The 54,774-nt window shown below is 65.4% G+C and carries 61 protein-coding genes; 36 read left to right on the top strand and 25 right to left on the bottom strand.

Features of this window, described 5'->3' with window-relative positions; translation table 11 throughout:
- Positions 1–332: 332 nt before the first annotated feature.
- Positions 333–1,451, top strand: a complete 1,119-nt coding sequence (gene dnaN, locus GSQ79_RS18180; RefSeq protein ID WP_158810087.1) for a DNA polymerase III subunit beta — start codon at positions 333–335, stop codon at positions 1,449–1,451.
- 75 nt (positions 1,452–1,526) lie between these two features.
- On the opposite strand, the gene GSQ79_RS18185 is transcribed toward dnaN, so the two are convergent.
- The 7 genes from GSQ79_RS18185 to GSQ79_RS18215 form a co-directional block, all read right to left on the bottom strand.
- A complete protein-coding gene (locus GSQ79_RS18185) occupies positions 1,527–2,708 on the bottom strand; it encodes an acyl-CoA dehydrogenase (RefSeq protein WP_246725432.1) in 1,182 nt (393 codons plus the stop codon).
- A gap of 376 nt (positions 2,709–3,084) precedes the next feature.
- Complete coding sequence (locus tag GSQ79_RS18190) at positions 3,085–3,228, bottom strand: hypothetical protein (protein WP_158810089.1); 144 nt, start codon at positions 3,226–3,228, stop codon at positions 3,085–3,087.
- Positions 3,225–3,449 carry a hypothetical protein gene (locus GSQ79_RS18195; RefSeq protein ID WP_158810090.1) on the bottom strand — a complete coding sequence of 75 codons (225 nt, stop codon included), beginning with the start codon at positions 3,447–3,449 and terminating at the stop codon, positions 3,225–3,227. The genes GSQ79_RS18190 and GSQ79_RS18195 overlap by 4 nt, the downstream gene beginning before the upstream one ends.
- Positions 3,450–3,522: 73 nt before the next feature.
- Positions 3,523–4,041, bottom strand: coding sequence for an RNA pyrophosphohydrolase (locus GSQ79_RS18200; RefSeq protein ID WP_158810091.1), 519 nt, complete (start codon positions 4,039–4,041; stop codon positions 3,523–3,525).
- Complete coding sequence (locus GSQ79_RS18205; protein WP_158810092.1) at positions 4,038–5,234, bottom strand: divergent polysaccharide deacetylase family protein; 1,197 nt, start codon at positions 5,232–5,234, stop codon at positions 4,038–4,040. Before GSQ79_RS18205 ends, GSQ79_RS18200 begins: the two co-directional genes overlap by 4 nt.
- A 124-nt stretch (positions 5,235–5,358) precedes the next feature.
- Positions 5,359–6,783 (bottom strand): S41 family peptidase, encoded by a 1,425-nt coding sequence (locus GSQ79_RS18210; RefSeq protein WP_158810093.1) that lies wholly within the window; start codon positions 6,781–6,783, stop codon positions 5,359–5,361.
- Positions 6,783–7,748: a murein hydrolase activator EnvC gene (locus tag GSQ79_RS18215; RefSeq protein WP_246725419.1), complete on the bottom strand. Its 966-nt coding sequence runs from the start codon at positions 7,746–7,748 to the stop codon at positions 6,783–6,785. The genes GSQ79_RS18210 and GSQ79_RS18215 overlap by 1 nt, the downstream gene beginning before the upstream one ends.
- Before the next feature lie 7 nt (positions 7,749–7,755).
- On the opposite strand from GSQ79_RS18215, the gene GSQ79_RS29670 reads away from it, so the two are divergent.
- On the top strand, positions 7,756–7,905 hold the full coding sequence (locus GSQ79_RS29670; protein WP_246725420.1) for a hypothetical protein: 150 nt from the start codon (positions 7,756–7,758) through the stop codon (positions 7,903–7,905).
- A gap of 288 nt (positions 7,906–8,193) precedes the next feature.
- On the opposite strand, the gene rlmH is transcribed toward GSQ79_RS29670, so the two are convergent.
- Entirely contained in the window at positions 8,194–8,673 is a 480-nt protein-coding gene (rlmH, locus tag GSQ79_RS18220; RefSeq protein WP_158810191.1) for a 23S rRNA (pseudouridine(1915)-N(3))-methyltransferase RlmH, read from the bottom strand.
- 18 nt (positions 8,674–8,691) lie between these two features.
- Positions 8,692–9,009, bottom strand: a complete 318-nt coding sequence (rsfS, locus tag GSQ79_RS18225) for a ribosome silencing factor (protein ID WP_158810192.1) — start codon at positions 9,007–9,009, stop codon at positions 8,692–8,694.
- A 442-nt stretch (positions 9,010–9,451) separates the two neighbouring features.
- On the opposite strand from rsfS, the gene GSQ79_RS18230 reads away from it, so the two are divergent.
- Positions 9,452–11,869 (top strand): glycogen/starch/alpha-glucan phosphorylase, encoded by a 2,418-nt coding sequence (locus tag GSQ79_RS18230; protein ID WP_174243244.1) that lies wholly within the window; start codon positions 9,452–9,454, stop codon positions 11,867–11,869.
- A 128-nt stretch (positions 11,870–11,997) separates the two neighbouring features.
- A complete protein-coding gene (locus GSQ79_RS18235; protein WP_256379038.1) occupies positions 11,998–12,171 on the top strand; it encodes a helix-turn-helix domain-containing protein in 174 nt (57 codons plus the stop codon).
- A gap of 24 nt (positions 12,172–12,195) precedes the next feature.
- Here GSQ79_RS18235 and egtD read toward each other — a convergent pair whose 3' ends face one another.
- The 4 genes from egtD to GSQ79_RS18255 form a co-directional block, all read right to left on the bottom strand.
- Entirely contained in the window at positions 12,196–13,161 is a 966-nt protein-coding gene (egtD, locus tag GSQ79_RS18240) for an L-histidine N(alpha)-methyltransferase (protein ID WP_158810097.1), read from the bottom strand.
- Entirely contained in the window at positions 13,158–14,459 is a 1,302-nt protein-coding gene (gene egtB / locus GSQ79_RS18245; protein WP_158810098.1) for an ergothioneine biosynthesis protein EgtB, read from the bottom strand. Before egtB ends, egtD begins: the two co-directional genes overlap by 4 nt.
- Positions 14,460–14,628: 169 nt before the next feature.
- Positions 14,629–14,958, bottom strand: coding sequence for a hypothetical protein (locus GSQ79_RS18250; protein ID WP_158810099.1), 330 nt, complete (start codon positions 14,956–14,958; stop codon positions 14,629–14,631).
- 72 nt (positions 14,959–15,030) lie between these two features.
- The gene (locus GSQ79_RS18255; protein ID WP_246725421.1) at positions 15,031–15,600 is read right to left on the bottom strand and encodes a S24 family peptidase; all 570 of its coding nucleotides are present in this window, start codon (positions 15,598–15,600) and stop codon (positions 15,031–15,033) included.
- A 163-nt stretch (positions 15,601–15,763) separates the two neighbouring features.
- On the opposite strand from GSQ79_RS18255, the gene GSQ79_RS18260 reads away from it, so the two are divergent.
- From GSQ79_RS18260 to GSQ79_RS18415, 32 genes are all read left to right on the top strand, one after another.
- Positions 15,764–16,105 carry a hypothetical protein gene (locus GSQ79_RS18260; protein WP_158810101.1) on the top strand — a complete coding sequence of 114 codons (342 nt, stop codon included), beginning with the start codon at positions 15,764–15,766 and terminating at the stop codon, positions 16,103–16,105.
- Between the two features lies 1 nt (position 16,106).
- Positions 16,107–16,616: a hypothetical protein gene (locus tag GSQ79_RS18265; protein ID WP_158810102.1), complete on the top strand. Its 510-nt coding sequence runs from the start codon at positions 16,107–16,109 to the stop codon at positions 16,614–16,616.
- An 84-nt stretch (positions 16,617–16,700) separates the two neighbouring features.
- On the top strand, positions 16,701–17,045 hold the full coding sequence (locus tag GSQ79_RS18270) for a DUF305 domain-containing protein (protein ID WP_246725422.1): 345 nt from the start codon (positions 16,701–16,703) through the stop codon (positions 17,043–17,045).
- 6 nt (positions 17,046–17,051) lie between these two features.
- Positions 17,052–17,327, top strand: coding sequence for a hypothetical protein (locus GSQ79_RS18275; RefSeq protein WP_158810104.1), 276 nt, complete (start codon positions 17,052–17,054; stop codon positions 17,325–17,327).
- A 558-nt stretch (positions 17,328–17,885) separates the two neighbouring features.
- Positions 17,886–19,184, top strand: coding sequence for a phage terminase large subunit (locus GSQ79_RS18280; protein WP_158810105.1), 1,299 nt, complete (start codon positions 17,886–17,888; stop codon positions 19,182–19,184).
- Positions 19,185–19,218: 34 nt separating this feature from the next.
- Positions 19,219–20,865 carry a phage portal protein gene (locus tag GSQ79_RS18285; RefSeq protein WP_158810106.1) on the top strand — a complete coding sequence of 549 codons (1,647 nt, stop codon included), beginning with the start codon at positions 19,219–19,221 and terminating at the stop codon, positions 20,863–20,865.
- A 10-nt stretch (positions 20,866–20,875) separates the two neighbouring features.
- Entirely contained in the window at positions 20,876–21,175 is a 300-nt protein-coding gene (locus tag GSQ79_RS18290) for a hypothetical protein (protein ID WP_158810107.1), read from the top strand.
- A gap of 45 nt (positions 21,176–21,220) precedes the next feature.
- The gene (locus tag GSQ79_RS18295; RefSeq protein ID WP_158810108.1) at positions 21,221–21,712 is read left to right on the top strand and encodes a hypothetical protein; all 492 of its coding nucleotides are present in this window, start codon (positions 21,221–21,223) and stop codon (positions 21,710–21,712) included.
- Positions 21,713–21,822: 110 nt separating this feature from the next.
- Positions 21,823–22,140, top strand: a complete 318-nt coding sequence (locus tag GSQ79_RS18300; protein ID WP_158810109.1) for a hypothetical protein — start codon at positions 21,823–21,825, stop codon at positions 22,138–22,140.
- A gap of 199 nt (positions 22,141–22,339) precedes the next feature.
- Positions 22,340–23,293: a hypothetical protein gene (locus GSQ79_RS18305; RefSeq protein ID WP_158810110.1), complete on the top strand. Its 954-nt coding sequence runs from the start codon at positions 22,340–22,342 to the stop codon at positions 23,291–23,293.
- 84 nt (positions 23,294–23,377) lie between these two features.
- Positions 23,378–24,895 carry a hypothetical protein gene (locus GSQ79_RS18310; RefSeq protein ID WP_158810111.1) on the top strand — a complete coding sequence of 506 codons (1,518 nt, stop codon included), beginning with the start codon at positions 23,378–23,380 and terminating at the stop codon, positions 24,893–24,895.
- 34 nt (positions 24,896–24,929) lie between these two features.
- Entirely contained in the window at positions 24,930–25,238 is a 309-nt protein-coding gene (locus tag GSQ79_RS18315; protein WP_158810112.1) for a hypothetical protein, read from the top strand.
- Between the two features lie 25 nt (positions 25,239–25,263).
- Positions 25,264–26,085, top strand: coding sequence for a hypothetical protein (locus tag GSQ79_RS18320; RefSeq protein ID WP_158810113.1), 822 nt, complete (start codon positions 25,264–25,266; stop codon positions 26,083–26,085).
- Positions 26,082–26,525 (top strand): hypothetical protein, encoded by a 444-nt coding sequence (locus tag GSQ79_RS18325; RefSeq protein ID WP_158810114.1) that lies wholly within the window; start codon positions 26,082–26,084, stop codon positions 26,523–26,525. Before GSQ79_RS18320 ends, GSQ79_RS18325 begins: the two co-directional genes overlap by 4 nt.
- Before the next feature lie 9 nt (positions 26,526–26,534).
- Positions 26,535–26,975, top strand: a complete 441-nt coding sequence (locus GSQ79_RS18330; RefSeq protein ID WP_158810115.1) for a hypothetical protein — start codon at positions 26,535–26,537, stop codon at positions 26,973–26,975.
- A 14-nt stretch (positions 26,976–26,989) separates the two neighbouring features.
- Entirely contained in the window at positions 26,990–27,178 is a 189-nt protein-coding gene (locus GSQ79_RS18335) for a hypothetical protein (protein ID WP_158810116.1), read from the top strand.
- Between the two features lie 33 nt (positions 27,179–27,211).
- A complete protein-coding gene (locus GSQ79_RS18340) occupies positions 27,212–27,949 on the top strand; it encodes a hypothetical protein (RefSeq protein ID WP_158810117.1) in 738 nt (245 codons plus the stop codon).
- Positions 27,946–28,302, top strand: coding sequence for a hypothetical protein (locus tag GSQ79_RS18345; RefSeq protein ID WP_246725423.1), 357 nt, complete (start codon positions 27,946–27,948; stop codon positions 28,300–28,302). Before GSQ79_RS18340 ends, GSQ79_RS18345 begins: the two co-directional genes overlap by 4 nt.
- Positions 28,302–28,517, top strand: coding sequence for a hypothetical protein (locus tag GSQ79_RS18350; protein ID WP_158810118.1), 216 nt, complete (start codon positions 28,302–28,304; stop codon positions 28,515–28,517). Before GSQ79_RS18345 ends, GSQ79_RS18350 begins: the two co-directional genes overlap by 1 nt.
- Positions 28,518–28,672: 155 nt before the next feature.
- Positions 28,673–29,932 carry a hypothetical protein gene (locus GSQ79_RS18355; protein ID WP_158810119.1) on the top strand — a complete coding sequence of 420 codons (1,260 nt, stop codon included), beginning with the start codon at positions 28,673–28,675 and terminating at the stop codon, positions 29,930–29,932.
- Positions 29,929–32,178, top strand: a complete 2,250-nt coding sequence (locus tag GSQ79_RS18360; RefSeq protein ID WP_158810120.1) for a glycoside hydrolase TIM-barrel-like domain-containing protein — start codon at positions 29,929–29,931, stop codon at positions 32,176–32,178. The genes GSQ79_RS18355 and GSQ79_RS18360 overlap by 4 nt, the downstream gene beginning before the upstream one ends.
- Positions 32,179–32,399: 221 nt before the next feature.
- On the top strand, positions 32,400–33,020 hold the full coding sequence (locus tag GSQ79_RS18365; protein ID WP_246725424.1) for a DUF2460 domain-containing protein: 621 nt from the start codon (positions 32,400–32,402) through the stop codon (positions 33,018–33,020).
- Positions 33,017–33,886 (top strand): DUF2163 domain-containing protein, encoded by an 870-nt coding sequence (locus tag GSQ79_RS18370; protein WP_158810122.1) that lies wholly within the window; start codon positions 33,017–33,019, stop codon positions 33,884–33,886. Before GSQ79_RS18365 ends, GSQ79_RS18370 begins: the two co-directional genes overlap by 4 nt.
- A 9-nt stretch (positions 33,887–33,895) precedes the next feature.
- On the top strand, positions 33,896–34,345 hold the full coding sequence (locus tag GSQ79_RS18375; RefSeq protein ID WP_158810123.1) for a hypothetical protein: 450 nt from the start codon (positions 33,896–33,898) through the stop codon (positions 34,343–34,345).
- Positions 34,342–37,308 carry a phage tail protein gene (locus GSQ79_RS18380; protein ID WP_158810124.1) on the top strand — a complete coding sequence of 989 codons (2,967 nt, stop codon included), beginning with the start codon at positions 34,342–34,344 and terminating at the stop codon, positions 37,306–37,308. Before GSQ79_RS18375 ends, GSQ79_RS18380 begins: the two co-directional genes overlap by 4 nt.
- 9 nt (positions 37,309–37,317) lie before the next feature.
- The gene (locus GSQ79_RS18385) at positions 37,318–38,478 is read left to right on the top strand and encodes a hypothetical protein (protein WP_158810125.1); all 1,161 of its coding nucleotides are present in this window, start codon (positions 37,318–37,320) and stop codon (positions 38,476–38,478) included.
- Between the two features lie 83 nt (positions 38,479–38,561).
- Entirely contained in the window at positions 38,562–39,209 is a 648-nt protein-coding gene (locus GSQ79_RS18390; protein ID WP_158810126.1) for a glycoside hydrolase family 19 protein, read from the top strand.
- Between the two features lie 11 nt (positions 39,210–39,220).
- Positions 39,221–39,679, top strand: coding sequence for a hypothetical protein (locus GSQ79_RS18395; protein ID WP_158810127.1), 459 nt, complete (start codon positions 39,221–39,223; stop codon positions 39,677–39,679).
- Between the two features lie 9 nt (positions 39,680–39,688).
- A complete protein-coding gene (locus GSQ79_RS18400; protein WP_158810128.1) occupies positions 39,689–40,135 on the top strand; it encodes a hypothetical protein in 447 nt (148 codons plus the stop codon).
- A gap of 55 nt (positions 40,136–40,190) precedes the next feature.
- Positions 40,191–40,520 carry a hypothetical protein gene (locus GSQ79_RS18405; protein ID WP_158810129.1) on the top strand — a complete coding sequence of 110 codons (330 nt, stop codon included), beginning with the start codon at positions 40,191–40,193 and terminating at the stop codon, positions 40,518–40,520.
- The gene (locus GSQ79_RS18410) at positions 40,520–40,738 is read left to right on the top strand and encodes a hypothetical protein (protein ID WP_158810130.1); all 219 of its coding nucleotides are present in this window, start codon (positions 40,520–40,522) and stop codon (positions 40,736–40,738) included. The genes GSQ79_RS18405 and GSQ79_RS18410 overlap by 1 nt, the downstream gene beginning before the upstream one ends.
- The gene (locus GSQ79_RS18415; protein ID WP_158810131.1) at positions 40,719–41,237 is read left to right on the top strand and encodes a hypothetical protein; all 519 of its coding nucleotides are present in this window, start codon (positions 40,719–40,721) and stop codon (positions 41,235–41,237) included. The genes GSQ79_RS18410 and GSQ79_RS18415 overlap by 20 nt, the downstream gene beginning before the upstream one ends.
- Before the next feature lie 154 nt (positions 41,238–41,391).
- Here the strand turns inward: GSQ79_RS18415 and GSQ79_RS18420 are convergent, their stop codons facing one another.
- The 12 genes from GSQ79_RS18420 to GSQ79_RS18475 all read right to left on the bottom strand — a co-directional run.
- Positions 41,392–42,696, bottom strand: a complete 1,305-nt coding sequence (locus GSQ79_RS18420) for a nicotinate phosphoribosyltransferase (protein ID WP_158810194.1) — start codon at positions 42,694–42,696, stop codon at positions 41,392–41,394.
- A gap of 13 nt (positions 42,697–42,709) precedes the next feature.
- A complete protein-coding gene (recN, locus tag GSQ79_RS18425; RefSeq protein WP_158810132.1) occupies positions 42,710–44,371 on the bottom strand; it encodes a DNA repair protein RecN in 1,662 nt (553 codons plus the stop codon).
- A 154-nt stretch (positions 44,372–44,525) separates the two neighbouring features.
- Complete coding sequence (locus tag GSQ79_RS18430; protein WP_158810133.1) at positions 44,526–44,873, bottom strand: DUF5615 family PIN-like protein; 348 nt, start codon at positions 44,871–44,873, stop codon at positions 44,526–44,528.
- Positions 44,854–45,075, bottom strand: a complete 222-nt coding sequence (locus GSQ79_RS18435) for a DUF433 domain-containing protein (RefSeq protein WP_158810134.1) — start codon at positions 45,073–45,075, stop codon at positions 44,854–44,856. Before GSQ79_RS18435 ends, GSQ79_RS18430 begins: the two co-directional genes overlap by 20 nt.
- A gap of 67 nt (positions 45,076–45,142) precedes the next feature.
- The gene (locus GSQ79_RS18440) at positions 45,143–46,036 is read right to left on the bottom strand and encodes an outer membrane protein assembly factor BamD (protein ID WP_158810135.1); all 894 of its coding nucleotides are present in this window, start codon (positions 46,034–46,036) and stop codon (positions 45,143–45,145) included.
- A 224-nt stretch (positions 46,037–46,260) separates the two neighbouring features.
- The gene (gene ftsZ / locus GSQ79_RS18445) at positions 46,261–47,976 is read right to left on the bottom strand and encodes a cell division protein FtsZ (protein WP_158810136.1); all 1,716 of its coding nucleotides are present in this window, start codon (positions 47,974–47,976) and stop codon (positions 46,261–46,263) included.
- A gap of 213 nt (positions 47,977–48,189) precedes the next feature.
- Positions 48,190–49,503 (bottom strand): cell division protein FtsA, encoded by a 1,314-nt coding sequence (gene ftsA / locus GSQ79_RS18450; RefSeq protein ID WP_158810137.1) that lies wholly within the window; start codon positions 49,501–49,503, stop codon positions 48,190–48,192.
- Positions 49,500–50,459 carry a cell division protein FtsQ/DivIB gene (locus tag GSQ79_RS18455; protein ID WP_246725425.1) on the bottom strand — a complete coding sequence of 320 codons (960 nt, stop codon included), beginning with the start codon at positions 50,457–50,459 and terminating at the stop codon, positions 49,500–49,502. The genes ftsA and GSQ79_RS18455 overlap by 4 nt, the downstream gene beginning before the upstream one ends.
- Positions 50,456–51,379, bottom strand: a complete 924-nt coding sequence (locus GSQ79_RS18460; protein WP_158810139.1) for a D-alanine--D-alanine ligase — start codon at positions 51,377–51,379, stop codon at positions 50,456–50,458. Before GSQ79_RS18460 ends, GSQ79_RS18455 begins: the two co-directional genes overlap by 4 nt.
- A 154-nt stretch (positions 51,380–51,533) precedes the next feature.
- Positions 51,534–52,445 (bottom strand): UDP-N-acetylmuramate dehydrogenase, encoded by a 912-nt coding sequence (gene murB / locus GSQ79_RS18465; protein ID WP_158810140.1) that lies wholly within the window; start codon positions 52,443–52,445, stop codon positions 51,534–51,536.
- On the bottom strand, positions 52,445–53,854 hold the full coding sequence (gene murC / locus GSQ79_RS18470; protein ID WP_158810141.1) for a UDP-N-acetylmuramate--L-alanine ligase: 1,410 nt from the start codon (positions 53,852–53,854) through the stop codon (positions 52,445–52,447). The genes murB and murC overlap by 1 nt, the downstream gene beginning before the upstream one ends.
- A partial coding sequence (locus GSQ79_RS18475; RefSeq protein WP_158810142.1) for a glycosyltransferase occupies positions 53,851–54,774 on the bottom strand: 924 nt, incomplete at its 5' end. The genes GSQ79_RS18475 and murC, both read right to left, overlap by 4 nt.

Here is a 54,774-nt window from a genome sequence, read left to right on the forward strand (position 1 = left end):
TGTTTGCGCTCGCGCCCCGCGCTCCGCCGCTCGGCGCGCTCTTCCGCGTCATAGTCGCGGCCAAAGGTCGGCTCGCGGCGTTCGGTCGAGGGGCGCTTTGCCATGAGGTGGTGCCGCAGCCTTTCGAAGGTCAACGCAGGATGGCGCCGAACGTTAAGCTTAGAGCAGACGCCTTAAAGGCGCGTAAAACGGCGGTTTCGCGGGACTCTTGTGGCAAGCCATGGCGAGGGTGCAAATTCTCCTCTGCGCCCGCTTGCGATTTGCCTCAGGCCAAGCCACAGTCCCGCCCCCGGATGAGGGAAAAACGGCCACGGCCGATTGGATTTGGCGACATGAAAGTTACCTTGGAACGCGCGGTCTTGTTGAAATCGCTGGGCCACGTGCATCGTGTGGTCGAGCGGCGCAACACGATCCCGATCCTGTCGAACGTGCTTTTGCGTGCCGAAGGCCAGTCGCTGATGCTCAAGGCGACCGACCTCGACCTCGAAGTCACCGAGATCGTCGCCGCCGACGTCGGCCAGGCCGGCGGCACCACGCTGCCCGCCCACATCCTCTACGACATCGTCCGCAAGTTTCCCGACGGCTCGCAGGTCTCGCTGGAGACCACGGGCGAGAGCGGCCAGCTGGTGCTGCGCTCTGGCCGCTCGCGCTTCAACCTGCAATCGCTGCCGGAAACCGACTTTCCCGATCTCGCCGCCGGCGAGATGACGCATAGTTTCGAGGTCGGGGCCGCCGATCTCAAGCGGCTGATCGACAAGACGCAGTTCGCCATCTCCAACGAGGAGACGCGCTACTATCTCAACGGCATCTTCATGCACACGATCGATGCCGAGGGGCACCTGATGCTTCGCGCGGTGGCGACCGACGGGCATCGTCTCGCCCGCGTCGAAGTCGCGGCGCCGGAAGGCTCGGCCGGCATGCCCGGCATCATCGTGCCGCGCAAGACGGTGGCCGAGGTGCAGAAGCTGATCGACGGCGCCTCGGAGACGGTGAAGGTCGAGGTCTCCACGGCGAAGATCCGCTTCACCTTCGGCGACGTCGTGCTGACCTCGAAGCTGATCGACGGCACCTTCCCGGACTACCTTCGCGTCATTCCGAGCGGCAACGACAAGCGCCTGGTTGTCGATCGCGTGCCCTTCGCGGCGGCCGTCGACCGTGTCTCGACGATCTCCTCGGAGCGCGGTCGCGCGGTGAAACTGGCGGTGGCGGATGGCAAGCTGACGCTCTCCGTGACCAATCCGGATTCTGGCTCGGCCGTGGAAGAGCTCGAGGTGGATTACGATTCCGCGCCGATCGATATCGGCTTTAACGCCCGCTACCTGCTCGACATCACCGCGCAGATCGACAGCGACACTGCCCTGTTCAAGCTCGCCGATCCGGGCTCGCCGACTCTGGTGCTCGACCGCGATGGCGCCTCGGCGCTGTACGTTCTAATGCCGATGCGGGTGTAGGCGCCGGCGAACGCCAGATGCGTTCGCCGTGGGAACAGACATCTCCGCCTTATCCCATGTGGCCCGACGGTCGGATCAGATCACCGGGCTTCCTGGCGCCATGCCGAGCGCAACGCGGCCCGGTGCGACGAGCAGCCGGTCGGCGAAATTGATATGCTGCGACACGAGGTGAATGTCGCGGAATTGTGTGGCCAGGAGGCTGTCGTTGGGGGCCGCAGCGATACCGGCCATGCGATACATATCGCCGACCACGCCTCTCGCCACATCCGCAGCGTTCCAGCACGCCTGGCGCAAATCGACTTGCTCGGCGATGCTTGCACCGGTTCCATTGAGCGACGCTGCCCACACGGACGCGACCGCCGCGTGAGCATAGGCTCTGGCCGACGCCAGCTTCGCCTTTGATCGACCGACCGTGAGCTGGACGATTTCTTGCTCCTGCAGCGAGGCCGTTTGCAGAAACGAGACCTTTTTTCGGGCTATGTCGGCGAAGGCATCGATGGCCGCGGCGGCGATGCCGAGCGGAACGCCGATGCACGAGATCGCCGCCGAGCTGACCAGGGGAATGTCGTAAAGAGGACGTCCGGGGCTTCGCGGCAACTGAAACGCGCTGAACCCAGACGTCTGGTCGTCCGGCACCCAGACGTCATGGCATTCGATATCATGGCTGCCGCTTGCCCGCAGACCGGTCGCGTTCCAGTTTCCGACGACCTTGATCCCGTCGCTTCTCGAAACGACAAGACGCGTGACTGGATTTCCGTCGAGGATCTTCGGCGAACCGTCTTCATATTCAATGCAGCCTAAGAGCGAGAGACTGCTGTAGCGGGAGAAGCTGGCGAAGTGCCATTGGCCCTGGACACGCCACCCGTCTCCCTCACGGACGGCCCGTCCGCCTGGAAGCAGAGAACCGCTGCTGCCGAAGGTTTTGTTGCCGGTCACGCGTCTGGAGGCTGCCTCGCTTAAGAGCCCTAAGATCCGGGTTCCGACGGCAGAGATTCCCGTGCACCATCCCAAGGATCCATCGAGCTTCGCAACGGCCTCGACAACACGGAGAAGATCCGGCGCCGGAAGCTCGGCACCGTTCACTTCTGCGGGTGCCCAAAGTTGAGCCAACCCCGCGCGGAGAAACGCCTCGGCTATCGGCCGCGGCAGATCAGGCCCCTCCGGAAACGCCAGGCGATGGGTTTCGACCAGCGGCCTCAGGCTTTCGACCTGAGTCAACAGGCCGCTCAATCGCGCATCTGCGCGGGGGTAGGACATATCGTTCAAGGCTATATGCTCCCTGCAAACAAGGGACCCGCAACGTCCACCGCCGGTGGCATCCGCTGAGCGCGTCCAGAGCGGCCACCATCGGGCGGCTCGTTTACGCGACGGTTTCAGTTCGACCGTATTGGGCTTTCGCTGTAATACGGCTGCCTTAGGGGCGGCCTCGAAGCAAACGCGATGTGATGGGCAGCATCGGCGATTAAGGCGGCGCCTTCCGTCCGAGAGCCTGCTCGATCTTCTCGTGTTTGGCTTGCAAACCTTGGTGCTGGACCACGCCGGAGCGTCCGCGCTTTGCGTGCTGATGCGCGATTCGTCTCTGTTTAGACGGCGACCCATAACAGGCGCCGCGCCCACCTAGCCCAGAAGCAACCTAGGCGCGGTTTGCGCTATGCTCGGCTGGGGATTTCGTGTGGCCAATACGCTCGGGCGGCGCGACGATGAAGGCCACAATCCATCCGCCGACCGCAATGATGACGGGAAGTGCGATAAAGCCAAAGACTTGGAATGCGTTCATCGGAGCCGTCCTAAAATCCGCCTCACCGAGAAATGTAGGGACAACGCGGCGCAAAGCCAAACGAAAGTTCCAAGCATGAATAAGGCGATACCGGTGTCCGGCGGGGCGCCATAGAAGGCAGCGGCGATCGGGGCAACGACGCCGACCGTAAAACATGAAGCCGCGCAGGTGTTTACCAGCGTGGCCAGATACTTGATGCGCTCGTCGTCGCGCTTGCTCAAGATTGCCTCGTTCGCCGTCGTATATCCAATAAATGCTACGGCTCCAGCGACAGGACGCTGGCTAGGCCAACGCCTACACCCCCGCGAACCGCCCGAACGTCCGCACCACGTTCTCATAAACCTGCCGCTTGAACGGGATGATCAGCTCCGCGAGCTTGTCCATCCGCTCCCAGCGCCAGGTCTCGAATTCCGGGCGGAAGCCACCGGTCGGCGCGGTGACGTTGATCTCGCTCTCGTCGCCCTCGAAGCGCAGCGCGAACCATTTTTGGCGCTGGCCCTGGTAACGGCCGCGCCACGCCTTCTTGGTGAGGTCGACGGGCAGGTCGTAGGTGTACCACTCCGGCGCCTCGGCGATCAGCGAGACGGAGGTGATGTTGGTCTCCTCGGCCAGCTCACGGATCGCAGCGTTGTACGGGCTCTCGCCAGGGTCGATGCCGCCCTGCGGCATCTGCCAGAGATGGCCGTTGGGCAGACCGTCGGCGCTGCGCTTCGGCTTGCGTTGACCGATGAAGACGAGGCCGTCCTTGTTGAGCAGCATGATGCCGACGCACGGGCGGTAATTGCCGGTTTCGGGCGCATAAAGCTTGGTCATGGGGTCGCGGCTATGGCTGGAGCGGTGGTGCTGGTCAGTGCGCTCACCGGCACGAGGGCGATCCCCCTGGCCTCGAGCGTCTGCGCGAAGTCCGCGATGGCGGCAATGGTGGCGGGCAGGTCGCTGGCTTCGCCGATCGCCGAGCCCTTGTCGCGGGCGATCGCCTCAAGCTTGACCAGGGCGGTGCGCAGGGCGCTCGCATCCGCCGCGTCGAGAACGACGTCGGCGTGCGCGGTGGGAATGCCAAGGCTCGGAGCCAGCGTCGGGCCGAGGCTTCGCCGGGACGTCCCGTCCTCGACATAAAGCAGGCCGCGGCCGCCGATTTCTTGAAGCATGGTCGTCATCGCCGTTTGATCGGCGGTGAATCGGCCGCCCAGAAAGTTGCTGATGCCGACATAGCCGCTCATCCGGCTCATTAGCCAGTGCAGATCGTCGATCGTCTCGCTTTGCGTGGCGCCGGTGCGCAGCATATGCGGCCCGGGCCGATCGTCGCCGAAGGCTTCCATCGGCAGCTGCAGCAGAACCTCGTGGCCCGCGGCCTTGGCGCGCGCCACCGCGTCGTCGAGTTTTTCGCCGTAGGGGGCGAAGGCCAGCGTCACCGCGGCCGGCATGTGCTCGATGGCGTCGGTTGTCGCGGCAGCGTTGAGGCCGAGCCCGCCGATATAGAGCGCGATGCGCGGCGCTCCGGCATGGATGGTGGCGCCAAACACCGGTGGCCGCGCATAGACCTCGCTCGACCGGGAGCCGTCGGCCGCGATTTTCGGCAACGGCCCGTAGCGGCTTGCCTCGATGAGGCGCTTGTCGGCCGCTGCGACTTCACTCAGGCCGAGGGCCTGCGGCACCTTGATGATGAGAGGCCCAGCGCCTTGGGTCGATGGGTTCGGCGTCTGTTCGCGGTTGGCGCGGAAAACGGTCACGCCGTTTTCCATCGTTGCGCCATTGCCGTCGGCGGCGGGCACCGGAGCCCGGATCGACCCGGTCGGGGCGCGGTCGGCAACCGGGGGAAGCGGCGGGATGGTGGCGACGGCGAAAGGCTCACCGCCGTGGGGGTTGGCGAACACGAGAACGACGGCGATACCGATTCCGGCGGCGGTGGCGAGACAGACCACGGCAATCGTCGCGAACCGGCGACCTGGAGGCTTCGGCGATGGCTTGTCCATCCCGAGCGGTCTGTTCAGATCATCGCTTGCCATCACATTCCTGCAAGCTCAACGCCTCGTCGTTCCGACCACCCTCCGAATCGAAAGCGGCCCGGGCGCTCCACTATAGAGCGCGACGGGCCGCTGCCGAAACAACCGTCTGGGGTAACCCCCAGGCTTAGTTGGGCATTTTAGCCGGCGGGGGAACCACAGGCGTGCCACCCGTCGTCGGCGCGGCCGGAGCCGGTGCACCGGGCTGGACCGTCGTCGCGGGCGGCGCCGCAACCGGCATCGGCGCTGCGGGCGCCGGAGCGGCAGCCGTCTTCTTCACGCCGCGCAGCAGATCTTCTGCCGCAATCAGCTGCTGGTCGTTCTTCGGATCCGGCGGCACGTAGGCGCTGGAGCCGTGCTCTTCCGGACCGTTGGTCAGGTGACCCTTGAGCGACGCTTCGCCCTTGGTGTCGTCCTTGCCCTTCAGGTCGGCCGGCACGTCTTCGAGCACCTGGATGTCCGGCTCGATGCCCTTGGCCTGGATCGAACGACCCGACGGCGTGTAGTAGCGCGCCGTGGTGAGGCGCACCGCGCCGTTGTTCTGGCCGAGCGGGATGATGGTCTGCACCGAGCCCTTGCCGAAGGAACGCGTGCCCATGACGGTGCCGCGCTTGTGGTCCTGCAGGGCGCCGGCGACGATCTCGGAGGCCGAGGCGGAGCCGCCGTTGATCAGGATGACGAGCGGCTTGCCCTTGGAAATGTCGCCGGGGCGGGCGTTGTAGCGCTGGGTCTCGTCGGCGTTGCGGCCGCGGGTCGAGACGATCTCGCCCTTGTCGAGGAAGGCGTTGGACACGGCGATCGACTGGTCGAGGAGTCCGCCCGGATTGTTGCGGAGATCCATGATGTAGCCTTTGAACTTGTCGGCCGGGATGTCCTTGGTGAACTTGTCGATGGCCTCCTTGACCCCGTCGAACGTCTGCTCGTTGAACTGGGTGATGCGGATGTAGCCGATGTCGTCGCCTTCGATCTTGTTGCGGACCGACTTGATGGTGATCACCGCACGCGTCAGCTTGACGTCCAGCGGGTCCTTCTTCTCGCCGCGTAAAATCTTCAGGTTGACCGAGGTGTTCACCGCGCCGCGCATCTTGTCGACGGCCTGGTTCAACGTCAGGCCCGAGACGGCCTCGCCGTCGATCGCGCTGATGATGTCGCCCGACAGGATGCCGGCCTTCGAGGCGGGCGTGTCGTCGATCGGGGTCACGACCTTGATCAGGTCGTTGTCCTGGGTGACTTCGATGCCGAGGCCGCCGAATTCGCCGCGCGTCTGCACCTGCATGTCACGGAAGCTCTTGGCGTCCATGTAGCTGGAATGCGGGTCGAGCGAGGTCAGCATGCCGTTGATCGCGGATTCGACCAGCTTCTGGTCGTCGGGCTTCTCGACGTAGTCGGTGCGGATCTTTTCGAACACGTCACCAAACAGGTTCAGGCTGCGATACGTGTCGGACGCCGCCGCGCTGGCCATGGTGGCCGATAGCAAATGGGTTTGCGTGCCGAGCGCGACGGTCGACGCTCCGAGGACCGCACCCAACAACACAAGCGAGACTTTGCGCATTATCCGCGAACCTTTTGAAGCTCCGGTTTCGCCCACCATGGGCCCGGATCGATAGTCGCCCCGTCTTTTCGAAACTCGACGTACAGAATTGGCTGAGCTGCTCCAAGGGCCATGGCGGCAGCCGTTTTTGTCGAACCGTCGCCCATGACAGCAATCGGTTCGCCAGCCAAAACGAATTGGCCCAAATCTACGTTGATCCGATCCATACCAGCAAGAACTATATAGTAGCCATTCCCGGCGTTGACGATCAACAACTGGCCAAAGCTGCGGTACGGCCCGGCATAGGCAATCCAGCCGTCGCTCGGCGAGGCCACGACCGCGCCCTTGCCGGTCTGAAACGACAGGCCTTTTTCCGTGCCGCCAAAATTGTCCGGCGTGCCATAGCCGCGCAGCACCGATCCGGTAACCGGCAGAGGTAGCATGCCTTTCAGCGATGCGAAGGCGACGGCCGGTGCCAACCGCGCGGGATCCTTGAATGGCGCGACGCCGAGTTTTTGCAGCGTCTCCGGCGCCAGGGCTGCGACGCTTTGATGCTGCTCGTCGGCCTTCTTGGCGGCTGCCGCTGCGTCGGCGGCCGGCTTGCTTTCCGCTTCCATGCGGCCAATCAACTCTTTGAGAGAGGAGACCTGGCCGGCAAGGGTCTGGGCGCGGTCGCGTTCCGCCCCCAGCGCGGTCTCGGCTTTGCCTATGGCGTTTTGCCGGGCCGCAATGAGCCCGGCCAGGCGCTCGCGCTCGGCATTGATGCTCGACAGATCGTCCGCCATCGTCCGGCGCTCGGCATCGATCGAAGCGTGCACGCGGGCGAGATCGGTCAGGTCGGCAACCAGTGCATCGGTCTCGGCCTTCATGCTGGGCAGCACCGATCCGAGCAGCATGGAGGTTCTGATCGCCTTGAGAACGTCTTCGGGATCAACGAGCAGGGCGGGCGGCGGCTTACGGCCCATGCGCTGCAGGGCGGCGAGCACTTCGGCGATGATGACGCGGCGTCCCTCGAGCGAGCGCTTCGTCGCCGCCTCGCTGGTCACGAGCGTATCGAGCCGCGCCTGGGTGTCGGCGATCTTCTGCTCGTCCTCGCCGACGTGGCGGGTCGCCTCGATCAACGCGGCCGTCAGTTTGGCATGATCGTCCTTGATCGCATCGATCTCGGTCTGCATCGTCTGGCGGCGCGCCGCGGAGGCATCGATGGAGTCTTGGACACCGCGAAGCTGTGTCTTGGGGTCGCTGGGAGCGGCTGAGGCCGGTTGCGGCGTTGGTTTTGGATCGTCTGCATAGGCCGGCGACACCGCTGAAATAAGTAGCGAAAGCATCAAAGAGCGCCCGAGCGCGCAGGCAACGCCCTCATCCGACCTCGCTTCGCGAGGCCACCGTCTCCCGCTGGCGCGGCAGACGAAGAAAGGGGAGCGGAAAAAATCAAGCACGATGATACGGATGCCCCGTCAGGATCGTCACGGCGCGGTAGAGTTGCTCGCTTGCCATGATGCGGACGAGCTGATGCGGCCAGGTCATGGCGCCGAAGGCAATGACATGGGTGCTCGCCTTGCGCCATCCGGGATCGAGACCGTCGGGGCCACCGATCACGAGGGCGAAATTCGGTGTTCCTTCGTCGCGCGCGGTGCCGATCATCGCGGCGAAGCGCTCGCTGTCGACAGCCTTGCCGGTTTCGTCGAGCGCTACCACCACGCCGCCGGCCCCGACCTGCTCGGCGATCGCTTTGGCCTCTTCGACCTTGCGGTCTTCAGGCCGCCGCGCGCGGCTTTCGTCGATTTCGCGAAGCTCGAGGCTCAGACCGGCGGCGCGGCCGGCGAGTTTAGCGCGGTCGATGTAGCGCTGCGCCAGGTCGCGCTCCGCGCCCGCCTTTGCGCGGCCGACGCAAACCAGCATCAGCCGCAGCATGGCAGGTCCCGAGGGTTAGACCGCGCGATGCTCGGTCGGGCGATCGGCGCCCCACATCTTTTCGAGATTGTAGAACTGGCGCACTTCCGGACGGAAGACGTGGACGATGACGTCGCCGGCATCGATCAGGACCCAATCGCCGGTCACGAGACCTTCGACGCTCGGCGCGCTGCGGCCCGATTCCTTCAGCGCCTTGACGACGCGGTCGGCGATCGAGGCGACATGGACGCTGGAGCGGCCAGTGGTGATGACCATCGCATCGGCGATGCTGGTCTTCCCGTGGAGATCGATAAGCGTGGCGTCTTCAGCTTTCGCGTCGTCTAGACTCGCCATTACGACCTGCACGAGGGATCCCTCTTCGAACTCATCGGAGCCCGTCAGGGGAGGAAACGACGGTGCGGTCGTTCCGCTTACATTCGTGTTGATCAGCTCAGGTATCCTCGGCCAGCTCCGATCATCGGATCGGTACGGATCCCAGCATGGCCGAAATCGCGTCAGTTTTCAATTGACAATCGTCAGGACGACATGTTGCGGGATTGAATTGTGTCGCGCCGCCGCACGAGCCCCGCAAAAGCATCACCTTGTCCTGCCATCAGGCGAGGATGCCCTTGGCAATAAGAAGGGCTTCGAAATCCCGCGCCAATGGTTAAGCTCCCGCGCGGCGCGGTCTTGGCGCGAAAAATGATTCCCTTGAGGGCACAAGCCCAGGAATGGATGCGCGATCATGCTGAAAACCGAATTCGACGTCGCGAACAAGGCCGTGCCGCCCGCGCCGATGGATAGCGAGGAACTGCGCGAGGCGATCCTGGCCAAGCTGATCTACGCGGTCGGCAAGGACACCAAGACCGCGAGCCCGCACGACTGGTTCGTCGCTCTGGCGCTGGCCGTGCGCGACCGCATCGTCGATCGTTGGATGAGCGCCCGCCGACGCACCCATCAGGCCAACGGCAAGACCGTCTATTATCTCTCCGTTGAATTTTTGATCGGCCGCCTGCTGTTCGACGGGTTGACCAACCTCGGCCTGACCGAGACGGCGCGCGATGCGCTGTCGGCGCTTGGCGTCGATCTTGACGCGATCCGCCAGGAAGAACCCGACGCCGCGCTCGGCAACGGCGGTCTCGGCCGCCTCGCCGCGTGCTTCATGGAAAGCATGGCGAGCGTCGGGCTGCCGGCCTACGGCTACGGCATTCGCTACGATCTCGGCCTGTTCCGTCAGATTATTTCGGACGGCTGGCAGCACGAGGTGCCGGAGGATTGGCTGGCTCACGGCAACCCTTGGGAATTCGAGCGCACCGAACTCGTCTATCCCATCCGCTTCGGCGGCTATGTCGAGCAGGTGACGGGCGACGACGATGCGCCGCGCGGCATCTGGCACCCGAGCGAGACGGTGCTGGCCGCCGCCTACGACACGCCGATCATCGGCTGGCAAGGCAAACACGCCAATTCACTGCGGTTGTGGTCGGCGCGCTCGACCGACCCGATCGAACTCACCGCCTTCAACCGCGGCGATCACGTCGGCTCCTTCGCGGCCCGTGCGCACGCCGAGTCGATCTCGCGCGTGCTCTACCCCAGCGACGAGACGCCGTCCGGCCAGGCGCTGCGGCTACGCCAGGAATATTTCTTCACCTCGGCCTCGCTGCAGGATCTGATGCGACGTCACCTGTCGCTGCATAAGACGCTGGCGACGCTGCCCGACCACGCCGCGATCCACATGAACGACACGCATCCGGCGATCGCCGTCGCCGAACTGATGCGGCTGCTGTTCGACGAGGAGGGGTTCTCTTGGGCGGAATCCTGGCGGATCACTTCCAACACGCTGAATTATACCAACCACACGCTGCTGCCCGAGGCGCTCGAAGCCTGGCCGGTCGGCCTGATGAACGATCTGCTGCCACGCCACATGCAGATCATCTTCCAGATCAACCACATGCATATGGCCAACGTGCCGGCGACGATGCAGGACGAGCATACGTTGAAGTCGGTGTCGCTGATCGAGGAGGGCGAGGGCAAGCGCGTGCGCATGGGCCATCTCGCCTTCATCGGCTCGCGCCGCATCAACGGCGTGTCGGCGCTGCACACCGACCTGATGAAGCAGACGATTTTTCGCGATCTCGCAGCGATCTATCCCGGCCGTATCGTCAACAAGACCAACGGCATCACCTTTCGCCGCTGGCTCTACGAGGCCAATCCGGAGCTGACGGCGCTACTGGCCGAGACGCTGACGCCGCGCGTGCTCGATCAACCCGAGCTGTTGCGCGGGCTCGAGGCGTTCACCGACGACGCGTCGGTGCAGGACCGCATCGTCAAGCTGCGCCGCCGCAACAAGCAGGCCTTGGCGCGGGTGATCGAGGATCGCCTCGGCGTCATCGTCAGCCCTGACGCGCTGTTCGACGTTCAGATCAAGCGCATCCACGAGTATAAGCGCCAGCTGCTGAACATCATTTCGACCGCGGCGCTGTATCGCGACATGAAGGCCAATCCGAACGGGGCCTACACGCCGCGGGTCAAGATTTTTGCCGGCAAGGCCGCGGCGAGCTACGCGCGGGCAAAACTGATCATCAAGCTGGCCAACGACGTGGCGCAGGTGGTGAACAACGATCCCGCCATCGGCGACCGGCTGAAAGTGGCGTTCCTGCCGAACTACAACGTCAGTCTGGCGGAAACCATCATCCCGGCGGCCGATCTCTCCGAGCAGATCTCCACCGCCGGGATGGAGGCTTCGGGCACCGGCAACATGAAGATGGCGTTGAACGGCGCGCTCACCATCGGTACGCTCGACGGGGCGAACATCGAGATCAGCGAAGCGGTCGGTCTGGACAACATCTTCATCTTCGGCCTGACGACGGCGGAGGTTGCGGTCAAGCGCACCGACGGCTTCCGCGGTCGCGATGCTGCTGGCCTATCACCGCGCCTGAGGGACGTGCTCGACGCGATCTACGACGGCATGTTCTCGCCCGATGACCGCGATCGCTACAAGTCGCTAATCGATGCCGTGCTCGGCTACGACACGTTCATGGTGGCTGCCGACTTCGACGCCTATTGGGACGCCCAGCAAAAGGTCGACGCGCTGTGGGAGCAGCCCAAGGAATGGGCGAAGGTGCGTACCAAGAACATCGCCAACATGGGCTGGTTCTCGTCGGACCGCACGATCCGTGATTACGCCGAGGAGATCTGGCGGGCGCCGACGCTATAGCGTTGCAGGGTGTCATCCGGGCCCAGCCAAGAGGGCTCGGGGTGGCAGGGTTTGCCTTGTTCGCATGCCGAATATGATCGAATAGACGCTCTCACCGTGGCGCAGTTTTGTAATACGCCATCACCGACATGGGCCGGTCCCAAAAGGAGCTGGCCGAGTTGCTTGGCTCCCACTCGCAGGCCTCCGACCTGTTGAGCGGTCGCCGTAAAGTGTCGCTCGAAATGGCGCAGAAGACCAGCGCCGCCTCGCGCATTCCGATCCAGCTTCTCGTCGCGCCCTACGACACGAGCAGCGCGGCCTAATCGCCGCGACTGCAGCGCGGACGCTTAACCCGCGACCACCAGCTCATGCACGCTGAACAGTGACTGTGCATCCGTCCAGACGCGGCGCGGCGTCCAGCCTGCGCTGCGCGCGAGATCGCCGAAATCCGACACCGAATACTTGTGCGAATTTTCAGTATGGATCGACTCGCCTGGCCGGAAATCGAAATGGCGGCCGAGGAGCGAGACCGTCTGTTTCCGCGTGCTGATGAGATGCATCTCGATGCGGCTCTTCTCGGCGTTGAAGATCGCCTCGTGCTCAAAGCCGGCGAGGTCGAAATCGGCGCCAAGTTCGCGGTTGGCGCGGACCAGAAGATTGAGGTTGAACGCGGCGGTGACGCCGGCGGCATCATTGTAGGCCGGCAGCAGGCGGGCGCGATCCTTGCGCAGGTCGACGCCGATGATCAGGCGGCCGCCGAGCGCCAGGCTTGCCGCCATGCTGCGCAGCAGATCGGCGGCTTCGCGCGGGGCGAAATTGCCGATCGTCGAACCGGGGAAGAACCCGAGGCGGGGCCGTGACGCCAGATCGTCCGGCAGTACGAGCGCGGCGCGAAAATCGCCGACGATCGGATGCACGATGAGGTTAGGGAAGCGCGTCGACAGGCGTTCGCGCGCCTCGTCCAAGGCGCTGCCCGACACGTCGATCGGCACATAGGCCTTCAGGGCATCAAGCGCGGTCAACAAAATCTCGGTCTTGCGGCTGGAGCCGGAGCCGAATTCGACAAGCACCGAGCCGGTCGGCGTTTCCGCCGCGATCTCGCCGGCGCACGCGCTGAGGATGGAAGCTTCCGTGCGCGTCGGATAATATTCCGGCACGTCGGTGATCAGCTCAAAAAGCTCGCTACCGCGAGCATCGTAGAAGAACTGGCACGGCAATGTCTTCGGCGAGCCGGCGAGACCTGCCAGCGCGGCACTCGCGAAGGAACTGTCCTCGTCGCTCGGCGCGTCGAAATCGTGATGATCGTGGGTCATAGGTCGCTCGCGAGGCGGAGGCCGGTGAATTGCCAGCGTTGATGGGGATAGAAAAAGTTGCGATAGGTCGCGCGGGCGTGTCCGGCGGGCGTCGCGCAGGACGAACCGCGTAGCACCTGCTGACTCACCATGAACTTGCCGTTGTACTCGCCGATCGCACCGGGCGCCGCGCGGTAGCCGGGGTAGGGCAGGTAGGCGCTCTGCGTCCACTGCCAAACCTCGCCGAAAAACTGCTTGCTGGCCGCGTCGGGCTGCGGCCGCAAATACTGCGATTGGGCGACCGCCGGCTGCTCGTCGCTGGCGAGCGCCGCGAACTCCCATTCGAATTCCGTCGGCAGGCGTTTTTCCGCCCAGCGCGCGTAGGCGTCGGCCTCGTAAAAGCTGATGTGCGAGACGGGTGCGGCAAGGTCGAGCTCGACGAGGCCGCCGAGCGTCATCCGCATCCAGCGGCCGGCCCGCTGCTCCCAGTAGAGCGGCGCCCTCCAGCGCTCGGTCTTCACCGTGATCCAGCCGTCCATCAGCCAGAGGTTCGCGGTGCCGTAGCCATCGGCCTCGATGAACTGCAGCCACTCGGCGTTGGTCACCAGACGATCGGCCAGAGCGAAAGGCTGGAGAAGCGCTTTGTGGCGCGGCGATTCATTGTCGAAGCTGAAGCCGATCCCGTCGTGACCGACGTCGTGGATGCCGCCGTCAAAAGCCTTGAACGTCATCTCGGGTACCGCGGCAGCGGGTTTCGCCGGCAGATCGTCGCGGTAGGCCGGCCGCAGCGGGCTCGCCGCAAACAGGCTCAAAACGTCGGTCAGCAACAGCTCCTGATGCTGCTGTTCGTGATTGATGCCGACTTCGATCAGCGCACGCACGTCCGGCGCGTTCGCGGCCTCGCTTGCCAGCAGCGCGGCAAGGCCGGCGTCGATATGGGCGCGATAAGCCAAAACCTCGTCGCGGGTCGGCCGCGTCAGCAGTCCACGGCTGCCGCGCGGCTGACGCTCGCCCTCGGCCTCGTAATAGGAGTTGAAACAGAAAGGAAACCGCTCGTCGAAGAGGGTGTAGCCCGGCAGGTAGGGCTTGAGCAGGAACGTCTCGAAAAACCAGGTAACGTGGGCGAGGTGCCACTTCGTCGGGCTGGCGTCGTCGCTTGGCTGCACCACCTGATCTTCCGGCGACAAGGGCGCCGCGAGATCAAGCGAATGCCGGCGTGTGGCAAAAAGGCGTCTGGCTAGGCTCGACAGCGATTCCGAGGTTTGGTCGGCGGCGAGAAGGCGGCCGGGGGCATCCCGCAACGCAAGTCCTGAACTCATCACGCCTCCAGCGCGTCAGCGCTCTCGTTTGGACGGCAGAACAAAAGCGCTCTCGCTTTGGTTCCCGGCAGTACTTTTGTCGGCCCGCCTCCGGAAAGGCAGCGGAAAATTCTATGTTTGTCCTGACCCTCCGAAAAACAATGGGTGTATGCCAGATCGGCCGCGCCTTTTAGCCGCGACTGCCGAACCGTCTGTTTGCCCGTCCAAGCAGTAGAGCGGCCTTTGCGTTGACCAAACTGACCTCGCCGCCGAAGCCGAACCAGCGCCGCGGCGAACGGCTTTCGCGCTCGACGAGATGCGAAGCGACCGCGACCAACGTGGCGCCTGAGGCGCAGGCGAGGCCGGGGTAAAGAGGCTCCAGCGCCATCGGTCGCTTGGCGTAGAGCCGCGCCCGCGTCTTGATGCGGTGCACCACCGCGCAGCGGGCAGCCCGCTGCATATCGTCATCGGAGGGATCGTCGCGGCGAGGTGGCGTGGACTCGTGTTTGGCGCGGATCATGATAAGGGCTCCAGAACGGCCTGGAGCATATACGGTAAAAATACCTAGATAAAGGTATCCAGCGTGTCGCGCTTAGCGGGCGGTCAGACTTTGCCGCCACTGGCTACGGGGAAGGATCATCAAAATCCGCGCGGCCCATTCGAGGCCGACGCCGCGGATCGGTGGGGCGTTGTGGCTCTCGAGGTCGAAGAGGCCGGCCGAGGGCCCACGCCGAATCGTCTTCAGGTAGCGCTTGCCGTCGGAGGTTCGCACGGCGGCCTCCAGACCAATGACGGCATGAGCGTCGCTCTCCGCCTTGCCGCAGATGACGACATCGCCGGAATCGTAGCGGGGCCACATGCTGTCGCCTTCAACCGCGAAGGCCACGGTTTCGGGCGGAAGAGGAAACGACAGCTCGATCTCGAACAGGCCCTCCGGTGGGATCTGCTCGAACTCCGGCAGAATTTCCGCACCGGCCCCGATGCGCCCAACCACGCGGATCGCGGTGCTCGACCCGCCGTCGCCGACGCCTTCGAGCAGCCACGCCGCCGTGGTCTTCAACACGGGCGCCAAGGCCGCCAGGGTTTCCGTGGTGACCCCGCGGCGCTCGCCGTTCAAAACCGCGCGCTTGAGGTTGCGGATCGCATCCGGCTTCTTCGCCATGTCCGAGGCGCGGTTCGCCGAAAGCCCCAAAGCCTCAAGCCGGCTTTCAACACGCGATAAGACATCTTGCAGTTCCATTTCGGTAGAATAACCGAAAATTGTACCAATGCAATCCGGTAGAATGACCGTTGACGAAATAGGTAGATCTACCGATTATGGATGCATGACAACGCATCCTTCTTCCCCTCCCAAGACGCGCTGGACCCATGAGCGTGTCGCCCGCCTCGGCTTTCTCGTCGGCCAGGGGTGGGACGCCAAACGCGTCGCGCGCGATCCGATGATCGCCTCGACCACCACAAACGTGCATCGCCAGGCCCACCGCTTCGGTCTTGCGTTTCGCGACACGCCCCACGGTCTATTCCGGCTGTCCGGCGGTGCCGGCGCCCTCTACGACGAGGCGGCGGCCAAGCGCGGCCTGACCCGCGAAGGCTTGATCCAAGTCCTCCTCGTCACCGCGGCGTCGGACGCCGGCCTCATCGACAACATCCTCGATGACGGGGTGTGAGATGGAGCACCTTGCGAACCTCACCGATGACGACGGTTTCATCGGTGATGCGGCTCTGCCCGAACATTGGACGTCGGACCACGTCGCCCGGCGCCTCGTGGACGCCTTTAAAACGCTCGACCGGATGCCGCGCGTCCGCGGTCCCAGGCAGCCTGGCGATCACTGGCCACGACACCGCGTGGAGTGGGCCGACCAGCTGGCGCAGGCCGAGCTGCCGGAGAGCGAAAAACGCGAGCGCGCGGCGTGGCGCAATCACGCGGGCCTAAAGCCATCGTCTGTCGAGATCACAGCCATGGACACGAGCCTGGAATGGCTGCGCGAACTCCGCAGCGTCGATACCGGGATGGCGCTGGTCACCAGCTTTTGGGCCCTGCGTGCGGCCCGCCGCCGCTCGGTGCGCGCGCTGTGCCGCGAGAAGGGCTGGGCGCCGCATACGTTCTATCGCCTGCGCGCCAAGGCGCTGGAGCATCTGGCCAACGATCTCAACGCGCGTCACATCGCAGTGTTTTAGCGCGCGCCTTTCTTTCGACCAGGATCGCCTCATGCTATGGCTCGCCGTCGGTTCCCCTCGGCGAGCCATAGCAGGAGTCGCGCCTTGACGTTTTTCCGTTTCGCTTTGCCCTTCGCCGCGGCCCTGGTTTTCGCCGCGCCGGCCTTCGCCGCGCCGATGGACCCGATGGACAACCCCGCCGACACGGCCTTCCTCAATGCCATGAAGGGCATGATGATGGGCATGCACCAGAACATGCCGACCGGCGACACCGACCAGGACTTCGTTCGCATGATGCTGCCGCACCATCAGGCCGCCGTCGACATGGCGAAAGCCGAGCTGCAGTACGGCCAGGATCCCGAGCTGAAAACCCTCGCCACCGACATCGTCGCCGCTCAGGACAAGGAAATCGCGATGATGAAGGCGTGGCTCGCGAAGCACGCGAAGTAGCCCGCGATGAAACGCCTCGCTCCCCTTATCGCGCTGCTGCTTGCCGGATGCGGCGCGCAGGACTGTGCGCTCGACCTCGCCCACGGCAGCTGCCCCGGCGTCGGGCCGGTGGCCGTCAGCCAGTTCCCACGGGACGATGCGAGCTGCCGCTCCTACGGCCTGCGCCCCGGCACGCGCGCCTACGCCAAATGCCGCGAGCAGAAGCGCCACGTCCAACGCCTGACCAAAGACGAAACCGACTACGGCTTCTTGCGCAATCCGCTGCTGCCCGACGTGCATTGACCGCGGGAGACTGCGACTAACCCCGCCTCATCGTTGTCATCGCGGGGCCCGCCGCAGGCAGGAACCCGGGATCCATGAAAACGCGATGAGTCCAGTGGATCGCCGCGCGGCACCCTACGAGGCTAAATCCGCCAGACCGTTTGCATGGATCCCGTGTTCGCGCTTCGCGCGCCCCAGGATGACGGTGGGGCGATGGCGGCACTCGACGTGAATTGGATCGTTTGCCGACGAACGGATGTAAGATCGCTGAAACAAGCCTCGTCCCACCCCGTTGACGAACGACAGTTTGTGACGGCCTAATGCGCGCATGCCGAGCCCGACCTGCGTCGCCGCTGCGGCCTTTGAAATCTAACCATCACTGTCATCCCGGGGCTCGCCGCAGGCGAGAGCCCGGGACCCATGAAAACGCGGTTGGTCCAGCGGATCGCCGCGATGGCCGCGGCGCTACTATAACGCCCATGTAGCAACGCGGTGTCCATGGATCTCGGGTTCGCGCCGCGCGCGCCGGGATGACACCGCCGTCGAGATCGTCACCACCCAAACCAAAAGGACACCCGCATGGTCTCGTTCAGCGCGGGGCAGGAGGCCGCGCGCGCGCTTCTCGAAGGGTCGCAGCGCTACACCTGCCTGGCCGGCGGAACGCGGTCGGGAAAAACGTTTCTCATCGTGCGCTCCATCGTCGAGCGCGCGATATTGGCTCCAGGGTCGCATCATGTCATCCTGCGCTTCCATGCCAACGCCGCGCACGCCTCGATCGCGCTGGATACGCTGCCCACCGTGACGACGCTGTGCTTTCCTGGCGTGACGCTGAAGGAGTCGCGGCAGGATGGATTCTTCAAGCTGACCAATGGCTCGCGCATCGCGGTAGGCGGCCTCGACGACAAGGATCGCGTCGAAAAGATTCTCGGGCTCGAATACGTCACCGTGTTTCTCAACGAAGCCTCGCAGATCCCCTACACGTCCGCGCTCGTCGCCTTCACGCGGCTGGCGCAGGTGGTGGGCGACCTGCCGCAGCGCGCCTATGTCGATCTCAATCCGACCCACACGATGCATTGGACCAACACCTTGTTCGGTGACAAGCGCGATCCCGTCTCGCGCCAGCCGTTGAGCGATCCCGAGCAATACGCCCGCGCCTTCATCAATCCGCGTGACAACGCGGACAACCTGTCGCCGGCCTATCTCGAAAGTCTGGCCCATCTGCCCGAGCGTCAGCGCAAACGGTTCTATGAAGGCGTCTATGTCGAAGCCGTCGACGACGCGCTCTGGAGCTTCGAGATCATCGAGCGCTACCGCTGCGCGCCAGAGGCTATTCCACTGGAGAAACGTATGGGCGTGGTGGTCGCGGTGGACCCATCCGGCGCGGCCGGCCGCGACGATCTCGGCGCCGACGAAATCGGCATCGTCGTCGCGGCGAAGCACGAAGACGGCGATTGCTATATTCTGGCGGACCGCTCCTGCCGCGAAGCGCCGGCGGTGTGGAGCCGCCGCGCCGTCGCCGCGTTTCACGAGTTCAAAGCCGATTGCATCGTCGCCGAGTCGAACTACGGCGGCGAGATGGTGCGCGCGACGATCCATGCCGCCGATGCCAACGTGCCGGTGACGCTCGTGACCGCAAGCCGCGGCAAGGCGGTGCGGGCCGAGCCGATCTCGCTGCTCTACGAGGATGGCAGAGTGCATCACGTCGGCCGCTTTCCCAAGCTGGAAGAGCAGCTCTGCGCTTTTTCCGCCTCCGGCTACGGCGGCCACGGCAGTCCCGATCATGCCGACGCCGCGATCTGGGCGGTGACGCACCTCCTCGGGAAAACCGACACCGCCATCATCGAATTCTATCGCCGCATGTCGCTGGACCGGAACTGATGCGGGTGTCTCATTTATCGAGCGGAGCCAAACCATGAGCGAGCGGGGCGCCGGGCAGCGACAGTGGTCGCTCAACCCTTACGAGGTCAGCCTGTCCTTTGCCGCCCGGCAAGGTGCGGCGTCCGCCCAGTCCGCGGCGAGCTGGTTCGGGCCGCTGGATCCGATCGCGCCGGGCGCGCCCGCGGATGTCGCCGGCCGCCAGTGGGATTATCCGGCAGGGTATAACCTCTGGCTGCAGCCGCGGCCCGAGGCCGTCACCTTCGGCACCCTGCGGTCGCTGGCGGATGGCTATGACCTGCTCCGCCTCGTCATCGAGACGCGGAAGGATCAGATCGCGCGCCTCGCCTGGTCGATCAAGCCGCGGGGCACCGGCGCCGCGGCCGATGCTGCAAGGGCCGACGCGCTGACGACGTTTTTTTGCAAGCCGGACGGCATTCATGGCTGGGCGGACTGGCTGCGGCTGCTGCTCGAAGAGCTCTTCGTCATCGATGCGCCGGCGCTTTACCTCAGACGCAACCGCAGCGGCCAGCTCATCGCGCTGATGCCGCTCGATGGCGCGACGATCAAGCCGGTGATCGACGCCTGGGGCCGCACGCCGCAGCCGAGCTTCGAAGGAGGACAAACCGTCTATCCCGTCGCTTATCAGCAGGTACTCAAAGGCTTTCCCGCCGTCGACTATTCCGTCCGTGATCTGCTGTACCGGCCGCGCAATCCGCGGGTCAACAAGGCCTACGGCTTCAGCCCCGTCGAGCAGGTGATGACGACGGTCAACATCGCGCTGCGCCGCCAACTCTTCCTCATGGATTATTTCACCGACGGCAACATTCCCGACAGCCTGATCGGCGTGCCGGACACCTGGACGCCGGACCAGATCGGCTCCTACCAAAAATATTGGGACGCCTATTTCTCCGGCGATGCCGCGCGCCGCCGCCGCGCCAAATTCGTGCCCGGCGGGGTGGCGAAAACCTTCATCCAGACCAAGGAGCCGGAGCTCAAGAGCGTCTTCGACGACTGGCTGGCGCGCATCGTCTGCTTCGCCTTTTCCGTCTCGCCCCAGGCGCTCGTGCAGCAGATGAACCGCGCGACCGCGGAAGTGCAGAAGGATCTTGCAGAAGAAGAGGGGCTGGCGCCGATCCTGCAATGGGTCAAGGCGCTCGTCGACGACCTGCTCGCCGACGAGTTTGCGTCCGCCGATCTCGAATTCGCCTGGACGCCGACGGCGACGATCGACCCGCAGGTGCAGGAAACCATCCTTTCCAGCTTCACCGGCCGCGGCATCCTGACGATCAATGAGGCGCGCGCCGCCCTCGGCCGCGCGCCTCTGCGGGACGCTGCGGCGGACACGGCGATGGCGCTCACAGGGACAGGGTATGTGGCGCTGGGCAATGGCGGATCGGCGGAGGCTGCGAAGCTTGCCAAGGATGTGGGTTGGGATGAGAGCAAGCATCCGAGGCAGCCCCCCGGCGACCACGGGGGCGGCCGTTTTTCACCGGTGCCGTCAGGATCATCGACGTCGCACCAGCATTTCGCATTCGATGCTGGGACATGCACCGACAACTATGTGAAATGCCAGGACTCGGTCGGTAATATGTTGTTTCCATCAGGATTCAGATGCGGTAGCTGCCACTCATATTGCCTGGAACAAGGGAAAATCTGGCCGTTCGAACTATGTCCCTATTGAGGAGAGAGGCATGGAATTCAGTCCGGCGTTTTACCTGCTTACCAAATTCAGCATTGGGCTCCGGGATTACCCAAAAAGCGAGGATGATGTCGTCGCTGTGGCGGCCTATCTCGGCTTGGGCTTTTCGGATGTCGCCTTAGAGGATAAAATCAAGCTGTTGGCCGAAGAACTTCAGACGCAGAATGGGTTTCTCTCGACCGAACTTTCTTCTGAGACAATAAGTCAGTCGCCCGAATACCAGAGATCCATGTTTGTGAGAGAAGTCGTTGCAAACAATCGGAAGAATATCCAGAATTCGACGGCGACTTAGGATTCGCGAAGTCCATCACGGCAACGTCGTTCATGAGTGTCGTTCATGATTGATGTCGATAGGTTCAACGAGCTTGCTCGGTCCGAAGACTGGGACGGGCTCACCGCGATGCTTGACGGGGCGCGCGACACCGCGTTGAGCTCCGACGACGTGAAGCGCGAGGTTCATTGGCGCGGCGTCGCGCTTGAGCGGCAGGGACGCTACGAGGATGCGCTAAATTTAATCCGAGACAAAGCGCAACTCTTCAATTCGAAGTGCGGGGTACAACAGAGACAAGCCGCCCTCCTGCTCAAGCTCGGACGCGATCAAGAGGCGTTGAGCGCGCTGGAAACAGCGCCTTTCGAAGCGGAAATGCCAACCTTCTACGGCTTGGCGCTCGACGCCAAGTTCTCCTACTTCCATCTATTGGCGCAGCAGGGTGACCCATCAGTACGGGAGCGCCTCGCGGAAATTCCCGATGACTATCGGCACATGACGATGGACATCGAGTCTATGACCAAAGCCGACATTCTCGCTCTTTTGCCCGGCGTCAAATGACGGTCGGATGCGGCTTTTGATCATTTGGCGATGCCCGAACGACGATATTCCACAGGACGCTGCTTAGGTGACGATCGTCACCTATCTCGCTAGACTTCTGAGGCCTGCGTATGCCGAGCATCGTCCTGACCCCGTCGGCTGTCGACAAGCTGCTGAACGACAAGACCGCGCGCAAGGTGCCGTTCCTGGGATACTATCGGCGCAGTTATTCGACCGCCCGCGACGGCACGATCACCGAATACGGCGACGGTTTCGCGCTCACGACCATCGATCCCGATGATGGCGTGGAGACGAGGGACATCGTCATCAAGGCCGTGCCGGTCGGAAACGTTTTCGACATTCTCGTGGGCGGGGGCGCGGAGACTATGGCGCAAAGTTTCACGATCGGGTGGTCCAAGAAGTTCACCTACGAACCTCTTGCGTCTTAGTAGCGGTCGGCGCGGATCGATCATCGTCATTGCGAGCCGAAGGCGAAGCAACCCAGGGCCGCGCCCATAATCTCTGTTGCAGTCGCTTTGAGTTGCTCCGCGGAGCCGGTACGGGGCCGCCAGCAGGCCGGACCCGGTGCTCGCAACGGCGGTGCATGACCTGTTGCGCGATAGCGCATCCCTTCACCAAGGAGCCCTCATGCTGCGTCTCGATATCCCCATCACCAAGGTCGACGCGGTGCAGCGTCTCGTCTACGGCGTCGCGACCGCGGAGATTGCGGACCGTGCCGGCGAGATCTGCGATTACGCCTCGACCAAACCGATGTACGAAAAATGGTCGGACGCCATCGCCACGTCGAGCGGCGGCAAGTCGCTCGGCAATCTGCGCGCGATGCATGGCGCGGTGGCAGCCGGCAAGGTCACTGCGCTGACCTTCAACGATGACGCCAAGCAGATCGAGATCTGCGCCAAAGTCGTCGACGACGCGGAATGGATCAAGGTCGCGGAGGGCGTCTACACCGGCTTCTCGCAAGGCGGCGCCTACGCCCGGCGCTGGACCGACGAGAAGGGCGCCAAGCGTTACACGGCGGATCCGCATGAAATCTCGCTCGTCGATCTGCCGTGTCTGTCGGAAGCCAAGTTCGAGATGATCAAGGCCGACGGGTCGCACGAATGGCGTCCGTTCAGGGAGCCGGAGCAACGCCGCGAGGCCGGTGCGTCGAATGCGCCAGCGGCAGCCGACGGCGCGGTGGAAAAGACCGGCGCGCGCAACAGCGCGACCGATCAGGCGCGCATTCAGAAATTGCATGACACGGCGGTTGATCTTGGGGCCGTCTGCGCCGCGCAGAAAGGGCAGACCGTCGATCTTTCGAAATATCTCGGCGCGGTCGAGACGCATTTCGGCGCCTTGACCAAGCAGGTCGAGGCGATGGCGGATCGCTTTGCGAAGACGCTGGACGACATCGCGGCCCGCCTCAAGACGGTGGAAGAGCAGCCGCAGCCGCTGCCTTTCGCGATGCAGGGCCGCCCCGTCAGCAAGCAGGACGACGGCGCGCCGGCGGATGCCGGCCTCGATGCGCTGCTCGCGGATCCCAACACGCTGTCGCTGCTCGCCATAAAACTGGCGCAGCGCCAGGGCGCCACGCGCCGCTAACAGCACCCTTCACGCATGCATCCGGCCAACGCGCTTCGGCGCGGCTGCCGACGCACGTCCCGACATCTTTCCAGGAGCACCACAATGGCCGAGACCAACCTTCAAGAAGTCCTGAGCAATCTCAAGACCGCGCAGCAGAAGCCGCTCAGCGGCATGCCGTCGACGACGCTCGCCAAAAGCACCTTTACCGAAAGCATGAGCGCGACCTCGGGGCTGACCTTCTACGATCTCGAGCTCGGCGCAAAATTCCTCTATCCCGTGCTGACGCCCCTGCGCAACATGATCCCGCGGGTCTCGGGCGCTGGGGGCACCCAGGCCGCGTGGCGCGCCATCACCGCGATCAACACCAATGGTTTGCGTTTCGGCGTCTCGGCGGCGAACCGCGGCGGCGCGTTGGCCGTTGCGACGCAGGATTATACCGCGACCTACAAAGGCATCGGCGTCGAGACCAGCGTCGACTTCGAGGCGCAATACGCCGGTCAGGGCTTTGACGACGTCCGCGCCATCGCGGCCAAGACCGGTCTCGAAGCCTTGATGCTCGGCGAAGAGGCGATAATTCTGGGCGGCTGCGCTTCGACGCCGCTCGGCGCCACGCCAACGCCGACCCTCAGCGACGTCGCTGTCGGCGGCGGTTTGGCGGCCAATCTCGCGCAAAGCGTCATCTGCGTGGCGCTGACGCACGACGGCATGATCAACGCCACCTTGACCGGCGGCATCCAGGGCCAGATCACCCGGACCAACGCCGATGGCACGAGCGACACCTTTGGTGGCGGCGCAGCGAAAAAGTCCGTCAACGCCATGATCACCACGGCGAACGACGGCAACGCGACCCACCTCATCCGCGCCAGCGTCGCGCCGGTCCTTGGAGCTGTCGGCTATGCCTGGTTCTGGGGTGCCGCGGGCAGCGAAATTCTGGGCACGCTCACCGCGATCGCCTCGGTCGTCATTTCTGGCGCGGCGGTGGGGACGCAAACGGCAGCGTCGCTCGGCACGGCGGACAATTCCTGCAACGCGCTGGCGTTCGACGGCCTGATCACCCAGGCGGCGAAGCCTGGCTCCGGCGCTTATGTGACGACGATGCCTCAGGGCACGGCGGGGCAGGGCACGACGCTCACTGCGGACGGCGCCGGCGGCATCGAGGAGATCGATGCCGCGCTGAAATCCATGTGGGACAATTACCGCCTTTCGCCGGACACGATTTGGGTCAGCTCGCAGGAAGCGCTGAACATCTCGAAGAAGATCGTCACGGGCGCCGCCGCGACGGCGCAGCGCTTCGTCTTCGACGTGTCGCAGGACTTTCTCGGCGGCGGCATCATGGTGCGCACCTATCTGAACCGCTTCTCGATGCAGGGCGGCAGCGTGGTTGCCATTCGTGTGCACCCCAACATGCCGGCCGGCACGCTGCTGATGACGACCGGCGTGCTGCCTTATCCGCTCGCCGGCGTCGGCAACCTCATCCAGGTGCGCACGCGCCAGGATTATTACCAGATCGAGTGGCCGCTGCGCACACGCCGCTACGAATACGGCGTGTATGCCGACGAAGTGCTGCAGCACTACTTCCCGCCGTCGATGGCGCTGATCACTAACATCGGCAACGGCTGATCTCGCGCCTCGTCCATCGTTGGGAGCGTCCGCCATGAAATTCCGCACGCCACCGCATTGCCGGCTCGTGATCCATGGCGGCGTCACGCTTGCCGTGGCGGCAGACGGCTCGATCGAGGCGCCTGAGGCGGACGCCGCTCACCTCCTGGCTCACGGCGTCGAGCCTTGGGCGCCGACAGCGCCAAAGGCCGAAACGCCGCCGCTGCCCAGTGTCCGGGAGATCGACGCAATGTCCCGCGGTGCCGTCATCGCGTCGCTGGTCGGCCTCGGACGCGCCGCGTCGCCATCGACCCGCACCGCCGAGTTGCGCCGTGCCTTGCGCCAGGCGGTGGCTCGAACCTGACGTTTTGCACCGGAGACCGCCCGCGATGCCCTCGCCTCATGACCTGACCACACTTGCTGCGCTGAAAACCTGGCTTGGCGTCGCCAGCGGCGGCGACGACGATCTGCTCGCCGGCCTTATTACCGACATCAGCTTGGCGATCGCGGCGGATCTCGGTCGCAGCGTGACGCCGACGGTCTATACCGAAACGCGGGACGGCAGCGGCGAACGGTCGATCGTGCTGCGCCAGTGGCCCGTCACCGAGATCCTAACCTTCACCATCGACGATCGGCCTGCCTCATTCGCGGCCACGCCCGCCGCCTATGGCAGCCAGGTCTTTGCCGCGATCCTCGACATTGGCGATCCCGGTCCGCCCGGCTGCATGCAGCGTCTGTCGTTGCGCAGCGGGGTGATGCCTCACGGGATCCAGAATGTCGCGATCACCTATCGCGCGGGCTATGAGATCGCGGGCGAGAACGCGGTCATTCCGACCACTGCGCCGTACCTCGTCACCGCAGCCGCGCCTTACGGCGCCTGGCAGAGCGACGGCGCGGTGATGGATGTCACGGGCAGGCCGCTCATCGCTGGCCCGGTTCCGGCCGCGGGTCTCTACACCGTGGCCAATGGCGTCTACACCTTTGCCGCCGTCAATGCCGGCACCGCGGTGGTGCTGCGTTACGGCTACATTCCCGCGGATCTCGCGCGGGCCTGCTGCGAGTGGGCTGCGGACCGCTATGCCGCGCGGCAGCGCATCGGCCAGAGCGCGAAGACGCTGGGTGGGCAGGAAACCACCAGCTTCATCGTCAAGGCGATGCCGGACGTCGTGTCGCGCCTGCTGCAGCCCTATCGCCGCGTGGTCGGACCATGAGCGCGCTGCCGAACGACGACGCCGTGCTGGCGGCGCTCGCAGTCAAGGCGGAGACGTTCCGCGCAGCGCTCGCCACCAAGGTGGATGCCAACCTCACCGGCGGCGTCCTGCAGACGCGCTCGGGCGCCCTGCGCGCCTCGATCCAAGCCGCGCTCGCGGCCGATGCCGCGGCGATCACGATCACGCTGGAGAGCACCGGCGTCGTCTATGCCGCGATCCAGGAATATGGCGGCCGCACCGCCGCGCACGACATCGTCGCCACCAAGGCGCTGGCGTTGCGCTTTGCCGGCGCCGGCGGTCCCGCTTTCGCCAAACGCGTCCATCATCCGGGTTCGATGATCCCCGCCCGCTCCTACCTCGGCTCTGCCCTCGCAGAGCTGCAGGCGGAGATCGCCGATGGTTTGAAGGCGGCGCTTCTCGATGCCCTCGGGGCGCAATAGGAGTTCCTTATGGACGCGCGCGAACGGGCCGTTGAAGCGCTGCTGGCGCTGGTCACGGCGGCCTATCCCTGGGCGTCGTCGCCGTCGCGGCGCCTCAGGTTATGGAGCGATGTGGCGCCGGTCGACCGGCCGGCCTGCTTTCTCTTCGAGGGCGGGTTCGAAACCTACGCGGCAGGCGCCGGACCGGACCCCAAGCGCAGCCTGGAGCTAAAGCTCTTCGTCTACGTCGATGCCCATGACCCAGACCTTGTGGGTGCCGCGCGCCTCAACGCCATCATGGACGCGCTCGACGCCGCCTTCGCGCCGACAGGCCCGGACATCGCGCTGGGTCGCGTCACGCTCGGCGGTGCGGCCTACCGCTGCGCGATCGACGGCAAGCCGCTGAAGGATCCCGGCGACCTCGACGGCGACGGCCTGCTCGTCGTTCCCATCACGATCATCCTGCCCTGAAGGAGTCTTTTGCTATGCCCGACATCGACAGCCTCAAGGCCGCGGCCGATCAGGTCGATACGCTGGTCGACCATTGGTTCTTCGAAACTTTTCACGGTTCGCTCGTCGCGCGCTCGACGGAGGTCTGGAATGCCGTGCACGGCGCCAAGGAAGACTTGAAGCGCCGGCTCGCCGCGCTCTTGGCCAGTGCCGCCGACCTGTAAGCCCCAAACCATCCGACAGGAGGGACCATTCCCATGTACAGTTTCGGCTCCGGCGTCCTCATCGGGACGCGCACGGACATCATCAACGCCACGCCCGTCAACTTCGGCCTCGTGCAAGAGGTGACGATCGACGAGACCGCCTCCGTCAAGGAATTGTATGGCCAGTTCCAGCATCCGATTGCACTGGCGCGCGGCACGATCAAGACGACCGGCAAGGCCAAGGTGGCGCGCATCTCCGGCCTCGCCTTCGCCAATCTTTTCTATGGCGTGACTCCCGTGGCGGGGCAACTGGCGACGTCTTTCGCCGAGGTGGCGGGCGTGCCGAACGCCGCGCCCTATACGGTCACCCCGGCCAATGCCGTCACCTTCGCCGACGACGGCGGCGTGATCTACGCCGCGACGGGCCTGCCGCTGATCAAGGTCGCGACGACGCCGACGCTCGGCCAGTACACGCTCGCCGCCGGCGTCTACACCTTCAACGCCGGCGACGCCGGCAAGGCGCTGCTGCTCACCTACACTTACGCGATCGCGGCAGCGGGCCAGAAATTTGCGGTGACCAACCAGCTCGCCGGCACCACGCCGACCTTCGCCGCGCAGTTCTTTACCACCTTCCAGGGCCAGAACGTGTCGCTGAAACTCAACGCCTGCACCTCCAGCAAGCTCTCCTTCCAAACGAAGATGGAGGATTTCGTGCTGCCGGAGTTCGATTTCTCCTGCTTCGCCGATCCGACCGGCACGGTGATGACCTGGTCGTTCACGGAGGCCTCGTGATGCGGCTGCAAGCTGAAACGATCCGGCTCGGCGACCACGCTTGGCCGGTGCGGCCGCTGACGCTGGCGCAGGTTCAGGCCATCGAACCGCTGCTGCTCGCGTCCAGTGCGGCGCCGACCGGCAGCGTCGCGGCAGCCGTGGCGATCGTGCGGGTGGCACTGGCACGCGACCATGTCGAAGCCGCAGCCGGTCTCGACGACGTCGAGGCGCAGGCCCCCGAGATCGCCGCTGCGATGGCCAGCGTGCTGCGCCTCGGCGGCTTTCTGCCGGCCCAAAGCGGAGACACGCTGTTGGGGGAAGCGGATGCGGGCTTACCGGCCGCCTCGATTGGAGCAGCCTTTACGCCCGCCTGATGACCGCCTGCGGTTTTACCCCGGACCAACTCGACGCGATGCCGATGCACGACGTGCTCGCGTTGTTGCGGTACTGGTGGGACGCCCCGCCGACGCATGAAATCCTTGCGGCGGTGTACCAGATCTCGCGCGCGCCTTCGCGTTGCGCGGACGATCCCAGCAACATCGGTGAACTCATCGCCGGCTTTCCCGATGGTGTCATTCGGCATCGCTAGTTGGCGGCGGCTTCCGACGGGGCCGTCTTTGCGAGCGAAGCGAGGCAACCCAGGGCAGCTGCATCCCAAGACGGCGGCGTACGACTCTGGATTGCTTCGCCCGCGGCTCACAAAGACGGCGTCCCACAAATTTGAACTGAACGTTTAGGTGCCCCATGGCAGACGACGTCAAAATCACCTTCTCAGCAGACATTTCCGAGCTGCAAAAAGGTCTTGCCGACGCCGCAAGTGCAGTCGCGGCCACCACCAGCACGCTGCAATCCGGCGCGGCGCAGATCAACGCGTCCTTCGCCGCGCTCGGCCAGGCCTATGCCGCGGGCATGGCGCAGCGTCTCGACAGCGCGCGATCCTACAGCGACGACGAACTTGCCATCGCCCGCTCCGGCGACAAGGCGCAAACCGATATCGCCCTGAACGGCATCAAGGAACGACAATCCGCCGTCAAGGAGCAGGCGCAGCTCTCGCAGATGTCGCGCGAGCAGGAACTGGCGGCCTTGCTGCAACTCGAAAGCCAGCGCGAGCAGCTCGAGCGCAGCCATCTCACCTTTCTGCAATCGACCTACGCCGACAACGCCGTCGCCTTCGCCAACGTCCAGCGGCAGATTGACGAGCTGGCATCGCAATCGGCGCTGAAGCGCCAGGACATCGAGCGGTCCGTCAACCAGCAGATCTATGCGGATTATCGCCGCACCTTCGAGCAGGCGGGATCCAGCGTGTCGTCCTCGATCATGGGGATGATCAAGGGGCAGGAGACGCTGCGCCAGGCTGTGTCAAACGTGCTGCTGTCGATCATCCAGTCCTTCATCCAGGCTCGCATCCGCAGCGTGGCGGATTGGGCGGCCGGCGTCGCCACGCAGACGGCCACGACCACCGCGGGCGAGGCTACCAAGACCGGCGCGGTGGTCGCCGGCACCGCGGCGCGCTCCAGTGCGGCGTCGAGCGGCGCGGCGGCGGATGCCGCCTCGACGGTACTGGCGATCGGCAAGAGCATCGTCGCCTCGGCGGCCGAAACCTTTGCTGGCATTTTTGGCTTCCTCTCGCCGCTGCTCGGGCCTGCCGCCGCGGGTCCGGCGATGGCCGGCCAAGCGACGGTGCTTGCGGCCGGCGCCGCGCTGCCGTCGTTCGCCACAGGCGCCTGGAGCCTGCCGGCCGACATGATCGCGCAGGTGCACCAGGGCGAGATGATCGTGCCCGCCGGCCCTGCGGCGCGCATGCGCGATGCGGCCGGGGCCAGCACGGGCGGCGACGTCCACGTGCATCACGCCACCCACTTCAACGTCACCGCGATGGATAGCCGCGATGTCAAACGGTTCTTCAACGGCAACGGCAAGGCCATCCTCGGCGCGATCAACGATTCCGTGCGCAATGGCGCGCATCTCGGCCTGAGCAAGCTGCGGAGCCCGCTGGGCACATGACCGATCCCCGCGGCGTCGCGCTTCTCCCGGCTTCGGGCGAGTGGGTCTACGATCCCCTGCCGCACCGCGCCACGGCGCTCGGCGCGAGCGCGCCGGTGGTGGTCAACCTCAACGCCGCGCCCGCCGGCACGCGCACCGATTACAGCATCGCCCTCGACCAGCTGCAGGCGCGCTATCCCGGCTGCACGACCGTGTCGCTGGTGGTGGCCTGGTTCGGCAATGCGGTGGATGTGACGCAATGCGCCATCTATCCCGCAACAAACGTTTCCGCCGGCCCGTCGGATGCGTTCGTCGACGGCACATGGGCCGCGGAATCCTGGCGTTGCTCCGGGCTGACGGCGGCGTCGCCCGGGCTCATCCCGCTGTCGACGAGCGGCGGCTCGGCGGTCTACGGCGGCACGCCGTCCGACCCCTCGGTGGTGCGCTGCATCCGCGATCTGCGCGGGCGCGGTCTGCGGGTGGTGTTCTACCCGTTCCTCCTGATGGACTGCGCCGGCTACCCCTGGCGCGGGCGCATCACGTTTGCCGGCGCCGACATCAGCGCGGCGGCGACGAGCGCCGTCGCCGGATTCCTAGGCAGCGCATCGGCCTCGCAGTTCACGCGCGACACGACCGCTCTCACCGTCGCCTACGTGGGCGCGCCGACGGATTGGACGTTCCGCCGGATGATCCTGCATTACGCCAACCTTTGCGTCATCGCCGGCGGCGTCGATCTGTTTCTCATCGGCTCGGAGCTGCGCGGCCTCGAAATCTTGCGAGGGCCAGGGTGGACCAAGGCGGGCACGTTGACGAGTTCCGGCGCCGCAACCTGGGATTATCCCTTTGTTGCGGGTCTCGCGCAGCTAGCCGCTGATGTCCGCGGGATTTTCGATGCGGCATCGCTGCCGCGCGCGGCGCTCAAAAATCTGATCGCCTATTCCGCGGACTGGTCGGACTGGATGGGCGTGCAACATGTGGATTCATCCGGCCAATGGCCGCATCTCGATGCGCTCTACGCGCATCCGGCTATCGACCTCGTCAGCTTCGACAACTATCTGCCGCTATCCGACTGGACCACCGGCGACGGCGGGCTTGATGCCGCCAACTGGAACGTGCCGGCGCCGAGCGCCTGGCCTCCGACGCCCGCGACGATGAACGGCCTCGGCCTTTCCAGCACGCCGAGCCTTTGGGACAAAACCTATCTCAAGGCCAACATCGAGGGCGGCGAGAAATACGACTGGTTCTATGCCGACTCGACGAACCAGGGGCGCGGGCCCGATCCCGGTGGCTCGGACTTGCAGGTGTCGCGGCCGGAAGCCGATCGTCTGGCGCAAAACCGCTCGCCTTACGCTGCGGACCAACAGCCGCTCGCCAACAAGCAGCTTCGCTGGTGGTGGCACAATTCGCACCAAGCGATCTACGATGCCGGCGACGGGCTCGGGTTTGCACCGCACGGGCCGGCGACGGCCTGGGCGCCGCAATCGAAATCGATCATCTTCGCGGAGTTCGGCTTTCCCAGTTGCGACCGTGCGACCAACCAGCCCAACGTCTTCTACGACCCCAAGTCGAGCGAAAGCTTTACGCCCTTCTGGTCGATCTGGGATCCCGCGGCCGGCGCGACTTACCAGCCGCGCCGCGACGATCTGTTGGCGCGGCTCGCCCTTGAGTCGGTGGTTGAATACTGGACGACGGATGGCCACAACGCCGTCAGCGCCGCCGGCCTCCCCATGGTCGAGCCGACCTTCATGGTGGCATGGAACTGGGATGCGCGGCCGTTCCCCGCCTTTCCGGCTTTGAGCCTCTGGGGCGATGCCGCGAACTGGCCGACCGGGACCTGGCTCAACGGCAAGGACTTTGGTGTCGCGCCGGCACTGCCAGACCCGCCGCCGATACCGCCGCCGCCGCAGACCTTTCCGAATCTGGCGGGGCAGGGCTGGTCGGTGCGCTACCGCCCGGTGTTTGCCACAGCCGTGGCGGCGCATGTCACAGGTCGCGAGAGCCGGTTCGGACGCAACTCAACGGCCCTGTGGCAGATCGACATGAGCTTCGATCGCCTGAGCGCCGGCATCGTCGGCGATCTCGCGACACTGGCCGGATTCTACGATGCGATGCGCGGCGCCGCCATGCCGTTCCTGGTGCCGGTGCCGGCGGAGCTCGGTTTGGGGGCGACCCTGCTGTGCCGCTTTGCCCAGGATCAGGCCGACTTCGAGGAATTCATGCGGCAGGTGTTTGCCGCGGGCGCCGTAACGCTGGTGAGCGTGCGTTAAGACATTGAGCTACTTACGCGGTGTTCCTCGAGTGTCATCCCCGGGGAGCGCCGAGCGCGAGCCCGGAACCCATGCGCACCGTGATGCAGGCACAGCAACCGGTCAGCCGCTGCTAGCGCCGTACCCATCGCCCAACATCGTGTTCATGGGGCCCGGCCTTCCGCTTCGCTTCGGCCGGGATGACATCGCGGGGACGCACCCAAAAACATGCGAGGACAACTGTGACCACGCCACCGCTGTTTCCGCAACTCGCCGGCCAGGGCTGGTCGGTGCACAAGCGGCCCACGTTTTCCACGCGTGTCGCGAGCCATGTCTCCGGCCGCGAGGTGCGCGCCTCGCTCTACGCCGGCACGCTCTACGAGTTCGAGGTTACCTTCGACGCCTTGGCCTCAAACGGCCTCGCGACCAGCGCGGCAGCGTCGCTCGGGCCCACTTCGTTGCAGATCCTGCTCGGCTTCTACCTGCAATGCCAGGGACAATTCGGCACCTTCCTCTATAGCGATCCGACCGACAATGCCGCGCATGGCCAGGCCTTTGGCACCGGCGACGGCGGCACGACGAGCTTCGTCTTACAGCGCACGATCGGCGGATTCACCGAGCCCGTGTCCTACGCGACCCAACTGAATGCGGTCCACGTCAACGGCATCGCACAGGCCGGATGCGGGCTGGCCGCGCCGAACATCGTGACGTTTCCCACGGCGCCAACCGCCGGCGCGTCCCTCAGCGCGGACTTCTCCTACGCCTTTCTCTGCCGTTTCCTCGACGACCAGCAGGACTTCGAGAACGTCATGAGCGGGTTATGGACGCTTGAGTCCCTGAAATTTCGGAGCATCCGCCCATGAGAGCGGCATCGTCTGCGCTCGTCAGCTTTCTCGCCGCCCAGCGCAGCGCCAAGGATGCGCCGCTGCTGATGGCGGATTGCTACACGTTCACGCTGCGCTCGGGCGTGATCCTCACCTACACCAATGCCGATGTGCCGATCGCGATGAACGGCGCGGTCTTCGCCGCCAATTCCGTGCTGGTCGACGGGCTGACGTTCAAATGCACCACCGGCCTCGACGTCGATCAGCAGCACATCAGCATCGCCGCGCAGCCGACCGACACGATTGGCGGCGTGCCGTTCCTCATCGCGCTGCATCATGGCGTCTTCGACGGCTGCGAGTTGCAGCGCGAGCGTGCCTTTCTCGCGAGCTGGGGATCTGTCCCGATCGGCAGCGTCATCCTATTCAGGGGGCGCGTCACCAGCGTCGATTCCATCGGCCGCACCAGCGCGGAAATCACCGTGGCGTCCGATCTCGTACTGCTCGACCTCGACATGCCGCGGAATCTCTATCAGCCGACCTGCGGACACACGCTCTACGATTCCGGCTGTAGCCTCATCAAGAACGCGTTCGGCACCACGGGCACCGTGGGAGCCGGCTCGACGCCTGCCACCATCCTCTGGGCCGGGGCCGCGGCGGCTTATGGGCAAGGCACCATCACCTTTTCGTCCGGCCCCAACGCCGGAAGTTCCGCCAACGTCAGGAGCGCGGCCGCCGGCGTATCGCTGACGCTGAGCTATCCGCTGGCCGCGACGCCCGCGGCTGGCGATGCCTTCACCATCTATCAGGGCTGCGACCACACGGCTGCGACCTGCCAGGCCAAGTTCAACAACCTCGCCAACTTTCGTGGCTTTCCCTTCGTGCCGCCGCCCACGGCGGCCTACTGAGATCCCGCCATGCAAGAGGCGCTCGAGCGCAAAACCGTCGTCGCGGAGGCGCGGCGCTGGATCGGCACGCCCTACCATCCCTGCGCCGATCTCATCGGCGTCGGCGTCGATTGCGGCATGCTGCTGGTCCGCGTGTTCGTCGACACCGGGCTCTGCGCGCCGTTCGATCCGCGTCCCTATGCGCCGGACTGGCACCTGCATCGCGGCGAGGAGCGCTATCTCGGTTTTGTCCTCGACCATTGCCATGAACGCACCGCGCCGCAGCCCGGTGATGTCGCGGTATTCCGCTATGGCCGCTGCTACGCCCACGGTGGTGTGGTCACAAACGACAAGCCGCTTACCATCGTCCACGCCTTCTCGCCGGCCGGCTGCGTACTCGAAGAGCGAGTCGCGGCCAACACCGTCCTCAGCGATCCCGTGCGCAATCAAAAGTTCTTCAGTCCCTGGGGTGCGCCATGAGCATCTTTCGCACCAAGGCCAACACGGCGGTCGCCGTCCCGCAATATACCGCGCTGCAGTTGCAGACCGCCAGCAGCGCGCTGCCGATCCCGATCGTCTACGGCATCACCCAGGTGGCGCCGAACCTGATCTGGGCGGACGACTTTCAGACGCATCCGCAATTCACCCAAAGCAGCGGCGGCAAAGGCGGCGGCCAGAAAACCAGCCTCGCCGGCTATACTTATTCCACCGCCGCAATCTTCGCGATCGGCGAGGGGCCGATCCAGGCGCTCGGCACGGTGTTCCGCGGGCAGGCCGAGCACAATGCGTCGGAGTTCTTCCTCACGCTGTTCGCCGGCACGACGCCGCAGGTGCCATGGGGATTCCTGACTGCCAGCTATCCCGCCGCGGCGCTGGGGTATCAGGGCACGGCCTACGCGGCCTCGAGCTTCTTCGATCTCGGATCGAGCGCGTCGATCGATGCCATCGCCTTCGAGGTCTACGGCCGGCTCTATACCAGCGCGGTCGTCAATGCGCATGATGCCGATCCCGCGCTGGTCATCGCGGATTTCCTCACCAACGCGCAATATGGCGTCGGCTTTCCCGCTGCCAGCATCGATGCGACGAGCCTCTACGGCGTATCCGGCGATGGATCGTACCAGACCTATTGCCAGGCGATGGGGCTCGCGATTTCGCCTTGCCTGAGCGACCAGGAAACCGCCAACACGACGCTGGCGCGCTGGTTGCAGATCACCAACAGCGCCGCGGTGTGGTCGGGCGGGCGGCTCAAAATCATTCCGTTCGGCGACGCCCCGGTGGCGGGCGCGCTGTTCAACGGTGCGGCGATCAATTTTCAGCCGAACACGACGCCGGTCTTCGATCTCGACGATGACGATTACGTCTACGACGGCAGTGGTGATCCTGTCACCGTCGCGCGCATCGATCCCTACGCCGCTTCCAATGTCGTGCGTCTGGAGGTTCTGGATCGCGCCAATCAGTACAGCGCGACGCCGGTGGAGGCGCGCGATCAGAATGCCATCGAGCTCTACGGCCTGCGCATCGCCTCGACGGTGACGGCGCACGAGTTCTGCGACATGGCGATGGGGGCGATCGCCGCCCAGCTGATCCTCCAGCGCGGCCTCTACATCCGCAACACCTATCATTTCCAGCTCTCGTGGGACTATTGCCTGCTGGAGCCGATGGATCTCGTCACGTTGACGGATCCCGGCCTCGGTCTCGCCAAGACGCCGGTGCGCATCGTCGCCATCGAGGAGGATTCGTCCGGTCTGCTCAGCGTCATCGCGGAGGAATATCCCGGGTCCGTCGGCACCACGGTCGCCTATCCCGTGGCGGGTGCGGTCAACACGCCGATCAACCGCAACGTCGCCGCCGCCGCGGTGAATCCGCCGGTGATCTTCGAGCCGCCCGCGGATCTCACAGGCAGCGCCGCGCAGATCTGGCTGGGCGTCTCCGGCGGCAGCAATGGCGAGGCGGATCCCAACTGGGGCGGCGCGGCGGTTTACGTGTCGACCGATGGCGTCACCTACGCGCAGGTCGGCACCGTTTCCACGCCGGCGCGTCAGGGTTTCTTGACCGCGGCCCTCACGGCCCCGAGCGCAGCCGCGCCATCGTCGCAGATGGTCGTCACTCTGGCCGAAAGCGACGGCGCACTCACGGGCGTCAGCACGACGAGTCCGTCGCTGATGCTTGTCGGCGCAGAGATCGTGTCTTACGGCAGCGCCACGCTGAGCGGCGCCAGCACCTACACGTTGACCAGCCTGCAGCGCGCGGTTTACGGCGCCCAGGGCGGAGCCCATGCCGTCGGCACGCCGGTCCTGGGCCTCGACGGCGCGGTCTACCGTTACACGCTGCCGGCGACGGCGATCGGCGAGACGGTTTCGCTCAAATTCGCCAGCTTCAACGTGTTCGGCGGCGCGCTGCAGGATCTCTCCACCTGCGTCGCCTACACGATCACACCGGTCGGCTCCGGCCTGTTCGGCCCGGTCGCGCAGGCGCTGACTCAAGGCACGCCGCTGGACGAGGGCGCGGCCAGTCTCGCGGCAAGCGAGACCGACACCTATGGTTTGGCGTCCGACCCCTATACGGACGCCATCGACATGGGGCTCGCCTCCGACGGCGCCGCGATGCTCGCGGTCGCTTCCGGCGGCACCGGGGCGACGACGGCGGTGACCGCCCGGCAAAACATCGGCGCGGCCGCGGCGGGCGCCAACACGGACATCACCAGCCTCGGCAATCTTTCGGCGCTCGGCATCAACACCACGGCCGATGCCACCAACAAGCTGGCGATGAAAACGGCCGCCGCGCTGTTCGATAACATCGGCGCCGGCGTGCAGCTTACCGTCAACAAGACGGCCGCGACCGACAGCGCGGCGCACCTGCTCCAGACCGGCTATTCCGGCCGAGCCCAGGCCGGCCTGCTGGCAAGCGACCGCTACCGCATCAGCGTTTCGGCCACCGGCTCGTCGTGGACGCAGGCCCTCGACATCGACCCCGCCACCGGCCACGTCGGGCTCGCCGGCTGCACGGCGGATGCCAACAATGCGCTCGGCGTTCTCGGAACCTCGTTTCTCTTCAGCGCCGCCACAGACTCCTGTCGCTTCACTTTTAACAAGGCGGCGACCGCCAACGATGCCAGCCTGACCTTTGAGACGAACTTTTCGGCCCGCGCTCTCGCAGGGTTGCTGGGCTCGGATAGCTATCAGCTGAAAGTCTCGCCGGACGGTTCGAGCTTTCACCAAGTCTACGTCGCCGACCAGGCCACCGGCAATCTTGCGATCAAAGCGCTTCTGTCGGCGGCGTCCTACACCGTCGCGAGCCTGCCCGCCGGCCTCGACGGCGCACTCGCCTTCGCCAGCGACGGCCGCAAGCTCGGCGAGGCGGCGGGCGCCGGCACCGGAATCATGGCCGCATTTTCCAACGGATCGTGGCGGCGGTTTTCGGATGACGGCGTCGTCACGAGTTAGGGAGCGAACATGAGCGTCCAGGTCAAACGCCGCCGCGAAGCTGCGGCCTTCTTGCAAACATTCGTCGGTGCCCAGGGCGAGCTGCTCGTCGATACCACCAACAACCGCGTCCAGGTCCACGATGGCGCGACGCCGGGCGGGTTTGCCGCGGCGAAGCTCGCGGAAGTCGTGACCAACACGCGCACGGCCGTTGCCGATGCCAATTATGCTGCGCTTCCGACGGATCGGTTGATCGCGATCACGGCCCTGACGGTGCCGCGTACGATCACGTTGCCGCCGGCGTCCGCCTATCCAACGGGAACGCGACTTCTCGTCATCGACGAATCCGGTGCCAGTTCCGCGGCAATGAAGATCGCGATCGCGGCGGTCGGGTCGGACAGGATCAACGGAGCGACATTTGTCGCCATCGGCATCCCGAACGGTTACATCGCCCTCGCCAGCAACGGCGCCGGCAAGTGGACGATCACCGACCAATCGGCCAGTGTCATCGGCGCCTTGACGGGTGCGCCGATAGGCGCTTTTCTCTTCACGCCGGGCGGTGATGGTGTTGTCTCCATCTATCGGATGGATGTGGCGCGCGGCCAGATCCCGCGAACGTCGACAGCGTCGGGCATTGCCTCCACCGTCGTCACCCTGAGCGGCACCAATGACGCGTCCTTGTTCTACGGCGGCGTCATGGCGGGCGTGTCCTATGCCCGCATCTGGAACATTACCAAGACTCCCGCGCAATCGGCCTGGATCAAGGCGGTCCCGGCAGCCAACCAGCTGGGCGTCACGAACGCCGCAGACGTCACCACCTGGTCGGTCGGCGATACGCTGCAGATCGGCGACCCCGCAGCCATGCATGGCGGCTTGAACGTCGTCGCCCTCGACATCAGCCCGATGCAGCTGGCGGTGTTCGGAATGGCGTTTCCGCAGGTCGGCATTCTCGCCAAATCGTCCGTGACGGGCGTCGATGCGACGGTCGCGATGTCGGGAACGGCGACGAACGGGTCCTTCGTGACGACGAATGCGGTCAACGATGGCGTGGCGATGAACGGCATGGCGCTGATCCCCTGTTCCACGCCGTCGCCGATCTCGAACACGAACCTGATCTTCGTGCGTGAGACGATCACGGCACCCAATACACTCGGGACGGCGCTGTTCTCGTCGCTCGCCCTGTTCGGCTAGACGCCGCCAATCATCCGATACGTCCGGACCGTTCCTTTGGCCCGCCGCATTCGTGCGCGCGGGTCTTTTCGTTGGAGCCAGCCATGCCGATCAGCTTCGATAGGAAAACCTTTTTCGACGCGGTACGAAGCGCCGTCTTTCACGGTCTCGCCGCCGCGCAGGTCGCCGGTTGCGAGGCACTTCTCGCCGAGGCCGAACGTCGCGAGGTCACCGACCTGCGCTTCATCGCCTATATGCTCGCGACGAGTTTTTGGGAGACCGGCCGCACGATGCAGCCCGTGCGTGAGATCGGGCAGGGGCGTGGGAAAGCCTACGGCGTCGCGGATTCGGCGACGCATCAGGTCTATTACGGCCGCGGTCTGGTGCAGCTCACCTGGAAAGCGAACTACGTCAAGATGGCGACCGTCTGCGGCGTCGATCTGGTGGCGGATCCCGACCGCGCCTTGCAGCTCGATGTCGCGGTCAAGATTCTCTTCGAGGGCATGCTGCGCGGGCTGTTCACCGGCAAGAAGCTCGGCGATGCGTTCAACGCCGACCTCACCGATTGGGTCGGGGCTCGGCGAATCATCAACGGCACGGACCAAGCCCACACGATCGCGGTGGTCGCGCAGCAGTTCAGCACCGCCCTGCGCACCGCATTGCGCGACACCCCGGCGCCGACGACCGTTGCGGTCGAACGTCCGCAAACCTTCGCCAGCCGCCTCAAAACCCTTTTCGGTCTCAACGCATAGGAGTGCAAACCATGAAAACCGCCGTCATCACCATGCTCGTCTTCGCCGTTGCGTGGACCCTCGCTTATGTCCTCTTCATCCGTCACTGGCTGATGCAGTACGCGGTCACCGCGGGCGTCATCGCCCGCATCGAGGCGGCCGAAGGCAGCCTTTGGGGCAAAATCAAGCTCTGGTTCGAGGGCAAGAAGGCGCTGATCGTCGCCTTCCTCATGTCGGGTCTCGGCGCGATGAAATCGGCCGCGGACTCGACGGTGAAGACGGTCGCCGGGTTGCAGCCGACCGACCTCGATCCGCTGAAGGATCAGGGCGTGTGGCATGCCTTCTTCAGCGACGGCATTGTCTTGAAGATCATGAGCGGACTGGCGTTGGTCGCGGGGCTTCTGGCGATCAGGGGGCATCTCACTGCCGCCAAGATCGAGCCCGCCAAGATCGATCCCGCCACGGTCGATCCGTCGACGACCGCGAAGTAGGAGGAAGCGATGGCGATTCTCGCGCTCATCATGCCGCTGATCAGCGGTATTTTGACCCCCTTCGTCAAGGCGTGGTCGGACTACAAACGGACGCAGCTGACCACCACCGAGGCTGGCTTCGTGGCGGCGACGGCGTCGGACGCCGAGGTCATCAAGGCCTCGCTGACGGCCGATGTCGCCGACAATGCGATGAAGGTCCAGCTTTACGGCAGCGGCATCTATCGCTTCGTCTCGTGGTTCGTCGGCGCTGCCGTGGCGATCCATTTCGGCCTCGTCTTCTGGGCGACGATTCTGGCGTCGAAATTCCTGTTCGGCCGTGACGTGCTCGGCGTGCCGCAGGCGCCGGGCCAATATGGCGCGGTCTTCGAGTGGGCGATCATCTCGAGCTTCTTCATCGTCCGCGCCGTGCACGGCGGCCCCTCCGACGTCTCGCGTTGGTTGAACAAGAAACAATGACGCCGGCATTATCCTCGCCCACGCAGTGCGGGAGGATACACGCCTTGGAGTATCCATGGACTTCACCCCCGTCATCCTGCCCTTCGTCAACGAGGCGCTGAAGGTTCTCGGGCTCTGGGCGGCGGCGCCGCTGCTCGCCGGACTCATCGCCTGGGAAGTCCGGCGCAAGCTGATGGCCAAGGACGCCGAGATTGCGGCGCTGCGCCAGCAGAACGAGGCGCTGCAGGACAAGCGCCTGCAGGACGCGCGCGAGATGATCCGCATCGCGGAGTCCGGCACGGCGGCGACCGCGGCGCGCACCCAAAGCGACCAGCGCTTCGCCGACCTGCTGGAGGCGCTTCTGCGTAAAACCAACGGCCCAAACCTTTTGGGATGGAGACGCTGATGCTTTGGCCGGTTCCGCTCCGCCATTGGTTTGGCGAGGCACCACAAGCCCGCACGACCACGATCGACGATGTCGTCGGGGACCGTCTTCGTGCCGTGGTGAGCGAGCATACGCGCGTCAAGGCGGACGCCATCCGCTGCTACGAGGCGCGGGTGCAGAGCATGATCGGCGAACTGTTCGCCCGGATGGGAGAGAGCCATGCCCGCCACGATCCATGACTGCCTCGCCTGCCGGCTGTTGCGCATCCTCGGCGGCCTGATCGGCGTCTATGCGTTGCTGTCTCTCTGTTTGCGGCCGATGCACCTCATCCTGCTGCTCAACGGTCTGGCGCTATCCGTGTCCGCCGGGGTCGCCGTGGCCTACCTGCCGGTCGCCGCGACAGCGCTGCGTCAACAAACACCGTCGCGCGGCGACGTGCTCGGCGTCGGCATTTTCTTCGCCGGCCTATCCGGCGTGGCGCTGCGCATCGAATCCATTCTCGCGCGCGATCTCGCGCAGCCTCGCATTCTCAATACGGACCTCGCAGCCGTCTCGATCTTTTCAGGGCTGCTCGGCCTCGTCTGCTTCCTCTGGGCACCCTACGCGAGCGAGGGCCGCGTGCCGCGCGAACGCTGGGGCTATGCCGGGCTGATGGTGGCGGCCGGCGTCGGCCTCGCCTTCACCGTCAGCGCGGCGCATCATTTCGTCACGCCGTCACCGGCGTTTCGATTCGAGTGAAAGCACGCTTCCATCGCGATGATTGTTGGGCGCCGTTATAATTCTTGGGCACCGTCATTGCGAGCGGAGCGAAGCAACCCAGGCGTCGCTGCTCCTAGGGTTGCGTTTGCTACCCCTGCGTTGCTTCGCTCGCAATGACGCCGAGCCGCGCATCTCACGCTTCCCGCGCGACACCCGGCTGATAGCCGAAGACGCGCGTATAACGCTCCACCTCGTGCGGCGGTCCCAAGAACTTCGCGGGATTGTCGGAGAGTTTCACCGCCGGGCGGCCGTCGACTTCGAACACCTTGCAGACCAGCGATACGGGCTTCACGTCGATCGGCCGTTCCTTGGGCAAACAGCCGACGAAGTCGTTGGTGAGGTTGGTGCCCCAACCGATGGAAACCTGGACGCGGCCACGCAGCGCCCGGACGCTTTCTTCGATCGTATCGATCGTCATCGCGTCGGACAAAATTACCAGTTTGTCCCGCGGATCGCGGCCGCGGGCCGTCCACCATTCAATCAGTTCTTCCGCCGCTTCGATCGGCGGCTTGGAATCCGGGCGGGCGCCGGTCCAGTCCGCCGCCCAGTCCGGCGCGGCGGCCAAAAAATTGGTGGTCCCGAACGTGTCGGGCAGCAGCACCAGCAGGTTGCCGCCATAGAGCTTCGACCACGCCTTCAGCACCTCGAACGGCGCCTGACGGAGGGCGTCGTCGTCGGCGGCCTCGGCGGCGAAGACCATCTGCAGCTCATGCGCGTTGGTGCCGATCGCCTCGACGCCGAGGTCCATCGCGTGCTTGACGTTGGACGTTCCGGTGAAGTTCTGGCCCAACCCTTCCTGCAGCGCGGCGACGCACCAGCGCTGCCACAGGAACCCATGGCGGCGGCGGGTGCCGAAATCGCCAATCCGCAGCGGGCCTTCCTCGGCCAGTGCCCGCAGCCGTTCGATCTTGCCCCAGAGTTTCGCCTTCGCGCGGGCGTAAAACAGGTCGAGCTCGAAACGGCTCAAGCCCTTCATCGCGTTGCGCGCGCGCATCTCGTTGATGATCGCCAGCGCCGGCACTTCCCACATCGTGGTCTCGGTCCAAAGCCCGTCGAACTTCAGCTCGAACTGCCCGTCGCGCTCGGCGAGTTCGTAGGGTGGCAGCCGAAACCGTTCGAGATAATCGATGAAGGCCGGCTCAAAGATCTGCTTGCGGCCGTAGAAGGAGTTGCCGGCAAGCCAGACCAGCTCGTTGCGCTGGAACCGCAGGGTGCGGGCATGGTCGAGCTGCTCGACCAATTCGTCGCGGTCGATCGTTTGGGCCAGCTTCACCGACGTCGAGCGGTTCACCAGGCCGAAGCCGACGCGCGTGTCGGGTTTCAGCTTCCAGATCATCTGCAGCATCAGAAGCTTGTAGAAATCCGTGTCGAGCAGCGTCCGCACGATCGGATCGATGCGGAAGGAATGGTCGTAGACGCGGTTGGCGAGGTCGGGAATGAGGCCCACGCGCTTACTCCGTTTCCGCCAGCAGCCGCCCCGCGGCGGCGCGCGCCTCGTCGGTCACCGTGGCGCCGGCGAGCATGCGCGCGATCTCTTCCTGCCGCGCCTCGGGCGCCAGCGTAGTGACGCGGGTCGCCACGCGGCGGCCTTCGTCCGTGGCGTCCTTGGCGATGCGGAAGTGCCCCGCGGCGCGCGCCGCGACCTGCGGCGCATGGGTGACGGCGAGCACCTGCACCCGCGACGCCAGCCGCGCCAGGCGCGCGCCCATCGCGTCGGCGACGGCGCCGCCGACGCCGGTATCGATCTCGTCGAACACCAGCGTCGGCGCCGAGCCCTTGTTGGCCAGCGCCACTTTTAACGCCAGCATGAAGCGGGCGAGCTCGCCGCCCGAGGCGATCTTCATCAACGGCCCCGGGCGCGTGCCGGGGTTGGTCTCGACCCAGAACCCCACGGCGTCGATGCCGTCCGGTCCCGGTGCTTCCGGTTCGACCTGGGTGATGAAGCGCGCCCGCTCCAGCTTCAGCGGCGGCAGTTCGGCGTTGACCGCGGCATCGAGGGCGGTCGCCGCCTTTTTGCGCGCGGCGGAGAGCGTGGCGGCCGCCTTGTTGTAGGCGGCCTCGGCCTGCACGAGGGCGCCGGCGAGCGTGACGAGTTCGGCTTCGTCGGCATCGAGCTTTTCCAGCGTCGCGGCATGACTTTCCGCGAGGGCGGGGAGGGCGTCGGCGGTCACCGCGTATTTGCGTGCGGCGGCGCGGATGGCGAACAAGCGTTCTTCGATGCGCTCGAGCTCGCGCGGGTCGAACTCCGCGTCGCGCAACGCCTGCTCCAGCGTCTCGCGGGCGACGTCGAGGGCGGCGAGCGCCGCATCCAGCGCCTGGACGCTCGGGCCGATCAGCGCCGGTGCCTGCGCCTGGCGGCGGTCGAGGCGGCGCAGCGCGCCGTTGAGCGCCGAGACCGGTCCGTCGCCGCCCACCACCTCCTGCGCATCACGCAGATCGGCGACGACCTTTTCCGCAGCCATCATCGTCTGCCGGCGGTTGGTGAGAGAAACCTCTTCGCCAGCCTCGACGGCGAGCTTGGTCAGCTCGGCATAAGCGTGACGTAAAAAATCGGCCTCGGCACGGATCGCCGCGACGCGCGTCTCTTCCGATTTCCGTTCGGTTTCAAGCGCTCGCACCTTGGCATGTGCCGCGCGCACGGCTTCGAGCGGCGCCGTAAGCGCGCCGAAGGCGTCGACGAGCTGGCGGTGCACGGCGGGCTCGACCAGTGCCCGGTCGTCGTGCTGGCCGTGGATCTCGACGAGGGTTTTTCCCAGCGCCTTGAGGGTCTGCACGCTGACCGGCTGGTCGTTGACGAAGGCGCGGGTTCGCCCGTCCGCCATCTGCACCCGGCGCAGGATCAGGTCGCCATCGGCATCGATGTCCTGGGCTTGCGCGGCCTGGCGAGCGGGATGATCGGCGTCGATGTCGAAGACGGCGGTCACCTGGCCCTGGGGAAAACCTTGGCGCACCAGCGTGCCGTCGCCGCGGGCGCCGAGCGCCAGCGAAAAGGCATCGAGGAGGATGGACTTGCCCGCCCCGGTCTCGCCGGTCAGCACGGTCATGCCGCGCCCCAGATCGAGGTCGAGCCGATCGATCAGAACGATGTCGCGGATCGACAGCTGGACGAGCACGGGAGCCGCAAGCCCTTGGGTTCAGGCCCGCAGGCCGGAAGGAGGATGCCGCGTCGCGGGGCGACGGGGACGATGTTGGGTGCCAAGGTTTGCGGGTGGCGTCAAGGGCGGACGCCGGAGGTGGAGCGGTCTCCGGCAGAACATCGAGCAACCATCACCGTTTCGAGCGCAGGGCGGTCTCGTGAACCACCGTCACGTTGCCGGGACGAGTGCGCTCAATCGCGGTGCAAATCGTTGAGATATGTTGCTGAATCACGTTCCAATTGTTCGTGCAGAGCACGACGACAGCCAAAGGCATGGCGCCCAGGTTTTGTTGGTATGGCAGATTCTGATCCGTGGTCACGAAGACGTCGAAGCCCTCGCTTACAGTTGCAGCGAGCAACGCGTTGTCTGACACGCCCTTAAGCCCCATCGCGCCAACATGCCGTACCGCGATGCCGGCCGCGATCAATATCGTCCCGAGCCCAACTGGCACATTCTCATCAAGCAGGACTGTTTTCATGAAGCCGCGCAAACGACAACACGCGGCGGATCCGGTCTACCGGAACGCTGGGAAAGATCTTTGTTGCGATGTCTTCGGCGCTGTAACCGTCGCGCGCATTATCGACGACGGCGTCAGCAGGTACGCGCGTGTCCTTTACGACCCACGCGCCCGATGCTTTGCCAGGTATGCTCTCGACATCGGGACAAGCTGCCCAGTTCATCGGCGGTAACCACTCGGCAAGCTAAAGTCTTTGGACCGGGGCTAAAGCGGCAGATGCGCGGTCCCGCCTAACCCATCCCCATCTTATGGAACGTCTGCGAGATCCACGAGCCCTTGTCCTCGCTCGGCGCCAGGTTCTGGCCCTTCAGCTTGGCGAAGGCGTCCTGGTACCACGGCGAGTCCGGATAGTTGTGGCCGAGCACGGCGGCGGCGGTCTGCGCCTCCTGCGGCAGGCCCATCGCGAGATAGGCTTCGGTCAGTCGCTCCAGCGCCTCTTCGGAATGCCGGGTGGTCTGGTATTTCGCCAGCACGGTGCGGAAGCGGTTCACCGCAGCGGTATATTCGTGGCGGTCGAGATAGTAGCGGCCGACGGACATTTCCTTGCCGGCGAGCTGGTCGCGCGCCACCTGAATCTTGTAGCGGGCGTCGTCGACATATTCCGATTTCGGATATTTGGTGATCAGCTCCTGGAACAGGGCGACCGATTTTTCCGAGCGGTCCTGATCGTGTGCGATGTCCGGGATCTGGTTATAAAACGACATCGCCTCGAGATATTGCACGTAAGGCGAATCGACGGAGTTCGGATAGAGGCCGAGGTAGCGCTTGGCCGAGCCGATCGCGTCGTCGTATTTGGCGTCCTGGTACTGGCTGAAGGTCGTCATCACCAGCCCCTTCCGCTGATACTGCGAATAGGGATAGGCCTTTTCCAGCGTCGAGAACGACTTGGCCGCGCTCTCGTATTCCCGCTTCTTCAGGTCGGCCAGACCCTTGGTGTAGAGCTGGTCGGCCGGCGGATCGTTGATGATCTTGGTCTCGTACTTCTCTTTCCCGAACCAGTTCATCGGGTTGATCGTGTCCATGAAGTCGGCACGGGCAGCGACCGGGACGCTCAGCACCACGAGCGCCGTCAGGGCGGTCAGGCAGGAACGGGCCGGACCCGAGAGGCGAGGCGAAGACAGCATGCGGGATCACTCACGATGGCCCCTGCGGGCGCGCTGACGAAGATCAAAGATCATCTGATAGCGCAAATGTGACCATCGCGCCATGGCCACGGTCGGATGGGGACACGGCGATATTGTGGCGGTTCCATCTCTTGGAAGGAATCTTTCGAGAGTGGCTTTAAGAGCCACAGCGCGATCGGCCGGATCGTCTCCGGTCGATCGCGTTTGAAGGTCTTGGCTGCGACTCAGCTCGTCTGGCGGCGCAGGAACGCCGGGATTTCCAGCTGGTCGTCTTCGCTCTGACGGGTCGGAGCGACAGGGCGGCCATGCGGATCGGCTTGGCGATGCGCGGGCATCGGCGCCGGCGGGCGCTTGGCATAGTCGGCGTGCGTGGGGCTCGGTTGCGGGCGCTGCGGGGCAGGCTGATAGCCGAGCTGCGGCGCCTGGCGTGGTTCCGGCGCGGCGGTCGGGGCCACTTCGTCACGGCTCATGCCGAAGGCGGCGAGGCGCTCCAGCAGGGTGCGGCGCTTGACGTCGGCCTGGCTGTCGGTCGTCGCGGCGTAATGCTGCTGGCGGATCTGGTTCTGCACCGGCATCGGCAGGTCTTCGATCTGCGGCATGCGCTGCTGGCGGATGCTGGGCTGCTCGGCGGCTGGCGGGATGAACGGGCCGGCGTCATAACGCTCCGGCTCGCGGACGGCCGGGCGCGGCGGCTCGGCATAGGTCGGGGCGGCGGGCGGCGCGACCTGCTGCAGCTGGACGCCGGCGGCGGAAGCGACCGGGGCAGGTTGATAGTGGTGCTGCTGTGGCGCGGGAGCCGGCTCTTCGTAGACGGGCGCGGGCGTCGGGGCCGGCGCATAGGCTTCCGGCGGAGCCACGGCGTAGCGCGCGGTCGGCGCCGGCGCTTCGAGGCGCGGCTGCTGGGATTGCGCGCGGAGCCGGTTGGCGGCTTCGGCGATGCGGGCTTCCGCGGTGTTGAGGTCGCGGCCGCCGAGCGGCTGGTCGATGCCGGTAGCGACGACCGAGACGCGGACGATGCCGTCGAGGCTCTCGTCGAAGGTCGCGCCGAGGATGATGTTGGCGTCTTCGTCGACTTCCTGGCGGATGCGGCTCGCCGCTTCGTCGACTTCGTAGAGGGTCAGGTCGTTGCCGCCGGTGATCGAGATCAGCAGGCCGCGCGCGCCCTTCATGGAGACTTCGTCGAGCAGCGGGTTGGCGATCGCGGCTTCGGCGGCGAGGATCGCGCGCTTGTCGCCCGACGCTTCGCCGGTGCCCATCATCGCCTTGCCCATTTCGCGCATGATGGCGCGGACATCGGCGAAGTCGAGGTTGATCAGGCCTTCTTTCACCATCAGATCGGTGATGCAGGCGACGCCGGAATAGAGCACCTGGTCGGCCATCGAGAAGGCGTCGGCGAAGGTGGTCTTTTCGTTGGCGATGCGGAACAGATTCTGATTGGGAATCGTGATCAGCGTGTCGACGGCCTTGTGCAGTTCGGCGATGCCGGCATCCGCGATGCGCATGCGGCGCTGGCCTTCGAACTGGAACGGCTTGGTGACGACGCCGACGGTCAGAATGCCCATGTCGCGGGCGATGCGGGCGATGACGGGAGCCGCACCGGTGCCGGTGCCGCCGCCCATGCCCGCGGTGACGAACACCATGTGCGCGCCGGCGAGATGGTCGCGGATTTCTTCGAGCGCTTCTTCAGCGGCGGCGCGGCCGACTTCCGGCTGCGAGCCGGCGCCGAGACCTTCGGTGACCTGCAGGCCCATCTGGATGATGCGCTCGGCTTTCGAGGCGGTGAGCGCCTGGGCGTCGGTGTTGGCGACGATGAAGTCGACGCCGATCAGGCCGGAGACGATCATGTTGTTGACGGCATTGCCGCCAGCACCGCCGACGCCGCACACCATGATGCGGGGCTTCAATTCCCGCAACTCGGGGGCTTTCAGGTTGATCGTCATCGCATGGCCTCTTGCGGTGTTGGGCGCGTCAACGCCAGTTGCAGCTTGAGCGCGTGGATCGGAACATCGCAAACGGTTCCGGTCAGATCACGCGCCGTCTCATACCTGTTGGGAGCGCTATATCAGCCGAGGGTTTCGCCAGGCTGGAGAGCGCTTCCGCGACATGGGCAAACTCTGGAGCAGCCGCCGAGCTGCCCCAAGGCCTGCGTCATCTCAAAAACTGTCCTTTAGCCAGCGTCCGACGCGGGCCATGTAATTGTCGTTGGTTGGCTCCCGAAGCATTTTCGAACCGACCGGCCGGAAATGTTCGATCCCGCTCACTTGCGGATAGACGAGCAAGCCTACGGCCGCGGAAAACGCCGGACCTTTGGCAGACTCGGGCAGACCCTGGATGCCCAGCGGGCGACCGATGCGGACCTGTCCGGAGAGGATGCGCTTGGCGGCATCGCTCAGACCGGCGAGCTGACTTGCGCCGCCCGTCAGCACGATACGCCGACCGGAATGCGCGGGGAACCCCGCACTTTGCAATCTGTCGCGCACCAGCTCCAATATTTCCTCGACGCGCGGCTTGATAATGCGCGTCAGCTGTGATTTCGGCAGGTGCGTCGCGTGGTCGCCGTCTTCGCCGACCTGCGTCACCGCGATGGTTTCGCGATCGTCGGAGGCAGCCGAAAGACAGGTGCCGTGCAGCGTCTTCAGCCGCTCGGCATCGGCAAGCGGAATGTTCAGCCCGCGCGCCAGATCCGAAGTGACGTGGCGGCCGCCGACGCTGAAGGCATCGGCATGGGTGAGATTGCCACCGGCGAAGACACCGACGGATGTTGTGCCGCCGCCGATGTCGATGATCGCGGTGCCGAGTTCGGCTTCGTCGTCGACGAGCGCGGAAAGTCCCGACGCATAAGGCGTCGCCACCATCGCCTCGATGGAGAGATGGCAGCGTTCGATCGCCAGCATGAGGTTGCTTGCAGCGCCGCTATCGCAGCTCAGCACGTGCATCGCGGCACCGAGTTCGTCGCCGATGAGGCCGCGCGGATCGCGAATGTCGGATGCGCTGCCGAGCGAAAATCCGGTCGGCAGCGAATGCAGCACGATGCGGCCCGGCACGGTGTGCGCATGGCAGGCTTCGAGCACGCGATGCACTTCGCTGTCGGAGACGGCATGGCCGCCGACGGCGATCTTCGCATCGAAGAACTGCGACGACAGCCGGCCGCCGGTATTGTTGACGATGACGCTCTGCACCTGCACGCCGGCCATGCGCTCGGCAGCGTCGACGGCAAGACGGATCGCGCCTTCGGCGGCTTCCATGTCGACGACGGTGCCGCTCTTGATGCCGCGCGAGCGCTGATGGCCGATGCCGAGGATGCGGCAGCGATGCGTGCGGCCGCGCAGCATTTCGGAGGGCTCGATCGGCTGCAGGCGCGCGATCAGGCACACGATCTTCGAGGTGCCGACGTCGAGGACCGAGAGAATGGCGCTACGCCTGGAGGACAGGGGACGCATGCGCGGCGGCATGGTGGCCGTGCTCATGTTGTCGCGCCCTTTGTTTTGGTCTTTTTCGCCAGCGCTTCGTCGCGCACCGCGCCGGCTTCGGCCGAGAGGCGCGCCACGACGCGGCCGGGAATGCGCAGGTCGAGCGACAGCACGTCCTTTTCCAGGATGTGGCTGTCGTGCTCGAGCAAAGCGAGACGGGACAGCGCGTCGGCCGGCTCTTTTTCCGGCAGCACGATCTCGACGCCGCTATTGGTCTTCAGCGTCCAGCGCCGTCCGGCGACATAGATGCCGGCGCGGATCCGCGAGCGCAGATCCCCAGCGGCGTCGAGCAGGGCGATATAGTCGGCAAGCTTTTCGTTGGCGCCGACGCCGGTGACCAGCGGCAGCGTCTCGAAACGCGCATCATGCATGTCGTCGATCGTCGTGCCGTCGGCGGAGACGATCGAAACCGCGCCGTCCTTCTGCCAGAGCGCGTAGGGTTTGCGCTCCTCGATCTCGATCAGCAGGCGATTGGGAAACAGTTTCGAGACGCTGGCTTCCCTGATCAGCGGCACGGATTTCAGCCGCGCGCGGACATCCGCGACATTGAGGAAGATGAGCGAATTGCGCGGCCCGACGCCGGCCAGCGTCAGAACTTCGTTTTCGCTCAGCTCATGCGCGCCGTTGATCGTGACGGCATGGATGGCGAAGCCCGCCGTCTTCGCGGCCTGATCGTAGAGGGCGCCGTTGGTCTCGATGTAGGCGGCATAGGCGCCGCTGCGCACCGCAGCGTAGCCGCCGATGAGCGCGAAGAACACGACCACCAGGGAACCGCCGAAATAGGACGAACGCGCAAGCCGCTCGAGCCGGGTGATCGTGGCGCGGCGGCGGCGGGGGCGCACAGTCGCCGCAGGGCGCGGCTCGTGACGCGGGCGGGTGTTCAGGGCAAAGGCTTGCGTATCGGTGGCGAGGGCAAGCGGGGCTGGGGCAAGCGCGTTTGCGAAATCCGTCAACGGTCGCAGGAGGCGTCGTCCACCATCCATCGAACAAGCTCACCAAATGAAAGGCCAACATTGGCCGCCAACTCGGGGACCAGCGACGTCTCGGTCATGCCGGGTTGCGTATTGATCTCCAACACGACGAGGTCGCCCGTACCTCCGGGGCGATCGTCGTATCGAAAGTCCGTACGGCTTACGCCTCGGCACCCGAGCGCCAAGTGGGCCCTCAAAGTTAACTCTTGAACAATTTGGTAAACATTTCCTTTAAGATTGGCCGGAAGGACGTGAATCGATCCGCCCTTCGCATATTTGGCGTTGTAGTCGTACCAGCCGCCGTCAGCCGCCAGGATCTCGATGACGTCAAGGGCTTTGTCGCCCATCACGGCGCAGGTCAGCTCGCGTCCGGCGACGAAGCGCTCGACCAGCACCATGTCGCCATGCGTCCAGGACTCCGAGGTCAGTTCCTGCGGCGGGTGGGCATGATCGTCGTTAACGATCAGCACGCCGAACGAGGATCCCTCGCTGAGCGGCTTAACCACGTAGGGCGGCGGCATGACGTGGCGTTTCGCCACCTCGAAGCGGTTGAGCGTCAGGCCCTCGGCCACCGGAATGCCGGCTGCCTTCATCACGTCCTTGGCGCGGTCCTTCTGCATGGCGAGCGCCGAGGCCAGCACCCCGGAGTGCGTATAGGGAATCCGCAGCATCTCGAGAATGCCCTGGACGATGCCGTCCTCGCCGAAGCGGCCGTGGAGGGCGTTGAGCACGACATCAGGCTTCAGCGCCGCGAGCACCGTGCCGAGATCGCGGCCGGCGTCGATTCGGGTGACGCGAAAACCCTGGCCTTCCAACGCCGCGGCGCAGGCCTCCCCCGAGCGCAGCGAAACTTCGCGCTCGGCGGAAAGACCGCCGAGGAGGACGGCGACGTGCTTGCTCATGATGTGCGGTCTTCCCTTCGGTCTGTCGGCCCCCTCCACCATGCTTCGCATGGTCCCCCTCCGCTTCGCGGGTGAGGATTGCCGGCGCATCCTCCCCTGCGAAGCGGGGGAGGGGGATCGCCGAAGGCGGTGGAGGGGGCTTGACGCTTCATACCTATCGCATCCCCACCCGCGCGATCTCCCACTCGAGAGACACCCCGCTCGTTTCCAGCACCCGCGCGCGCACGATTTCGCCGAGCTCTTCCAGATCCGCCGCGCTCGCTGCGCCGCGGTTGATCAGAAAATTCGTGTGCAGCTCCGACACCTGCGCATCGCCGTGGACCAGCCCGCGGCAGCCGGCCCTGTCGACCAGAGCCCAGGCCTTTTCGCCGGGCGGATTTTTGAAGGTCGAGCCGCCGGTGCGGGTGTTGACCGGCTGCGTCGCCGCGCGGGCCTGGGTGATCGCCGCCATGTCGGCGCGTATCGTCTCGGGATCGCCGACCGTGCCGGCGAACGTGGCGCGGGTGAAGATCACGTCGTCCGCAACAGCGCAGTGGCGATAGGTGAAACCCATATCGGCCGCCGCATACTCATGGACGGCTCCGGCACGGTCGACGCCGCGCGCAGAGACGAAAACATCCTTGGTCTCGGCGCCATAGGCGCCGCCGTTCATCCGTAGCGCCCCGCCGACCGAGCCGGGAATGCCGCGCAGAAACGCCAACCCGGCGATGCCGGCCTGCGCCGCGCCGGAGGCGAGCTTGACGTCAGGCACCGCCGCGCCGGCGGTGATTTGAACGCCGTCGACGGCAATGCCGGCAAATGGTTTGCCCAACTGGATCACCACGCCCGCGACGCCACCGTCGCGAATCAAGAGGTTCGATCCCAAACCGATCGTCAGGACAGGGATGCCCGGATCGAGAGCGCCGAGAAAATATGCGAGATCGTCTTCATCGGTCGGCGCGAACAAAACCTCAGCCGGCCCGCCGGTCTTGAACCAGCTCAACGCCGCCAGCGGCGCGTTGGCGGTCAGGACGCCACGCAGCGCCGGCATGTCGCCGCGCAGAGTCGTGGCGAAGTCATCGTCCATCAGGGCTTGTCGCCGGCCGCGAGCTGGCCGGGCAGCGCGTAGGCCCATTGGGTGATGTTGCCGGCGCCGAGCAGGACCACATAATCCCCGGGCTGCGCGATGGTGCGCACGAGATGCGGCAGTTCGGCGGCGCTCTGCAGTGCCTGCACATGGCGGTGGCCGTGGGCCTTGATCGCCTGCACCAGGCTGTCGCGATTGATGCCGTCGATCGGCTGCTCGCCGGCGGGATAGACGTCGGCGACGATGACGGCGTCCGCGTCGTTGAAGCAGGTGGCGAAGTCGGCGAACAGCGACTGCAGGCGGGTGTAGCGATGCGGCTGCACCACCGCGATGACCTGCGCGCGCGTCGAGGCGCGGGCGGCCCGCAGCACCGCGGCGATCTCCACGGGATGATGCCCGTAGTCGTCGAAGATCGCCGTGCCTTGCCATTCGCCGGTCCGGGTGAAGCGCCGCTTGACCCCGCCAAAATTCCCCAAGCCGGTGCGGATCGCGTCCGCGCTCATGCCGAGCTGGTGCGCTACCGCCAGCGCCGCCGTGGCGTTCAGCGCGTTGTGCAGGCCGGGCATCGGCATCACGAGATCGTCGAGGCGGATCTGGGTGTTGCTCTTGCGGTCGCGGATGATCACCGAGAAGCGTGACACGCCGCCGGTGAGATCGACGTCGACGAGCCGCACGTCCGCCTGCGGGGTTTCGCCGTAGGTGACGACGCGGCGGTCCTCGATCTTGCCGACCAGTTCCTGCACCGTCGGATGGTCCAGGCACATCACGGCGAAGCCGTAGAAGGGAATGTTTTCGACGAAGGCGCGAAAGGCGTCCTTGATCGCGTCGAAAGTGCCGAAATGATCGAGATGTTCGGGGTCGATGTTGGTGACCACCGCAACGTCCGCCGGCAGCTTCAGGAATGTGCCGTCGCTCTCGTCGGCTTCCACCACCATCCAGTCGCCACCGCCTAACCGGGCATTGGTGCCGTAGGCGTTGATGATGCCGCCGTTGATCACGGTCGGGTCGAATTTTCCGGCGTCGAGCAAGGTTGCGACGAGCGAGGTCGTGGTGGTCTTGCCATGGGTGCCGCCGATCGCCACGCAATGTTTCAGGCGCATCAGTTCCGCGAGCATTTCCGCACGGCGGACCACAGGAATCCTTCGCTCGCGGGCGGCGAACAATTCCGGGTTGTCGCGCTGGATCGCCGTCGACACGACCACGACTTCGGCATCGCCGAGATGCGCGGCGTCATGGCCGACGTGAACGGTCGCGCCTTTTTCGCGCAGCCGCAGCACGTTGGCGTTCTCCGAGGCGTCGGAGCCCTGCACGGTATAGCCGAGGTTGAGCATCACCTCGGCGATGCCGGACATGCCGATGCCGCCGATGCCGACGAAATGGATGGGCCCGAGTTCGGTCGGCAGTTTCATTCGGTGTCCTCTGGCGCCATCAGGCTTTCGACAAGGTCGGCCAAGCGCTCCGCGGCATCGGCAATGCCGGTCTTCTTCGCCGCGAAGGCGCGGGCTTCAAGCCCCTCGCGGTCGAGCAGCGCTTGGCGGATCGCATCCGCCAGCCATTCGGCCGTGAAAAGCGTTTGTTTAATGACGAGCGCCGCACCGGCCTTGTCGAGCAGGGCGGCATTGGCCGCCTGGTCCTGATCGAGCGCAAAGGGAAACGGCACCAGAATCGACGGGCGGCCGATCACGGCGAGCTCCGAAACGGTCGACGCGCCGGCGCGGGCGATGACGAGATGCGCCTGAGCGATGCGCAGCGGCAGGTCGACGAAGAACGGCGCGACCTCGGCGACGAGGCCCAGCGCGTCGTAAGCCGCCTTGACGCGGACTTCGTCCTCGTCGCGGGCCTGCTGCACGATGATGAGCCGCCCGCGGTCGTCCGGGCTGAGCAGCGCGATCGCGGCCGGCACGATGTCGGACATCACCCGTGCGCCCTGCGAGCCGCCGGTGATCAGCAGCCGCAGCACGCCGCCGGTGAAATCGGGGTAAGGCAGGCGCGCCGCCTCGAGCACGTTCGGGCGCACCGGGTTGCCGGTGAGGCGCATCTTGGCGGTAATGCTCGGCTTGTCGACAGTGAGATTGTCGAAGCCCTTCGCGACGGCCTTCACCCTTGCAGCGAGAAACCGGTTGGCGCGGCCCATCACGGCATTCTGCTCGTGCAGGATCGTCGGAATTTTCAGCTGCGTGGCGGCGAGGACCGGCGGTACGGTGGGGTAGCCGCCGAAGCCGACCAGCGCGCGCGGCTTGACCCGGCGGATGATCCGCCGGGCCGCCTGGGTGCCGCGCAGCAGTGTGACGATCGCGCGGGCGCGCTTGAACAGCGAGCCGCCGCTCGG

Source organism: Beijerinckia sp. L45, assembly GCF_009765775.1.
In the GTDB taxonomy this organism is placed as follows: domain Bacteria; phylum Pseudomonadota; class Alphaproteobacteria; order Rhizobiales; family Beijerinckiaceae; genus RH-AL1.

Bases quoted from the DNA above. Each gene is read 5' to 3' on its own strand.
- GSQ79_RS18400 (WP_158810128.1), top strand. From the start codon at position 39,689: ATGGCGATTCTCGCGCTCATCATGCCGCTGATCAGCGGTATTTTGACC.
- GSQ79_RS18350 (WP_158810118.1), top strand. From the start codon at position 28,302: ATGACCGCCTGCGGTTTTACCCCGGACCAACTCGACGCGATGCCGATG.
- GSQ79_RS18300 (WP_158810109.1), top strand. From the start codon at position 21,823: ATGCCGAGCATCGTCCTGACCCCGTCGGCTGTCGACAAGCTGCTGAAC.
- GSQ79_RS18285 (WP_158810106.1), top strand. From the start codon at position 19,219: ATGAGCGAGCGGGGCGCCGGGCAGCGACAGTGGTCGCTCAACCCTTAC.
- GSQ79_RS18190 (WP_158810089.1), bottom strand. From the start codon at position 3,228: ATGAACGCATTCCAAGTCTTTGGCTTTATCGCACTTCCCGTCATCATT.
- GSQ79_RS18395 (WP_158810127.1), top strand. From the start codon at position 39,221: ATGAAAACCGCCGTCATCACCATGCTCGTCTTCGCCGTTGCGTGGACC.
- GSQ79_RS18405 (WP_158810129.1), top strand. From the start codon at position 40,191: ATGGACTTCACCCCCGTCATCCTGCCCTTCGTCAACGAGGCGCTGAAG.
- GSQ79_RS18260 (WP_158810101.1), top strand. From the start codon at position 15,764: ATGACAACGCATCCTTCTTCCCCTCCCAAGACGCGCTGGACCCATGAG.
- GSQ79_RS18440 (WP_158810135.1), bottom strand. From the start codon at position 46,036: ATGCTGTCTTCGCCTCGCCTCTCGGGTCCGGCCCGTTCCTGCCTGACC.
- GSQ79_RS18390 (WP_158810126.1), top strand. From the start codon at position 38,562: ATGCCGATCAGCTTCGATAGGAAAACCTTTTTCGACGCGGTACGAAGC.
- GSQ79_RS18415 (WP_158810131.1), top strand. From the start codon at position 40,719: ATGCCCGCCACGATCCATGACTGCCTCGCCTGCCGGCTGTTGCGCATC.
- GSQ79_RS18210 (WP_158810093.1), bottom strand. From the start codon at position 6,783: ATGCGCAAAGTCTCGCTTGTGTTGTTGGGTGCGGTCCTCGGAGCGTCG.
- GSQ79_RS18185 (WP_246725432.1), bottom strand. From the start codon at position 2,708: ATGTCCTACCCCCGCGCAGATGCGCGATTGAGCGGCCTGTTGACTCAG.
- GSQ79_RS18315 (WP_158810112.1), top strand. From the start codon at position 24,930: ATGAAATTCCGCACGCCACCGCATTGCCGGCTCGTGATCCATGGCGGC.
- GSQ79_RS18265 (WP_158810102.1), top strand. From the start codon at position 16,107: ATGGAGCACCTTGCGAACCTCACCGATGACGACGGTTTCATCGGTGAT.
- GSQ79_RS18280 (WP_158810105.1), top strand. From the start codon at position 17,886: ATGGTCTCGTTCAGCGCGGGGCAGGAGGCCGCGCGCGCGCTTCTCGAA.
- ftsA (WP_158810137.1), bottom strand. From the start codon at position 49,503: ATGAGCACGGCCACCATGCCGCCGCGCATGCGTCCCCTGTCCTCCAGG.
- GSQ79_RS18340 (WP_158810117.1), top strand. From the start codon at position 27,212: ATGTACAGTTTCGGCTCCGGCGTCCTCATCGGGACGCGCACGGACATC.
- murB (WP_158810140.1), bottom strand. From the start codon at position 52,445: ATGGACGATGACTTCGCCACGACTCTGCGCGGCGACATGCCGGCGCTG.
- rsfS (WP_158810192.1), bottom strand. From the start codon at position 9,009: ATGGCGAGTCTAGACGACGCGAAAGCTGAAGACGCCACGCTTATCGAT.
- GSQ79_RS18320 (WP_158810113.1), top strand. From the start codon at position 25,264: ATGCCCTCGCCTCATGACCTGACCACACTTGCTGCGCTGAAAACCTGG.
- GSQ79_RS18375 (WP_158810123.1), top strand. From the start codon at position 33,896: ATGCAAGAGGCGCTCGAGCGCAAAACCGTCGTCGCGGAGGCGCGGCGC.
- GSQ79_RS18460 (WP_158810139.1), bottom strand. From the start codon at position 51,379: ATGAGCAAGCACGTCGCCGTCCTCCTCGGCGGTCTTTCCGCCGAGCGC.
- GSQ79_RS18230 (WP_174243244.1), top strand. From the start codon at position 9,452: ATGGATAGCGAGGAACTGCGCGAGGCGATCCTGGCCAAGCTGATCTAC.
- GSQ79_RS18430 (WP_158810133.1), bottom strand. From the start codon at position 44,873: ATGAAAACAGTCCTGCTTGATGAGAATGTGCCAGTTGGGCTCGGGACG.
- GSQ79_RS18325 (WP_158810114.1), top strand. From the start codon at position 26,082: ATGAGCGCGCTGCCGAACGACGACGCCGTGCTGGCGGCGCTCGCAGTC.
- GSQ79_RS18255 (WP_246725421.1), bottom strand. From the start codon at position 15,600: ATGGCGAAGAAGCCGGATGCGATCCGCAACCTCAAGCGCGCGGTTTTG.
- GSQ79_RS18305 (WP_158810110.1), top strand. From the start codon at position 22,340: ATGCTGCGTCTCGATATCCCCATCACCAAGGTCGACGCGGTGCAGCGT.
- GSQ79_RS18335 (WP_158810116.1), top strand. From the start codon at position 26,990: ATGCCCGACATCGACAGCCTCAAGGCCGCGGCCGATCAGGTCGATACG.
- dnaN (WP_158810087.1), top strand. From the start codon at position 333: ATGAAAGTTACCTTGGAACGCGCGGTCTTGTTGAAATCGCTGGGCCAC.
- GSQ79_RS18250 (WP_158810099.1), bottom strand. From the start codon at position 14,958: ATGATCCGCGCCAAACACGAGTCCACGCCACCTCGCCGCGACGATCCC.
- GSQ79_RS18380 (WP_158810124.1), top strand. From the start codon at position 34,342: ATGAGCATCTTTCGCACCAAGGCCAACACGGCGGTCGCCGTCCCGCAA.
- GSQ79_RS18370 (WP_158810122.1), top strand. From the start codon at position 33,017: ATGAGAGCGGCATCGTCTGCGCTCGTCAGCTTTCTCGCCGCCCAGCGC.
- egtB (WP_158810098.1), bottom strand. From the start codon at position 14,459: ATGAGTTCAGGACTTGCGTTGCGGGATGCCCCCGGCCGCCTTCTCGCC.
- GSQ79_RS18235 (WP_256379038.1), top strand. From the start codon at position 11,998: ATGGGCCGGTCCCAAAAGGAGCTGGCCGAGTTGCTTGGCTCCCACTCG.
- egtD (WP_158810097.1), bottom strand. From the start codon at position 13,161: ATGACCCACGATCATCACGATTTCGACGCGCCGAGCGACGAGGACAGT.
- GSQ79_RS18290 (WP_158810107.1), top strand. From the start codon at position 20,876: ATGGAATTCAGTCCGGCGTTTTACCTGCTTACCAAATTCAGCATTGGG.
- GSQ79_RS18200 (WP_158810091.1), bottom strand. From the start codon at position 4,041: ATGACCAAGCTTTATGCGCCCGAAACCGGCAATTACCGCCCGTGCGTC.
- GSQ79_RS18275 (WP_158810104.1), top strand. From the start codon at position 17,052: ATGAAACGCCTCGCTCCCCTTATCGCGCTGCTGCTTGCCGGATGCGGC.
- GSQ79_RS29670 (WP_246725420.1), top strand. From the start codon at position 7,756: ATGATGACGCGGCGTCCCTCGAGCGAGCGCTTCGTCGCCGCCTCGCTG.
- GSQ79_RS18410 (WP_158810130.1), top strand. From the start codon at position 40,520: ATGCTTTGGCCGGTTCCGCTCCGCCATTGGTTTGGCGAGGCACCACAA.
- GSQ79_RS18435 (WP_158810134.1), bottom strand. From the start codon at position 45,075: ATGAACTGGGCAGCTTGTCCCGATGTCGAGAGCATACCTGGCAAAGCA.
- GSQ79_RS18360 (WP_158810120.1), top strand. From the start codon at position 29,929: ATGACCGATCCCCGCGGCGTCGCGCTTCTCCCGGCTTCGGGCGAGTGG.
- GSQ79_RS18355 (WP_158810119.1), top strand. From the start codon at position 28,673: ATGGCAGACGACGTCAAAATCACCTTCTCAGCAGACATTTCCGAGCTG.
- ftsZ (WP_158810136.1), bottom strand. From the start codon at position 47,976: ATGACGATCAACCTGAAAGCCCCCGAGTTGCGGGAATTGAAGCCCCGC.
- murC (WP_158810141.1), bottom strand. From the start codon at position 53,854: ATGAAACTGCCGACCGAACTCGGGCCCATCCATTTCGTCGGCATCGGC.
- GSQ79_RS18330 (WP_158810115.1), top strand. From the start codon at position 26,535: ATGGACGCGCGCGAACGGGCCGTTGAAGCGCTGCTGGCGCTGGTCACG.
- GSQ79_RS18295 (WP_158810108.1), top strand. From the start codon at position 21,221: ATGATTGATGTCGATAGGTTCAACGAGCTTGCTCGGTCCGAAGACTGG.
- GSQ79_RS18205 (WP_158810092.1), bottom strand. From the start codon at position 5,234: ATGGCAAGCGATGATCTGAACAGACCGCTCGGGATGGACAAGCCATCG.
- GSQ79_RS18385 (WP_158810125.1), top strand. From the start codon at position 37,318: ATGAGCGTCCAGGTCAAACGCCGCCGCGAAGCTGCGGCCTTCTTGCAA.
- GSQ79_RS18310 (WP_158810111.1), top strand. From the start codon at position 23,378: ATGGCCGAGACCAACCTTCAAGAAGTCCTGAGCAATCTCAAGACCGCG.